At 32.8% G+C, this 57671-nt stretch carries 50 protein-coding genes (2 of these 50 cut by a window edge); 19 read left to right on the top strand and 31 right to left on the bottom strand.

Annotated elements, in window-relative coordinates:
* From LY08_RS02970 to LY08_RS02980, 3 genes are all read right to left on the bottom strand, one after another.
* Positions 1-701, bottom strand: partial view of a T9SS type A sorting domain-containing protein gene (locus tag LY08_RS02970; protein ID WP_111658959.1) — the 5' portion only. The gene continues 748 nt to the left of window position 1, outside the view; only the first 701 of its 1449 coding nucleotides appear in the window; its start codon is at positions 699-701; its stop codon lies beyond the left edge, outside the window.
* Between the two features lie 204 nt (positions 702-905).
* Complete coding sequence (locus LY08_RS02975) at positions 906-1373, bottom strand: DUF2141 domain-containing protein (RefSeq protein WP_111658960.1); 468 nt, start codon at positions 1371-1373, stop codon at positions 906-908.
* A 102-nt stretch (positions 1374-1475) separates the two neighbouring features.
* On the bottom strand, positions 1476-2717 hold the full coding sequence (locus LY08_RS02980; RefSeq protein WP_111658961.1) for an OmpA family protein: 1242 nt from the start codon (positions 2715-2717) through the stop codon (positions 1476-1478).
* 181 nt (positions 2718-2898) lie between these two features.
* Here LY08_RS02980 and LY08_RS02985 point away from each other — a divergent pair, with 181 nt between their 5' ends.
* Positions 2899-3501, top strand: coding sequence for a trimeric intracellular cation channel family protein (locus tag LY08_RS02985; RefSeq protein WP_111658962.1), 603 nt, complete (start codon positions 2899-2901; stop codon positions 3499-3501).
* A gap of 1 nt (position 3502) precedes the next feature.
* Here the strand turns inward: LY08_RS02985 and LY08_RS02990 are convergent, their stop codons facing one another.
* From LY08_RS02990 to LY08_RS03000, 4 genes are all read right to left on the bottom strand, one after another.
* Entirely contained in the window at positions 3503-5344 is a 1842-nt protein-coding gene (locus LY08_RS02990; RefSeq protein ID WP_111658963.1) for a PLP-dependent aminotransferase family protein, read from the bottom strand.
* Between the two features lie 55 nt (positions 5345-5399).
* Complete coding sequence (locus LY08_RS13505) at positions 5400-5555, bottom strand: hypothetical protein (RefSeq protein WP_158526724.1); 156 nt, start codon at positions 5553-5555, stop codon at positions 5400-5402.
* A gap of 91 nt (positions 5556-5646) precedes the next feature.
* Entirely contained in the window at positions 5647-7752 is a 2106-nt protein-coding gene (locus tag LY08_RS02995) for a M3 family metallopeptidase (protein ID WP_394341191.1), read from the bottom strand.
* A gap of 84 nt (positions 7753-7836) precedes the next feature.
* Positions 7837-8523 carry a peptidylprolyl isomerase gene (locus LY08_RS03000; RefSeq protein ID WP_111659319.1) on the bottom strand — a complete coding sequence of 229 codons (687 nt, stop codon included), beginning with the start codon at positions 8521-8523 and terminating at the stop codon, positions 7837-7839.
* Between the two features lie 7 nt (positions 8524-8530).
* Between LY08_RS03000 and LY08_RS03005 the strand changes: the two genes are divergently transcribed.
* Positions 8531-9172: an NUDIX hydrolase gene (locus LY08_RS03005; RefSeq protein WP_111658965.1), complete on the top strand. Its 642-nt coding sequence runs from the start codon at positions 8531-8533 to the stop codon at positions 9170-9172.
* Positions 9173-9218: 46 nt separating this feature from the next.
* On the top strand, positions 9219-10022 hold the full coding sequence (locus LY08_RS03010) for a lysophospholipid acyltransferase family protein (protein ID WP_111658966.1): 804 nt from the start codon (positions 9219-9221) through the stop codon (positions 10020-10022).
* A 164-nt stretch (positions 10023-10186) separates the two neighbouring features.
* Here LY08_RS03010 and LY08_RS03015 read toward each other — a convergent pair whose 3' ends face one another.
* Positions 10187-10819: a hypothetical protein gene (locus LY08_RS03015; protein WP_111658967.1), complete on the bottom strand. Its 633-nt coding sequence runs from the start codon at positions 10817-10819 to the stop codon at positions 10187-10189.
* Positions 10820-10822: 3 nt separating this feature from the next.
* A complete protein-coding gene (locus tag LY08_RS03020; protein ID WP_111658968.1) occupies positions 10823-11317 on the bottom strand; it encodes an RNA polymerase sigma factor in 495 nt (164 codons plus the stop codon).
* 285 nt (positions 11318-11602) lie between these two features.
* Between LY08_RS03020 and LY08_RS03025 the strand changes: the two genes are divergently transcribed.
* Together LY08_RS03025 and LY08_RS03030 are read left to right on the top strand one after the other, a co-directional pair.
* Positions 11603-13756, top strand: a complete 2154-nt coding sequence (locus tag LY08_RS03025; protein ID WP_111658969.1) for a TonB-dependent receptor — start codon at positions 11603-11605, stop codon at positions 13754-13756.
* Between the two features lie 67 nt (positions 13757-13823).
* Positions 13824-14111 (top strand): hypothetical protein, encoded by a 288-nt coding sequence (locus tag LY08_RS03030; protein WP_111658970.1) that lies wholly within the window; start codon positions 13824-13826, stop codon positions 14109-14111.
* A 154-nt stretch (positions 14112-14265) separates the two neighbouring features.
* Here the strand turns inward: LY08_RS03030 and LY08_RS03035 are convergent, their stop codons facing one another.
* The 3 genes from LY08_RS03035 to LY08_RS03045 are packed head-to-tail and all read right to left on the bottom strand — an operon-like array spanning position 14266 to position 15666.
* Positions 14266-14778 (bottom strand): 3'-5' exonuclease, encoded by a 513-nt coding sequence (locus LY08_RS03035; RefSeq protein WP_111658971.1) that lies wholly within the window; start codon positions 14776-14778, stop codon positions 14266-14268.
* Between the two features lie 33 nt (positions 14779-14811).
* Entirely contained in the window at positions 14812-15249 is a 438-nt protein-coding gene (locus LY08_RS03040) for a hypothetical protein (protein WP_111658972.1), read from the bottom strand.
* Between the two features lie 3 nt (positions 15250-15252).
* Positions 15253-15666 (bottom strand): hypothetical protein, encoded by a 414-nt coding sequence (locus LY08_RS03045; RefSeq protein WP_111658973.1) that lies wholly within the window; start codon positions 15664-15666, stop codon positions 15253-15255.
* A gap of 180 nt (positions 15667-15846) precedes the next feature.
* Here LY08_RS03045 and LY08_RS03050 point away from each other — a divergent pair, with 180 nt between their 5' ends.
* The 6 genes from LY08_RS03050 (at position 15847) to LY08_RS03075 (ending at position 19760) form a co-directional block, all read left to right on the top strand.
* Entirely contained in the window at positions 15847-16476 is a 630-nt protein-coding gene (locus LY08_RS03050) for a hypothetical protein (RefSeq protein WP_111658974.1), read from the top strand.
* A gap of 74 nt (positions 16477-16550) precedes the next feature.
* A complete protein-coding gene (locus LY08_RS03055) occupies positions 16551-17822 on the top strand; it encodes a 2TM domain-containing protein (RefSeq protein WP_245907554.1) in 1272 nt (423 codons plus the stop codon).
* 11 nt (positions 17823-17833) lie between these two features.
* The gene (locus LY08_RS03060; protein ID WP_111659320.1) at positions 17834-18181 is read left to right on the top strand and encodes a 2TM domain-containing protein; all 348 of its coding nucleotides are present in this window, start codon (positions 17834-17836) and stop codon (positions 18179-18181) included.
* Positions 18182-18214: 33 nt separating this feature from the next.
* Positions 18215-18532: a 2TM domain-containing protein gene (locus tag LY08_RS03065; protein ID WP_111658976.1), complete on the top strand. Its 318-nt coding sequence runs from the start codon at positions 18215-18217 to the stop codon at positions 18530-18532.
* Positions 18532-19002: a DUF2306 domain-containing protein gene (locus LY08_RS03070; RefSeq protein WP_111658977.1), complete on the top strand. Its 471-nt coding sequence runs from the start codon at positions 18532-18534 to the stop codon at positions 19000-19002. The genes LY08_RS03065 and LY08_RS03070 overlap by 1 nt, the downstream gene beginning before the upstream one ends.
* 2 nt (positions 19003-19004) lie before the next feature.
* Positions 19005-19760, top strand: a complete 756-nt coding sequence (locus LY08_RS03075) for a LytR/AlgR family response regulator transcription factor (protein WP_111658978.1) — start codon at positions 19005-19007, stop codon at positions 19758-19760.
* On the opposite strand, the gene LY08_RS03080 is transcribed toward LY08_RS03075, so the two are convergent.
* Positions 19761-20954, bottom strand: a complete 1194-nt coding sequence (locus tag LY08_RS03080; RefSeq protein ID WP_111658979.1) for an LETM1-related biofilm-associated protein — start codon at positions 20952-20954, stop codon at positions 19761-19763.
* Positions 20955-21109: 155 nt separating this feature from the next.
* On the opposite strand from LY08_RS03080, the gene LY08_RS03085 reads away from it, so the two are divergent.
* The 4 genes from LY08_RS03085 to LY08_RS03100 all read left to right on the top strand — a co-directional run bounded on the left by LY08_RS03085 (position 21110) and on the right by LY08_RS03100 (position 26000).
* Positions 21110-21760 carry a DUF4331 family protein gene (locus tag LY08_RS03085; RefSeq protein WP_111658980.1) on the top strand — a complete coding sequence of 217 codons (651 nt, stop codon included), beginning with the start codon at positions 21110-21112 and terminating at the stop codon, positions 21758-21760.
* A gap of 25 nt (positions 21761-21785) precedes the next feature.
* Positions 21786-22343 carry a DUF4331 family protein gene (locus LY08_RS03090; protein WP_111658981.1) on the top strand — a complete coding sequence of 186 codons (558 nt, stop codon included), beginning with the start codon at positions 21786-21788 and terminating at the stop codon, positions 22341-22343.
* A 134-nt stretch (positions 22344-22477) separates the two neighbouring features.
* Positions 22478-23761, top strand: a complete 1284-nt coding sequence (locus tag LY08_RS03095) for a tetratricopeptide repeat protein (RefSeq protein WP_111659321.1) — start codon at positions 22478-22480, stop codon at positions 23759-23761.
* 10 nt (positions 23762-23771) lie between these two features.
* Positions 23772-26000, top strand: a complete 2229-nt coding sequence (locus tag LY08_RS03100; protein ID WP_111658982.1) for a TonB-dependent receptor — start codon at positions 23772-23774, stop codon at positions 25998-26000.
* Between the two features lie 386 nt (positions 26001-26386).
* On the opposite strand, the gene LY08_RS03105 is transcribed toward LY08_RS03100, so the two are convergent.
* From LY08_RS03105 to LY08_RS03125, 5 genes are all read right to left on the bottom strand, one after another.
* Positions 26387-27187 carry an anti-sigma factor gene (locus LY08_RS03105; RefSeq protein ID WP_111658983.1) on the bottom strand — a complete coding sequence of 267 codons (801 nt, stop codon included), beginning with the start codon at positions 27185-27187 and terminating at the stop codon, positions 26387-26389.
* Position 27188: 1 nt separating this feature from the next.
* The gene (locus LY08_RS03110) at positions 27189-27716 is read right to left on the bottom strand and encodes an RNA polymerase sigma factor (RefSeq protein WP_111658984.1); all 528 of its coding nucleotides are present in this window, start codon (positions 27714-27716) and stop codon (positions 27189-27191) included.
* 84 nt (positions 27717-27800) lie between these two features.
* Positions 27801-28361: a superoxide dismutase family protein gene (locus tag LY08_RS03115; protein ID WP_111658985.1), complete on the bottom strand. Its 561-nt coding sequence runs from the start codon at positions 28359-28361 to the stop codon at positions 27801-27803.
* Positions 28362-28431: 70 nt separating this feature from the next.
* On the bottom strand, positions 28432-28914 hold the full coding sequence (locus tag LY08_RS03120) for a YdeI/OmpD-associated family protein (protein WP_111658986.1): 483 nt from the start codon (positions 28912-28914) through the stop codon (positions 28432-28434).
* 1 nt (position 28915) lies between these two features.
* A complete protein-coding gene (locus LY08_RS03125; RefSeq protein WP_111659322.1) occupies positions 28916-32131 on the bottom strand; it encodes a VPS10 domain-containing protein in 3216 nt (1071 codons plus the stop codon).
* A gap of 96 nt (positions 32132-32227) precedes the next feature.
* On the opposite strand from LY08_RS03125, the gene LY08_RS03130 reads away from it, so the two are divergent.
* Together LY08_RS03130 and LY08_RS03135 are read left to right on the top strand one after the other, a co-directional pair.
* Positions 32228-33355 (top strand): vWA domain-containing protein, encoded by a 1128-nt coding sequence (locus LY08_RS03130; RefSeq protein WP_111658987.1) that lies wholly within the window; start codon positions 32228-32230, stop codon positions 33353-33355.
* Between the two features lie 123 nt (positions 33356-33478).
* A complete protein-coding gene (locus tag LY08_RS03135) occupies positions 33479-34945 on the top strand; it encodes a MoxR family ATPase (protein ID WP_111659323.1) in 1467 nt (488 codons plus the stop codon).
* Positions 34946-34987: 42 nt separating this feature from the next.
* On the opposite strand, the gene LY08_RS03140 is transcribed toward LY08_RS03135, so the two are convergent.
* Entirely contained in the window at positions 34988-37390 is a 2403-nt protein-coding gene (locus LY08_RS03140) for a TonB-dependent receptor domain-containing protein (RefSeq protein ID WP_211305914.1), read from the bottom strand.
* A gap of 179 nt (positions 37391-37569) precedes the next feature.
* Between LY08_RS03140 and LY08_RS03145 the strand changes: the two genes are divergently transcribed.
* Positions 37570-38616 carry a sensor histidine kinase gene (locus tag LY08_RS03145; protein ID WP_111658989.1) on the top strand — a complete coding sequence of 349 codons (1047 nt, stop codon included), beginning with the start codon at positions 37570-37572 and terminating at the stop codon, positions 38614-38616.
* Entirely contained in the window at positions 38613-39341 is a 729-nt protein-coding gene (locus tag LY08_RS03150) for a LytR/AlgR family response regulator transcription factor (protein ID WP_111658990.1), read from the top strand. The genes LY08_RS03145 and LY08_RS03150 overlap by 4 nt, the downstream gene beginning before the upstream one ends.
* 3 nt (positions 39342-39344) lie before the next feature.
* Here the strand turns inward: LY08_RS03150 and LY08_RS03155 are convergent, their stop codons facing one another.
* From LY08_RS03155 to LY08_RS03210, 12 genes are all read right to left on the bottom strand, one after another.
* Complete coding sequence (locus LY08_RS03155; protein ID WP_111658991.1) at positions 39345-39917, bottom strand: YdeI/OmpD-associated family protein; 573 nt, start codon at positions 39915-39917, stop codon at positions 39345-39347.
* A gap of 1 nt (position 39918) precedes the next feature.
* The gene (locus tag LY08_RS03160) at positions 39919-41556 is read right to left on the bottom strand and encodes a M1 family metallopeptidase (RefSeq protein WP_111658992.1); all 1638 of its coding nucleotides are present in this window, start codon (positions 41554-41556) and stop codon (positions 39919-39921) included.
* Positions 41557-42888 carry a M28 family peptidase gene (locus LY08_RS03165; RefSeq protein WP_111658993.1) on the bottom strand — a complete coding sequence of 444 codons (1332 nt, stop codon included), beginning with the start codon at positions 42886-42888 and terminating at the stop codon, positions 41557-41559.
* Positions 42889-42972: 84 nt separating this feature from the next.
* Complete coding sequence (locus LY08_RS03170; RefSeq protein ID WP_111658994.1) at positions 42973-43902, bottom strand: mechanosensitive ion channel family protein; 930 nt, start codon at positions 43900-43902, stop codon at positions 42973-42975.
* Between the two features lie 152 nt (positions 43903-44054).
* Entirely contained in the window at positions 44055-45863 is a 1809-nt protein-coding gene (locus LY08_RS03175; RefSeq protein WP_111658995.1) for an acyl-CoA dehydrogenase family protein, read from the bottom strand.
* A gap of 120 nt (positions 45864-45983) precedes the next feature.
* Positions 45984-47174, bottom strand: coding sequence for an acetyl-CoA C-acyltransferase (locus LY08_RS03180; protein WP_111658996.1), 1191 nt, complete (start codon positions 47172-47174; stop codon positions 45984-45986).
* An 84-nt stretch (positions 47175-47258) separates the two neighbouring features.
* The gene (locus LY08_RS03185) at positions 47259-49667 is read right to left on the bottom strand and encodes a 3-hydroxyacyl-CoA dehydrogenase/enoyl-CoA hydratase family protein (RefSeq protein ID WP_111658997.1); all 2409 of its coding nucleotides are present in this window, start codon (positions 49665-49667) and stop codon (positions 47259-47261) included.
* A 2-nt stretch (positions 49668-49669) separates the two neighbouring features.
* Positions 49670-50119 carry a MarR family winged helix-turn-helix transcriptional regulator gene (locus LY08_RS03190; protein ID WP_111658998.1) on the bottom strand — a complete coding sequence of 150 codons (450 nt, stop codon included), beginning with the start codon at positions 50117-50119 and terminating at the stop codon, positions 49670-49672.
* 120 nt (positions 50120-50239) lie between these two features.
* Positions 50240-52012, bottom strand: a complete 1773-nt coding sequence (locus LY08_RS03195) for an AMP-dependent synthetase/ligase (RefSeq protein WP_111658999.1) — start codon at positions 52010-52012, stop codon at positions 50240-50242.
* Positions 52013-52293: 281 nt separating this feature from the next.
* Positions 52294-53103, bottom strand: a complete 810-nt coding sequence (locus LY08_RS03200; RefSeq protein WP_111659000.1) for a helix-turn-helix domain-containing protein — start codon at positions 53101-53103, stop codon at positions 52294-52296.
* A 62-nt stretch (positions 53104-53165) separates the two neighbouring features.
* A complete protein-coding gene (gene purL / locus LY08_RS03205) occupies positions 53166-56870 on the bottom strand; it encodes a phosphoribosylformylglycinamidine synthase (protein WP_111659001.1) in 3705 nt (1234 codons plus the stop codon).
* 161 nt (positions 56871-57031) lie between these two features.
* Positions 57032-57671, bottom strand: partial view of an endonuclease gene (locus LY08_RS03210; RefSeq protein WP_111659002.1) — the final stretch only. 1232 nt of this gene lie beyond the right edge of the window; 640 of the gene's 1872 nt are visible here — the last part of the coding sequence; its start codon lies beyond the right edge, outside the window; its stop codon occupies positions 57032-57034.

The following is a 57671-nucleotide window of genomic DNA, read 5'->3' on the forward strand; positions in this document are numbered from 1 at the left end:
AGCGATGAAAGATTGGTATTACTTGCATTAAGCGTTGAAAGATTTGGGTTTGAACTTACATCAAGCGTTGAAAGATTTGTACTACTTACATCAAGCGCTGAAAGATTTGAGTTAGTACTTACATCAAGCGTTGAAAGATTGGTATTACTTACATCAAGCGTTAAAAGATTTGAGTTAATACTTACATCAAGCGTTGAAAGATTTGGGTTTGAACTTACATCAAGCGTTGAAAGATTAGTATTACTTACATTAAGCGTTGAAAGATTTGTATTAATTACATCTATATAAGAAATTGAAAGAGCGCCAGAAATATTAAGACTATTAAGATTTTGACTATTTGATAAATCAAGATCTGAAGTAATATTAAAATTTCCAGATAAATCAACAGTTATAAGATTTGTATTACTACTTAAATCAACAGTCGTTAAAGCTGGTTTTCCAGTCACAATTAGGGTTTCCAATGCAGAAAAATCTTCAATACCAGTCAAATTAGATGGATTATAAGAACCACTATTTAAGGTGAAAGAAGTTACAGTATTAATATTAGCGGTTAACACTTGTCCGTCGATTACATCGTCTAATCCTAAATCAATTAAACGTTGTTCAAAATCGTTATCAGGTATAGCTGTAGTCTGAGCAAAACTTAGCTGCATTACGGAAATAAAACTTAATAAATAAAGAAATGTAGTTTTTTGTAGCATATTATTGTAGTTATTGGTTTGTTTTTAATGTTTGCTAACTTATATGATACAAAAACGTTTAAATACTTCGACAAGCTTAGTACAAGTGTTTAATATCAGTCGTTAAACGAAGTTACTTGAAAAATGTGACAAAGTCAAATAGCATTATAACAAAAAAAAAGCCACTATTAAGTGGCTTGATAACTATTCGGTTTTTTGATGTGGTTAGAAGCGTATGTTAAATTCTAAATCTTCGTTTGTAACTTCAAATTTAGCTTCAGAAAATTGTGGTGGTCCATAGCTTAAAGGGTTGTTTGACATCCCATAGCTTTCTTGTGGCATACCGTTTTCAAAATCCATACGGTTGTTAGTATTAACATCGTGTAATGCCATAATAGAGTAGGTACCTGGTTGTACGTTTTTAAAGGTAATGCTAACAGAATTGTTTTCTATTACTGTATTTATATTTTGTACACCTAGGCTTTTCATCCATGTGTCTTTAGTGTGTAGAGCTAACATAACTTGTCCAGTGTTGTTTTTTACATTATTTATAGTCACTGTTATGGTTTGTCCTTCTTCGGTAGCAACCTCAGTTTCAGTTTGAGCAACGGTTAGTGTTAAGCTAAATACAAATAAAACTAAAGTAGTTAATAGGTTTCTTTTTAATGGGTTTGGTGTTGTTGATGTTTTCATGATGTGTGGTTTTATTGTTTAACACTTCAAAAGTGCAACAAACCGTTGTGTTTCACTAAAACATCTAACCCAGTTGTTATTTTTTATAGATGAGTTGTTACATTATTGCAATGGAATAATTTCTACACGTCTATTTTTCTGGCGTCCTTCCTCTGTATTGGTTCTATCAATCGGGAATTCTTCTCCAAATCCTTTGGTGATTAACATGGTAATATCCACACCTTTATCAACCAAGTAAGCTCTAACTGCATTAGCGCGTTCTAAAGATAGTTTCAAGTTGGTTTCGTTAGACGAGGTATTATCTGTATGTCCAGAAATTTCATAAGTTTTAAACTTAGAATTTTTCATAAACTGTGCAACATTGTCTAATATGTTTTGACTGTCTTCTGTAATATCAGCCTTGCTTAATTCAAAATAAATTAAAACAGGTTTATTAGATATCGTGGTGTTTGTTGGCTCTTTTTTAAGTTCTGGACAGCCATTATTACTACTTAGTCCTTTGTTTTGAGGGCACTTATCAAACTTGTCTGGAACACCGTCTCCATCGGTATCTGGTGGTGGACATCCTCTGTTAGATTGCTCTCCTGCTACATTTGGACATCTATCATAAGGGTCAGGAACACCATCGTTATCTGTATCTGGACAACCATTTAAAGTTCCTGGCATATCTGGACAAGCATCGTCTTTATCTGCAATACCATCTTTGTCTTTGTCTGGACAACCGTCTAAACTTGCCAAACCAAACACGTTTGGACATTGGTCTTCTTCGTTAATAATACCATCGTTATCGCTATCTGTACCTCCAAATTTAAAAATTATTCCAACCGAGTGCTGATAGTGTTTTAAGCCATATTCTTCAAATGCATGCTTGTAAACTGATTGGGCAGTTAGTCCAAAATTATAAGTCAACCATACATTAATACCAACTCCAACATTAACAGTTCCTGCACCAATTTCATCCAGCCAAGTATAACCACCACCTAAAGCAACATAAGGGTTAACCACAAAACTATTGGATAAGTTTAATTTAAATAATCCGTCCAAAGAGATTAACGGAAACTTCTCATCAAGATCAACGTAATTTTGCTTAACTCCGCTAAGCGAAATAGTAGATTCAAAAGATAATTTTCCACGTATATGTCTGGCTAAGCCAATTTTAAAACCTGCTGGATCCCAATTCCATGTTTTAAAACGTCCCTCTTCACCAGGAAGTGATCTTACAGGATTGTTTATGGCATTGGTACTTAAGCTTGCAGTCCAAGGAGAATAATCGTCTTGGGCTTGTAAATTACTAGAAAAGCATAACGGGAGAATAACAGTTAGTAGTAAAACTAATCGTTTCATGGTTTAAAGAATATTGATTAATAGCAATGCCAAGATAGGTTAAAAAAGATAATATTAAAAATAAATTACTAATCTGTTGTCCCTAAGAGTTTAAGTATACTAGGGTTTTATATAATACATTGGTTGTTTTTTTTATTATTAAAACCATTAATAAAGTGTTAGTTTTGCTTTTTTATAGCGTATGTTTTACATCATAGATATTTTAGGAACTATTGCATTTGCAATATCAGGAGTGTTAGTGGCGCTTAATAAGCGTATGGACGCTTTTGGCATACTTATTATAGCATTTGTTACTGCTGTTGGTGGTGGAACCTTGCGTGATATTTTAATTGGTGAAACTCCTGTAAGTTGGATGAAAGACATGACGTTTATTTACGTAATTATTTTGTCCACAATATTTGCAGTGGTGTTTAGAAATAAGATTGATTATTTACGTAAGTCTTTATTTTTATTTGATACCATTGGTATTGGTTTATATACAGTTGTTGGAGTTGAAAAAGGAATTAACGCAGGACTTCACCCTATAATCTGTATATTTTTAGGGACCATGTCTGCGTGTTTTGGTGGTGTAATTAGAGATATTTTATGTAATGAAATACCAGTAATTTTTAGAAAAGAAGTGTATGCTACTGCATGTATTTTAGGAGGTGTCACTTACTTTCTAGTTATAAAATTACCTATTGCGTCGGATGTTGTGTTTGTTATCGCAGGAGCAGTTGTTATAACCGTTAGGTTAATTGCTGTTAAGTTTAAAGTAAGTTTGCCTAGTTTGTATAAAGATTAACTTAGGAAATACTATTTACAAACTCTAAAAACACCTCTTTGTGTTTGTCTAAATCCATATTTCCAGACAAAGCAACTCGAGCAATATAATCTTTATCACCTTCTTTGGTTGTACCTTGTGTAGAGGTTGCAGGAATCGTCCAGTAACAACCTTTTAATTGGCCATAACTCACACAATATTTACTCTCATCAGGAATTTTGGTAATCATTAAATTAATTAATTTATGATTTAATGCACGTTTGTAACGTTCTTTTTCTTCAGCAGTATGTCCTTTTGTTGGTAAATCTAACGAAAACACAGAAGGCGTAAATCCTTGTTCTGCTAACTCCTCAGACACAAAATTAATTTTAGCTTCTGGTAAATGATTTTTTATAAAGTTTACAAACTCACGAGTGTTTTGATAAGCATCTTCAATACGTTGATTCATAGACGGTAATTGCTTTGCTAATAATTCATACTGAAGATTAGTCGCTTCATTATCACACAATAACAAGTGTTGTTCTATTTTTTGCATTAACCCTTCTGTTTTGCTATTTCCAACACAATAGCCTGCAGTACACAGTCCACCACTTGGGAATTTTGAACCACTTGCATAAGAAATAGTTTTTACGGTAGATAGTATTTTGCCTTCACCTAAAAACAACACATTTGGGCAAAAGGTTTGATCTAAAATAAATACAGGTGCAACAGCTGCTTCACCATTTGGTGTGTAACGTATTTTACTTAATGCAGCTTTTAAGTCTTCAAGATTAGGAACTTCAACTCTTGGATTTGTTGGTATTTCTGCAATGATGTAAGGGATCGCATCTTGACTAGCAATAGAAGCTAACACACGATCAATACTTTGTACCATATCATTATCACCATCTACAGGTAAGTCGACAATTTCCACATGGTCTAAACAAGCAGCAACACGCCTTGCTTGGTCATTGGTGCCACCATAACAATTTGGTGGAACAATAAATTTAATAGCTTTTCCTTTGTGATTGTCTTGCGCGTCATGTATTAAACCCATCATAATCGCATACTGAATTGATAATCCGCTAGAACCCACTAATGGTTTTGTAGCAGCACCAGTGATGCTAGAAATGGAATTTAAAACAGATGTTTTATTATCTGTAAGGTTCTCTTTTTTAGAGCTGAAAGATGTATTGTTAACTAAAGCATTTAAAACCAAATGACAATTAATTGGTGTCATTGCTATGGTTTCGCGTCGTCTTACGTGTTGAATCTCTGATATATAGTCATCATTTCCGTTTGCAACAATGATACTTCCAAAATCTGGATGAATATTGATGCAAAAGTCACTATTTTGATTAATCTGAAACTGAGTAATATCCTCTTGTTGTCCAATAAAAATAGTACTACCATCAAATTCTGAAATAGCATCACTAGTTTCAACTTGTTTTAAGCTAAAATGATAACCGTAAACCTGTTGTATTGTATCTGCGTCAAAGCATTCTGGTAAATGTCCAGTGTAGCAAATTTGCGTATTTTTATTGTCTAACAAATTTTTTCTTAGGATTGCTAAAATAGGAGTGACTTGAGAAGAAAAACTAATAACTTGCTCTGCTTTTAATCCGTTTAAATTAGCAATAACCCATTCTAGAACACAAGATAAAGGATGACCTAGTCTAATATAGTCGTAAGCAGTAGGTAAATTATGTAATGCAGAAGCATCTGCATTGTTAGCTTTAAATAAGGTTTCAAACGCATTTAAAAACTCAGTTTTAGCCTGGTCTTCGTTGTAAATATCTAGTCTATGGGTGGTTAGGTTTAACCAATCTGTAGGTAAGTTTTGTAATACGTTTTTTATATAATCTAGCATAGAATGTTGTTGCATGATGTAGTCCTAAAATTAGGCTTGCAATTTACGATTTTTAGCTCGATTTTGGGCTCTATAATTTAGATAAATACGCCATTAATAACATGGCTGCACCAATAACTATGGTAATTAATCCAAAGGGTCTAAACACAAAAAGTCCAATAATACCAACTACTATAATGGCACCAGATATAATCATAAAGGCAGTGTCTCTTTTTTTATTTATCATAATTATTGTTTTTTAATAAAGTTGAATAAGAAAATCAAAGTTTCTAATATCTAACAATACCAGAAACTTTGATTTGTATTTTATACTTGATTTATTCCTCAGTCGTCACCGGAAACCCTCTATCACGCATTAAGGCTTCTATTTTGGCATCTCGACCTCTAAATTTTCTGTAGGCTTCTGCTGGATCCATACTATTGCGTGGTGCAAATAAATATTGCACTAATCTATCTGCTACTTCTTTATCATAAAAACCACCTGGTGCTTCTTTAAAGGCTTCAGATGCATCACTAGTAAGGACGTCTGCCCACATATAACCATAATATGCTGTTGCGTATCCTTCACCAGAAAAGACATGTCCAAAATGTGGTGTTCTGTGACGCATTGGTAATTCTTTAGGCATATTTAATTCTGCTAACGTTTCACGTTCAAATTTATCAATGTCTATATTGGTTGGATCTGCTAGGTGTAATTTCATATCCATTAATGCAGATGCTAAATACTCAGTCGTTCCAAACCCTTGGTTAAAGGTTGATGCTTTTTTGATTTTTGCTACTAAACTTGCTGGAATTGGCTCGCCTGTTTTATAGTGTACTAAAAATTGGTTAATCACCTCGTCTGTAGATAACCAACGCTCTAATAACTGACTCTGGAACTCGGTATAATCTCTAACACCACCATTTAGGGTTGGGTATTTAACGTTAGAAGAGAAGAAGTGTAACGCATGTCCAAACTCATGAAAAAACGTTTCGGCATCATCCCAAGACACCAAAACAGCTTCTCCTGGAGCTGCTTTTACAAAGTTAGAATTATTGGATGCTAATACAGTTTTTGGTCCATCAAACGTCGTGTGACTTCTGTAAGTTGTTGCCCAAGCACCAGAACGTTTTCCTTTACGTGCAAATGGGTCTAAATACCATAAACCAATAAACTTATCGGTGTCTTTATCTGCAACTTCCCAAACCTTTACATCCTCATGGAATACTGGTACTTTACCTTCTTCAACAGGAGTGAATTTATAATTAAATAAACGTCCAGCAGTATAAAATAAAGCTTGGGTAAGTTTGTCTAATTGTAAGTATTGCTTGACTTCGTCACTGTCTAAATCATATTTTTTCTGGCGCACTTTTTCAGCATAAAAACGGTAATCCCAAGGTGCAATTTCTATGTTGTCTCCTGCTGCATCTGCAACTGCTTGCATATCTGCCACTTCTTCTTTGACTCTAGCTATTGCTGCTGGCCAAACTGCTTCCATTAAATTCATAGCGTTTTCTGGTGTTTTGGCCATACGATCTTGTAAACGCCATTCCGCATAGTTTTTATAGCCTAAAAGCTCAACACGCTCTCTACGTAATTTTAGGATATCTGCAATTAGTTGGTTGTTATCGTACTCGTCACCATTATCTCCTCTAGAGTAGTAATTAGTCCATACTTGTTTACGTAACTCACGATTTGTAGAATACGTTAAAAATGGATCCATAGACGATCGTGTGTTGGTTATAGCATACATTCCTTCCTTACCATTATCGGTTGCTATTTTAGCTGCCGATTTGATAAAACCTTCACTTAAACCATCCAATTGGTCTTTGGTCAAATAAGTGATGTAGTTTTCTTCGTCGTGTAATACGTTGTCACTAAATTTGTTGTACAACGTGGAAAGCTCTTTGTTGATTTCGGCATAGCGTTTCTTTTTAGTGTCGTCCAATTCGGCACCATTCATTTCAAAACGCTTATAAATTAGCTCTACTACACGTTGCTGGTCTGCAGGAAGTGGATTGTTTTGAGAGGCTTCATAAACAGATTTAATACGTTTAAATAGTTTCTCGTTTTGATTAATTTTTGAGGAGTATTCCGATAGTTTTGGTGCTAATTTACCTTGTACTTCTCTAAATTCTGGACTACTCACGTTACTACTAAAAATTCCGTAGTAAGTAAAAACATTGTCTAAACCTTTTCCTGCACGCTCCATAGCTTCTATGGTGTTTTCAAAAGTTGGTGCTTCGGTATTATTTGCAATTGCTTCAATGTCTTTTAACCCTTGTTCCATACCTTCTAAAACAGCAGGTTCTATTAAATCTACAGACATTTTATCAAAAGCAGGTACACCACCATAAGGTCCAGTGTAGTCTTGAAGTAGCACGTTGTCACTCATAGTTTTATTAGTTTCGGTTTCGTTTTTACAACTTGTTGTTAAAAGCATAGCGCAAATAACAGTGGATAGTATTGTGTTTGTTTTCATGATTATGGTTAAAATTTAAGCTTAAAAATAAGGAAAAGGGTTAAGTTAATCTATGATTTCAACTTTTTTAATATAGATATTTCTTAATGGCCATTCTGCTTCGTCTACATCTACTGCATTTATTTTATCTACCACGTTCATACCTCTTATAACTTCTCCAAAAATGGTATAATCTCCATCTAAATGAAACGCGTTTTGTTGGGTAATAAAAAACTCGTAAGGCGATGCCAATTTGTGCGGATTTTCAATCTCGCTACTAGGCATAGAGATCACACCTCTTTTATGGGTATAACCACGTTTAGTATCTGTTGGTAACAAATATTTACCAATGCGTCCACGTTTTGCAGCCACTTTGATATTATCTGTGTTTCCGCCTTGAATGATAAAATTTTTAACCACACGATGAAACTGTGTATTATCAAAAGCGCCTTGTTTGGTTAAAAAAATAAAATTAGCACGGTGAAATTTAGTTTTGTCATACAATAAGAGGTCTATCTCTCCTTTTGTAGTTGTTATACGGACTTTGTTTTCTTTGTTTTCTTTTTCGTATTCCAAAAAAAAGTCCATAGCGTTTTCCTCTGTTAGATAAGGGAATTCGCGTTTAGGAGTTGTGTCCTTTTCTATGGTTTTTACCTCTGTTTTGGGTGTGGTTGGTGGTGTTTTAGGTTTGGATTGTTTATCTTCACAATTAAAAAGTAAAAACGTACAACCAATCAATAACAATAAGCGCATTTTTAAAATGAATTTTGATGAATTTATCATAGCGTTACCAAAAATAAAAAATATCCCTTTGCCAGCCGAAGCTTCTCAGTTTAAAATGTCGCCACCATACCGAGAAAAACTGATTAAGTTACAAGCAGAGAAAATAAAAAACGCTAAGCAAAGTGCTGTGTTAGCCTTATTTTATCCAGATTTAGAGGCACAAACAAAGCTTATTTTAATTTTACGTAAAACGTATAAAGGGGTACACTCTGCACAAGTAGGTTTTCCTGGAGGGAAAGTAGAAGAGGAAGATAAAAACTTAATGCATACTGCATTACGCGAAACGCATGAAGAAGTTGGTGTGCATCCCAAGTTAGTTACTGTGTATAAAGAAATGACGCAAGTGTATATTCCGCCAAGTAATTACTACGTACAACCTTATATTGGTGTCACCAATCAAACACCAATTTTTACTAAGCAAGATGAAGAAGTAGAAGATTTATTAGAAGTATATTTATCCGATTTATTAAACGAAAATAATATAACCAACAAAATAGTAAAAACCAGTTATGATGTTGAGGTTGAGGTGCCTGCATTTCAATTAAACAATCATTTAGTTTGGGGAGCAACAGCTATGATGCTAAACGAAGTCAAAGACTTGTTAAAAGCCACCCTTTAACCTTAAGGTTTTTCTATATTTGCATTTACTAAATTTTAAACTAACTATGGGTTTATTTAAAAAAAATCCCTTTGGACATATCCTTTTTATTAAAAAGTGGTTAATTAGAATCTTAGGATTATTAACACACAGACGTTACAGAGGATTTAACGAGCTGCAAATTGAAGGGTCAGAAATTATAAGACAATTACCAGATACTAACGTGTTATTTATTTCTAATCATCAAACGTATTTTGCAGACGTAATAGCAATGTTTCATGTGTTTAATGCTGCGTTAAGTAACCGACAAGATTCTATAAAAAACGTTGGGTACTTATGGAATCCTAAATTAAATTTCTATTACGTAGCTGCTAAAGAAACGATGAAGTCTGGACTAATCCCTAAAATCTTTGCGTATACAGGTTCTATTAGTATCGAGCGTACATGGAGAAGTCAAGGTAAAGATGTAAAACGTCAAGTAAAAATGAGCGATATTTCTGCCATCAAAAAAGCGTTAGATGATGGTTGGGTAGTGACGTTTCCGCAAGGTACAACCACACCTTTTAAGCCTATCCGCAAAGGTACAGCGCATATTATCAAACAATACAAACCAGTTGTTGTCCCAATTGTAATTGATGGATTTAGACGTAGTTTTGATAAAAAAGGATTGCGTATTAAAAAGAAAAACGTGTATCAGTCTTTTGAAATTAAAGAACCTCTACAAATCGATTACGAAAACGAAAGTATTGCAAGTATTGTTGAAAAAATAGAATATGCTATCGAGCAGCATCCTTCGTTTTTAAAAGTGATTCCGCAAGAAGAATTGTTAGCCCAAGAAGAGCTGAATAAACAACGTGAGTTTTTAAGTTGATTTTAGTGAAAAAAAGGAAAAGGGAATAGTGAAAAGTTAATAGTGAAAAGTTAATAGAGAAAAGTGAAAAGTGAAAAGGGAAAAGTGTAAAGTGAAAAGAATTATTAAATAGATAAATCAAAAAACCACTTTAATACTAAAAATTTAAATTTACTAACTACTAACTAGACTTCAATCTTTTTTAACTCGTTATAATTTCTGTTTAAACGTCTAAGAAGTATACCATAAATTAGTCTGTAAAATAACCAGATTACAACAACAAATATAATTGTGGCTAATACATAAACACCAACCATAACCATGTATTGCGAGCTACTAAAATGATCTATTTTTGCAGCTAATTCTGGGTCGTTTTTACTAGTGTAGAAAAACGCAAAAACCATACTACCTGCAGCCATTACTAAATTATAAAGCACATAATATTTTATGACTTTTCTAGTGTTAATAATGTTTTTCATGAGGCGTCTAGCATTATCAGTAACAGAAATAGACTTATACGATTTGTATAATAAATAAACAAATAATAGTATAATAGCATAAGATATAACACTTAATACTATAAAGGTGTTACTAGTATACATAGCTTCATGCTTAGCTCTGTATGTATCAGACATAACAAACGGTAAGGTGTTTACCAATATCCAAAATACCAACTCGGCAATACTAATATAAAATAGCGTCTTAACAATAGACGACGATTTTTTTAATAGCATAGGGTATAATTGACTAGCCGATTTTTTCTCAAACTTATCGTCACTCTTGCCCCAATCTTTCTTTAATAATTCTAATTCATCCATAGGTTACGGATTTAAAATGGTTTTTAACTTGGTTTTCACTCTGTTCATCTTCACTCTGGCATTCACTTCTGTAATACCCATTGTTTCACTAATTTCTTTATAATTTTTATCTTCTAGATATAAAAAGATTAACGCTTTTTCAATATCATTTAATTGGTGTACAGCGTTATATAATAGCTTTAATTGTTCTTCTTCTGTGCTGTCATACTCTTCAGCACTAATTTTAAATTGTACAGTATCAAACTGCTGTGTGTTAATAGTGCGTTTAGACTTTCTGTACAGCGTAATTGCGGTATTTAATCCCACACGATACATCCACGTACTAAACTTACTATCACCTCTAAATTTCGGGAATGCTTTCCATAACTGGATGGTTATTTCCTGAAACAAATCATTGTGCGCATCATAGTTATTGGTATAAAGCCTACAAACTTTATGCACAATATTCTGGTGCTGCTCCAGCAATTCAACAAAATTCTGTTCTAGTGGTTTACTCAATGGTTATATGGTTAATTCAACTATAAGTAGTCAAAATTAATAAGACGTTACACAAAAGTAAAATTATTTTCTTGGGCGTTACCACAAGGGTCGCGCTATCCGTTACTAGTTTTGGCTCGAAGCGTCCGCTCGCCAAAAGCTAACCACTACTATCGCTAACGCAAATGCAAATTTTTTTGAAGTGCAATTCATCATTTAAAATCAACAATTGGGTAGATATTAATTCTAAATTATTGATTGGTCATTCATCTTTGTACCATCAAACAATCAAAAAACCAACAACAAATGAAATTTTTAACATCAATCTTAATCTTTTTAATAAGTCTATCAGTTCAAGCACAAACCACAATACACGGAACAGTAACAGACTCCAAAAATCAACCAATTATTGGAGCCAATGTCTATTTAGAAGGGACTTATGATGGTGCAAGTACCATAGTTGATGGTAGCTTTAGTTTTTCAACTACAGAAACAGGAGAACAAACCTTAATTATTTCCTTTGTGTCTTTTGAAACTAAATCCATCACTAAAGATGTTTCAGCATTTAAAGATTTAACAATTGTGTTAAGGGACGATGTTAATACATTGGATGCAGTTGTGATTTCTGCTGGAACATTTGAAGCAGGAGATAACAGTAAAGTATCTGTTTTAAAACCATTGGATGTGGTCACCACAGCTAGTGCTTTAGGCGATTTTGTGGGTGCTTTGCAAACCCTTCCTGGGACCACAACGGTTTCTGAAGATGGACGACTGTTTGTACGTGGAGGAGATGCAGAAGAGACACAGATTTTTATTGATGGTATTCGTGTGTTTACGCCTTATACACCAACTACCAATAACATTCCAACACGTGGACGCTATTCGCCTTTTTTGTTTGATGGAATTACTTTTTCAACAGGAGGTTACTCAGCAGAATACGGTCAAGCTCTATCCAGTGTTTTAGAATTAAATACCATAAACCAACCAGATCAAGAAAAAACAGATATTGGTATTATGACTGTTGGTGCATCCATAGGTAACACTCAAATTTGGGGTAAAAACAGCTTAAGTGTCAATGCGACATACATAAATTTAGCACCTTATTTAGAAATTTTTGATGATCGAAACGATTGGAAAAAACCTTTTGAAGGTGCTGCTGGCGAAGCTGTGTTTAGACATAAAACAGACAACGGAATCCTAAAATTATATTCGGCTTTTGACACCACAAATTTCGAATTAGTACAAGAAGATATCAATCTAGACAATGGTTTACCTTTTGCGCTTAACAATCAAAACCTTTATTTTAATGGTTCTTACAAAGAGGTATTGGGAACCAATTGGACACTTTCTGGAGGCTTAAGTTATACCTACGCCAATGGAAAAATTAATGTAATTGATAGTAAGATTAATACTATTCAAAACTCAGTACATGCAAAGGTTAAACTAAAGCATCGTTTTAATAACCGTTTTAAATTAAACTTTGGAATAGAACAATTTACTACCAAGTTTGACGAAACCTATAACGACCAGTTTGTAGATGATATCACTTATGGGTTTAATAATAATATTACAGGTGCTTTTACCGAAGCTGATATTTTCTTCTCTAAAAATCTAGCTTTAAAAGCAGGTTTACGTGCAGAGTATAGCGCTTTATTTGACCAAATTAATATATCTCCAAGAGCCTCATTAGCCTATAAAACAGGAAGTAAAAGTCAGTTATCATTGGCTTATGGTAGCTTTTACCAACAACCTAATAGTGATATATTAAAGTTTAATCAAGACTTACAAGCACAACAAGCCGAGCATTTTATTTTAAACTACCAATTTAATGCAGATGGTAAAATATTTAGAGCAGAATCCTATTATAAAAAGTATAGCGATTTGGTAAAATACGATACTGATTTTACCAGTTTTGATACCAATTATAACAATTTAGGTAGTGGGTTTGCTAAAGGAATAGATTTGTTTTGGCGTGATAATAAAAGCATTAAAAACGTAGATTATTGGGTAAGCTATTCGTGGTTAGATACAAAACGCGATTATCGAAACTATCCTATTTCTGCACAACCTAATTTTGCTAATACTCATAACTTATCAGTAGTCGGTAAATATTGGATAGAAGATTGGAAAAGTCAAGTAGGATTAAGCTATGGTTTTGCGTCTGGTAGAACCTACACAGACCCAAATCAGTCAGGTTTTTTAAACCAAAAAACTAAAAACTTTAATAGCTTAAGTTTAAATTGGGCTTACTTATTAAGCCCTCAGAAAATCTTGTACTTTTCTGTAAATAATGCGTTAGGCTTTAAAAATATAAATGGTTATCAATATGCAGATTCTCCAGATATCAATGGACAGTTTAACAGACGTGCGTTACGTCCTGCTGCAGATCAGTTTTTCTTTGTAGGTTTCTTTTGGACCATTAGTGAGAAAGGTACGGATAACCAGTTGGATAATTTATAGTTGAAAGTAAAAGTCTTATGTCTGAGGTGATACTTATTTAGTAGAAAAAAATGGCTTTATTTGTAGCATGAAATTATTTATCAAACTATTCATTATTTTATTTTTAATAGACATTGCTTTAGGGTTTTCCATAACAGCTTTGGTTCCAGATATTTTAGCTTCAAATAGTTTAATTGTGAAATTTGTAGACGAAGCAATTTCATTTCCATTAACGTTGTATAACAAGACATTTCCAGAGTATGGTATTTATAGATCTAGTACTAATAGTTTTTGGACAGTTATTATTGTTAATGCATTACTACAAGCATTAATAGCTTATTTAGTGATTAAGTTACTACGTAAAGCTAGAACATAGCCGGTAAAGAGCTTCTCGATACAATTTGTTCGTACCTCACAAATCACTCGAAGTGACGTTGCGTAAGTAAGACGTGTTATATTATATTAGGGTTTAAGAAATCACATCTCGTCAGTTCGAGTGCTTCGACAGAGGAGAAGCGTATCGGGAACAACTAAAATAGTGGTAACCGCTCAAACTGAGCAATTAAAAACAGTTTACCACAAGCACGTGCATCAGACAAGGCATCATGATGCTTTAATGCAATATTATGCACTTTACAACACGCATCTAATTTGGCAGGTTTATACCCTTTTTTTCGATATAGTTTAAGGGTGCATTCCCAACGATTAGGCATCATAATGTCAGAAGCAGGTATCCCATAATCATTCATAGATTTTAGTAATACCGTTCTGTCAAATGCTTCGTTGTGTGCAACGGTTGTGATACCAGAAATTCGTTTTTTAATCTCTGGATACACCGTTCTAAAATTAGGTGCAAACCTAGTATCCTCTTCTGTAATACCATGCACTTGTATGTTGTGCCAATTATAGTCGTTATTAGGTGGTTGAATAAGTTGGTGGTACTCTTCAATAATCTCACCATTACTAAAAGTCACAATCCCAACAGAGCAAATGTGGTGTCCTTTTGCGGTCTCAAAGTCTATTGCTGCGAAGGTGTTTGGCATAGCGAAGTTTTGTGAGTAAAGTTAAAAATTTAATTATAAACTACTCTTAGCAGGTTGTCTCCAAAACAAAAACGCCATTAAAAACCCAAAAACCATGTAAATAGCGTGTGCTATGCGTATATCGTTTTCGGTTGGACCAATCATGTTTTTAACCATTGTCCCTAAACTAAACCAGTAAATAAAAATAGCAAAGACTATTAAAATAATACTACCAACTGTACGACTAACCAATAATGTATGCTTAGTAGGAAAAAAGAAATTGGCTGCTAAAGCTCCCCAAAAAAAAGTGAGAATATACAAACCATTATCTGTATAAGATTTTATAATATTACTAATGGTGTCTCCTTCAACGGAGTTATCTATTGCCAAATAAATATCAAACGCAATTAATAAAATAAACAAAGTAATGATAAGATACTGTACGCGTTTAACAAAAGTATCGTTGTCCAGTAATTGTGTTATAGGTTGCATAGCTTAAACGTTTAAAGTAAAATTAATAAACTCTTCATGACGTTGCGACCATAAAAAATGTCCAAATAACAAACCAGAAAGCACCAGTGCAATCTGGTATTTGGTAGATACAACAAAATCTTTAGGTAATTTTTTACCATAAATAATCATAGCAACCACAATAACTGCTAAAAGTATTGGTGGGATTTCCCAATGCTCAGTAAAAATAGGATGAATAGGAGCTTTGGTACCTAAAAAAAAGTGTCCACCAAAAACGCCCCAAAGAAACGTGATAAAAAAGTATTTGTTTAAACTCCAGTTTTTAATAAGTACATTAATGGTATCGTTTTTATAGCGATTTATATTTAATATCACATTTAATAAAAACAACAATCCAATAGAACTAAATACAATAATTTCTACGGTTTTTAAAGGCATAAATCTGTGTGTTTTAATGACTTCAAGTTAAGGTTTCTGTGGGTTAAATGCAATACGTATAAGTACGTATGTGGTTTTGGTTACAATTCAGCATAAAAAAATAACAGTTGGGTAAACTGCTTTTTAAATTATTATGTTTGTGTAGGATATTTGAAGTGTTAATCAAAACACTGTTTAATTATGTACAAAATAGCCATTACCATTGCCTTATTTGTAACTAGTATGTTACAGGCGCAAACCACCTATGAAACCGGAATGAACAAAGCATTTGCACTTTGGGGAGAAGGTAAAATTGTAGACGCTTCTAATTTATTTGAGCGTATTGCTACTGCCGAAAAAGAAAACTGGTTGCCTTCTTACTACGCTGCCCAAGTGTTAGTGTTAGACGCCTTTTCTAAATTACAAGATAAAGATGCTTTAGATGCACAACTAAAAAAAGCACAAACCTTTGTAGATGAAGCAACAAGTAGATCTAAAAATAATCCCGAAATTATGGTACTTCAAGCCATGTTGCACACTGCATATGTTGCAAGTGATGGTGCAACATATGGTATGACCTTATCTGGAAAAATTGTTAGCCTATATAGCAGAGCAATAGAATTAGCTCCAGATAACCCACGTGTGGTTTTAAGTAAAGCCGAATGGGATATGGGAAGTGCTAGATATTTTGGTCAGGATACCAAACCGTTTTGCGAACAGATAGAGCAATCTCTAAAACTTTTTGATACCTTTAAACCAGAGAGTGCGTTTCATCCTAATTGGGGAAAAGAGCGTGCAGAACAATTAACTAAAGACTGTAAGGAAGAGTAATGTTTAATTTTGGTAAAGAAATAGTAAAAGCATTTTTTATAGGTATACTCGTGTTTCTTGTAAGAGGACTTATAATGTATATGACAGGTGTAAAAATTGAAGCTAATTATGAGTTGTTTTTAGACTTTGTCTATAACCAATTGTATGCTGTAGTGTTGTATTTGGCAAACGCCTATTTTGTTAGCTACATGATGAGCAAATACAAGCACGATTTGTTTAAGCCTAAAAATTTATTGGTTGCAGGATTACTATCTGTTAGTATTAGTATGATTGCCATTTTTGCTTTGCGTTTTTTTATCTTAGTTATCTTAAAAGGGTATGATGCTTCTACCTTTTTTGCTGGCGAAAAATTTATTTTTTATTGGTTTTCTTTAACCATATCCATTACCATTACAGCTGCGTTTTATATTGTTTATTACTTAAAGTCTAGACAGGATACAAAAGTCAAAGAGCAAAAAGTAATTGCTGGAACAGCAAGTGCTAAGTTTGATGCTTTAAAAAACCAATTAGATCCTCATTTTTTATTTAATAGTTTAAATGTATTAACCAGTTTAATTGAAGAAAATCCAGATAGCGCTCAAAAATTTACTACTAGTTTATCTAAAGTTTACCGTTACGTTTTAGAACAAAAAAATAAAGATTTAGTAACTGTTGATGAAGAGTTACAGTTTGCAAAAACCTACATGTCTTTAATTAAAATGCGTTTTGAAGACAGTATAGTCTTTGATATTCCGGAGCAAGCACAACACCCAGAAAGTAAAGTAGTGCCATTATCGTTACAGCTGTTATTAGAAAACGCAGTAAAACATAATATAGTAACTAGTAGTAAACCATTACATATTAAAATTTACGAATCAAACGGAAATTTAATTGTAGTAAACAACCTACAAACCAAAGACATAGTCAAAAAGAGTAGTGGAGTTGGTCTTGAAAACATCAAACAACGCTACCAATTATTAACCAATAAACGTGTAAGTATTAGCCAAGATAATACCAGTTTTAAAGTGGCAATACCTATACTTACTAAAGAAATATCAGTTATGAGACAATTACCAGAAAAACAATTTGACGACTCTTATGTAAGAGCAAGAAAACACGTAGAAGAATTAAAAGAGTTTTATTACAACCTCATTTCTTACTGCTTTGTTATTCCTTTTTTAATATTCATAAATTATAAAACCAGTTGGGATTATAAATGGTTTTGGTTCCCAATGTTTGGTTGGGCTTTAGGAATAGTATTTCATGCTTACAAAGTATTTGTAAACGATGGGATGTTAGGTAAATCATGGGAGGAGAAGCAGATTAAAAAGTACATGGAAGAAGACAATCAACAACGTTGGAATTAAATATTAAAGTCATGAGAGAAGATATACAACCTTACTTAGAAGACGACATGCAAGTAAAATACGAAAAAGAAGAAGCCTATCTAAGAGCAAAGAAAAAAGTAGAAAAAATTGTTGGCTTTTATTGGCATTTAGCCTTTTATGTTGTCATTAATTTAGTGTTAGTCCTATTTATATATTCAAAATCAGGACAACCCTTTTGGAGTTTTGCAGTGTGGTCTACACCATTATTTTGGGGAATTGGCATAGGATTTCATTTTTTAGGTGTATTTGGTACCGATTTCTTATTCGGAAAAGATTGGGAAGCACGTAAAATTGAAAAGTATATGAATGAAGAAAGAAAAAATAAGCGTTGGGAATAGCAAACAAAAAGGTGAAACCTAAATAATTTTATTATGGACACAACACAAACAAATCAACGTCGCTTAGAGCGAGCTAAAATTAGAGTTAAAAAAATAAAGGGTTTTTATACACATTTACTTATTTACGTAGTCATTAACTTAGTAATTGTTTATATAAACATACAAAACTTAGAACCTGGTGAAAGTTATTTTCAATATAGAAACTTTATAACTTTAACCCTTTGGGGATTTGCACTAATAATACATGCACTAACAACTTTTTTACCAAACTTTATTTTAGGTGTTAATTGGGAACAACGCCAGATAGAGAAATTTATAAGTAAAGAACGTGATCAAAAACGCTGGGAATAATGTTAAACGAAATCATACATAGTAATATAGGTTGGTTTCACTTTATTACAGCAGTTTTGGCTATGCTAACAGGTGTAATTGTAATTTTAAACCCTAAAGGCACCACGTTTCACAAAAGAGTGGGTTATGTTTATGTCATCGCTATGTTATTATTAAATATTAGTTCCTTTCTCATAGTAAATTTTAACGGTTTTAGCGTATTTCATTTTTTTGCTATCGTAAGTTTATTAAGTATTATTGGTGGTATGGTGCCAACCTTAAAAAAGCAAAACAATTGGTTTGCTTACCATTTTTATTTTATGAGCTGGTCAGTAGTAGGTTTATTTTGTGCGTTTTGGGCAGAAGTAGGGACTAGATTTGTAAATAATATGAAAGATTTCTGGTGGATGGTTGCATTAGCAACCTTGATAACTGCTTTTATAGGTCGTACTATCATTAATAAAAATGCCAAAAAATTAAATTTAAAATAATCATGAAGGTTATAATTATAGAAGACGAAAAACCATCCGCAAGACGCTTACAGCGTATGTTAGAGGCAATAGATATTAAAACAGAAACACTATTACATTCTGTTGAAGAAGCTATACATTGGTTTAATAATAACCAGCATCCAGATTTAATCTTTCTAGACATACAATTAAGTGATGGCTTGTCTTTTGAGATTTTTGATGAAGTTGAGGTAAAATCGGCAATTATATTTACTACTGCTTATGACGAGTATGCGCTGCAAGCCTTCAAATTGAATAGTATAGATTATTTATTAAAACCAATAGATGACGAAGATCTAGAAAAAGCTGTTGCTAAATACAAAACTAGACTTCCAGAAAAAACAAGTATTGCATTAGATTTTGAGGATATTAAAAAGTTACTAGTTAATCCTATAGAGCGCGAATACAAAAAGCGTTTTTCGGTAAAAGTAGGCCAGCATTTAAAATTAGTTAACATTGATGATATCGAATGCTTTTACAGCGAAAACAAAGGAACTTACCTTTACACGTCTGAAGGTAGAAACTACCTGTTAGACACTACTCTTGAAGCATTAGAAAAAGAACTAGAACCACAAACTTTTTTTAGAATAAACCGTAAGTTTTTTGTCAATATTAATGCTATAAAAGATATGATTAGCTATACCAATTCGCGTTTACAAATCAAACTAAACAACTATAATGAAGATGAGGTTATTGTTGCAAGAGAGCGTGTCAAAGATTTTAAAAATTGGTTAGAATAATTACGCGTTGTCTTCTTCTATTTCGTCTTCAATTCTATTGTCATCAAAAGCACTAGGTAGTAGTTTTGGTATAAACTTAACCACTAATGGTAATAATAATGCACCTCCAGGTAATAAAAAGATTGCCAAACTAGGTACAGATTTAAAGATGTCTAATAATTGGTCTTGTACCTTTTTTTGTTCTTCTTTACTTAAATCTCTAATGGTAGAATGCGATAGTAGTACCAGCAGTTCTTTACTTTCAGAGAGTTCTTTGGTTAATCGTTTACTATTTCTTTTAATTAGCTTTAATACCATATTACTAGAGTTATCGTAAAACGTTTTTACAATATTTTTAGATCCTAATAAGGGTACTTTGTCTCTGTAAGTTTTATAAAAGTCTTCAATAGTTTTTGAGGCTTCATCTATTTGATGTTGCGTTAAATTAAGTTTATCGCCTAGAGTGTTTAAAAACAATTCTTCTTCGTTATCAATTTTAGCATCAGTCCAAGTTGCCATAGCTGCAAGATCTAAGCAATAACGTGCAAATAAGTTGGTGTCTACAGTATTTATAGCTTCATTAAACATTAAAACGGTGTCCCGTTGATAGCGTAGAGACTGTTCAAATAAGTTAATTAAACTTTTATCGTAATCGGATTTGTTTTTCTTACTATTTAATGTGTTTAACACGATACTTTCAATTACAGCTTCATATTTTTGAATAGCGTCCTCTGTAATGTTGCCAGTTTTTAAATAGTTTCTAAAAGCCAACACATCTACAAATAACAACGCATTTGTAATAAAGTAATTAAAGCTTTTATCTATTAAATTATCATCAATTTGAATGCGTTTATTTATAATTCGCTCTACTTGATCTTTAATGTTTTTAGACCCAATTAAAGCTTCCAGAAACGAGACCCTTTTTTTATTTATAGCATTATAAAAATTGGCGACTTCAGTGTAAAAATCGTTTGTGGTAATATGGTTAGTGTAGGCAATATGTAATGCAATGACTAAGTTTATTTTACAGATTTCGTCAGATTCAAAATCTTCATAATTAAACCAGTCATTGACCACCTTTACATTACTACCATATATAAATCCACAGTCTCTAAAGTGTCTGTAATATACTTCTAAGTCATTGTCTTTAAAGAGTTCTTCAGGATTTAACTCTTTAATTAATTTTTTAATCCAGCCTGCTGCAGATGGGTTCATTTAGGTATTTGTATTAAAGTATAAAGATACTTTTTTAATCTTATTTAGCACATTTTTTTCGCTTTAACAAAACTTTAATAAAACCGCTTTTACAATAGTTGCGTATGTGTATGTGAGAACCAAAAATATTAATTAACAAAAAATCTCAAAACATTATGAAAAATTTCAAATTTATTTTAGGAGTAGGCGTATTTGCAGCAGCAAGTTTCTTCTTCTTATCAGCGGATCACATTGATGCTCCTGCTGTACAAGGTGGTACAAGTGATATCACAGATTTTTATGCCTTTCAAGGTGAAGACTCAAACAATTTAGTATTTGTTGCTAACGTACAAGGCTTATTAAGTCCTTCTGCTACTGCAAGTGCAAGTTTTGATGAGAATGTCATGATTGAATTTAATATTGACAACACAGGTGATAATGTTGAAGACTTAGTAATACAAGCTATACCAAGAGATGGTAAAATGTACTTTTTTGGACCAGTTGCTCCAGGTACAACAGGATTAAGTAGTACAGTAATTGGATCTGGACCACAAACAGTTGTAGATATTACAGCATATGGATCTACTCCAGTAGTACAAACTACAGCTGGTATTTCTGCTTTTGCAGGACCAAGAGATGACCCATTCTTTTTTGACTTTGCTCAGTATAGTGCAATTATAGGTGGTACAGCTTCAGGATTTAATAATCCAGGTTCAGACACTTTTGCAGGTACAAACGTTATGTCAATTGTAATTGAAGTACCAAAATCTATGATTGGTGGTTCAGGAACTATCAATACTTGGGTAGAATCTAAATCAAAGTCATAAACACTAACCATTAAAACATAAAAACATGAAAAATTTAAAAAATATATTTACAGTCCTTTTAATAACTCTAGTAGCATTTAATTGCTCTAACGATGATGATGCAGGACCAAACAGCCCAACAGGACCTGATTTTACAGGAACTTACACACAAAAAGATCAAATGGGTAGACCAGCTGTTAATACAGTATTTGTGTCTTCAGGATCTAAAGACTCATTCAATACAACAATTCCAAGTAACCAAAATGCGGCTTTCCAAGCTATGTTTGAAGCTAACTTAACAGGATTAAGTCCAGCTTATGCAAATCCAGGAGACCAAAACGCATTAGGTTTAGATGCTCCAACTTTTACAGGTTTATTAGCAACAGACGTATTAAATGTGTCTCTTGACGGAACAACTACATTTTATGATGGAACTAATGTTTTAACAGGTCGTGCTTTAGCGGATGACGTAATTACAGTAGAATTATTATTGATTTTTGGAGGAGAAGATTTCTCTGAGAACCCAACGTTATCTAACGATAATGTGGATGCCAATGATAAATCGTTTTCAACGTCTTTTCCATATTTAGCATCACCTTGGTAGAATCCCTCATATCCCTCTAAATCCCTCAAATCCCTCAAAACACTATGCAATTTTAAAATTGCATAGTGTTAATTTACCAATACTTAACGTATTACCTACAAAACAAACAAACAAACAAACAAAAATCAAAAATTATGAACACTAAACTATACATGCTACTATTTGTTATACTGATGGCAAGTAGTTGTTCAGAAAAAAATAAAACCATTACTAATCCTGAAGATTACAACCAGTATTTAACTCTACAAACAAATACTGAAACTAAAAATGCTACAGAAGATTACAATTTTTGGAATACAAAATTAGAATTAGCCCCAAACCAATTTCCATATTTGTCTAAAATTGCTGATGCAGAGTCTAGATTATTTAAATCTACAGGAGATATCGAAAAATTAATTGACGCAGAAAAAACGTTACTTCAATTAAATGAACACACTCAATATAATTCTGCTGGAAATTTACGTGCTTTAGCTAGAAATTACATCTCTCAACATAGATTTAATGAAGCTTTAGAAATTCTTAAAAAAGCTGAAAACAATGGTGAAAACCTTAAAGGCACTCAAAAAATGTTATTTGATGTACACATGGAACTGGGTAACTATCAATTAGCAAAAAATTATTTAGAAACTGTAAAAGACTTTAGCGATTTTGGATACTTAATTAGATTATCTAAATGGAGCGATCATAAAGGTGACTTAGCGTCTGCTATAAAATATTTAGAAAAAGCAACAACAATTGCTGAATCTTCTAAATTAGAAGGTTTAATAGAATGGTCTTATACAAATCTAGCAGATTTTTATGGTCATGATGGACAAATAGAAAACTCATACAATCATTATTTAAAAGCATTAGCTTTAAATCCTGATGATGCTTACGCTAAAAAAGGAATTGCTTGGATTGTGTATTCTTACGAGAAGAATACGACAGAGGCTAACCGTATTTTAGATTCGTTAACCAAATTACACAATGCTCCAGATTACTTGCTTTTTAAAGCAGAAATTGCAGAATATGATAATGATGAGGTTTCTAAAAACCAGTATCTAAATGCTTATTTTGATGCTATTGATAACCCAAATTATGGAGATATGTACAATGTGTATTCTTCAAAAATTTTAGCCGAAACTAATAGCAAAAAAGCAATAGAATTAGCACAAATAGAAGTGGACAACAGACCAACTCCATTGTCTTATGATTTATTAGCATGGAGTTACTTTAAAGACGGAAACACAACAGAAGCTTTAAACATTGTAGAAAACCATGTTGTTGGTAAAACCTTTGAACCAGAAGCGCAATACCATATTGCAGAAATCTATAAAGCTAATGGTAAACAAAATGAGGTCACAAAACTTAAAAAAGAATTACAAGAGGCTAGTTACGAGCTAGGACCATTAACAGCACAAGTCATAAACCAACTTTAAACCAACCATTATGAAAAAGATTTTCACTTTAATAGGATTGGTGTGTCTTGTTGTGTCAACCCATGCACAATCTGTAAAGGGTTATGTTATGGATAATAACCAACCGTTAGAAACAGCTTATGTGTATAACGAAAACTCTAAAGAACACGCGCATACAAATCAATTAGGACAATTTATTATAAATAATACCAATTTAGGAGATAGCCTAACTGTGGGTCTATTGGGTTATCAAAAAACTACCCTAGTTTTAACTGAAGCTGCTTTACAAAACACTTTAATTATAAATCTAGAATCTAAAGCATTTGTTTTAGACGAGTTAGTATTAACAGAACCAATAGATGTTTTAAACAGTATTGTAAAAATAGATTTAGAGACCAGTCCAATAAATTCTTCACAAGAAATATTAAGAAAAGTTCCAGGTTTAATCATTGGTCAGCATGCTGGAGGTGGTAAAGCCGAACAATTATTTTTAAGAGGATTTGACGTAGATCATGGTACAGATGTTAGTTTGATTGTAGACGGTATGCCAGTAAATATGGTGTCTCACGCACATGGTCAAGGTTACAGCGATTTACATTTTTTAATTCCAGAAACTATTAATAATATTAGTTTTGGAAAAGGACCTTATTATGCTAATCATGGTGATTTTACTACTGCAGGTTTTGTAGATTTTAAAACTAAAGACAAGCTGCAAGACAATTTAATTAGTTTTTCTGCAGGACAATTTAATTCGCTTAGAACATTAGGTTTATTTAATCTTATAGACAATAAAAATTCTCAAAATGCCTATGTAGCAGTAGAGTATATTGAAACCGATGGACCTTTCGAGTCGCCTCAAAACTTTAGCAGACTTAATGTATTTGGTAAATACAACGCATTTATAAATAACAATTCTAAAATTGGTTTAACCCTAAGTCATTTTACTAGTCAATGGGATGCTTCGGGACAAATCCCACAACGATTGGTGAATGATGGTACATTAACCAATTTTGGTGCAGTGGATGATACAGAAGGAGGTTATACTAGTCGTACAAATTTTAATGTGCAATACAATACCCTTTTAGATAACGATATAGCAGTACAGTCTAATGCGTTTTACTCTAATTATAATTTTGAATTGTATTCCAACTTTACTTTTTTTCTGGAAGACCCTGTAAATGGAGACCAAATTAGACAAAAAGAAGACCGTAACATCTTTGGTTTTAATACACAGTTTAAAAAAGATTTTTATTACAACAGTTTTGATGTGACTTACACTTCTGGTTTAGGATTACGTTATGACGATGTAAATGATATAGAATTATCACACACATTAAATAGAAAAACAACATTAGAAAATATTCAGTTAGGTAATGTTAATCAACGTAATTTATATGGTTTTTTTAATGCCGAAATAGATTTAGGTAAGGTAAAAATTACTCCAGCTTTACGTTTAGAGTATATAAAGTTTCAGTATCAAGATCTGTTAAGCGAAACCTATAGTAATTTAACAGATAGCGAAGTGGCATTACTACCAAAACTATCTATTCAATACAATCAAAATGAAAATTTACAATGGTTTATTAAATCTGGTATTGGATTTCATTCTAACGATTCTAGAGTTGTGCTAAACCAAAATATAGATAATGCATTGCCTAAAGCGTATGGTGTAGATATAGGAAATATTTGGAAACCTACCAATAAATTGGTGCTAAATACTGCGTTATGGTATTTGTTTTCTGAAGAAGAATTTGTGTACGTAGGAGATGCTGGGATTATTGAACCTAGCGGAAAATCTGAACGTTACGGAATTGATTTTGGTATTAGATATCAACTTACAGACAACATCTATTTTAATACAGATGCGACATTAACTAAAGCAAGAAGCTTGGAAGCAGAAAAAGGTAATAATTACATACCCTTAGCACCAGATTTTACTCTGGTTGGCGGATTAGCATTTAAAGACATTAATAATTTTTCTGGAGGAATTAATTACAGATATGTAGATAATAGACCAGCAAATGAAGATAATAGCGTAGTAGCAGAAGGCTATTTTGTTACCGATTTAAATATTAATTACAATTTTAATAAACACTGGAAATTAGGTGTTGTTATTGAAAATGTATTGGATACAGATTGGAAAGAAACTCAGTTTTTAACCGAATCTAGATTACAAAATGAGGCACAACCAGTAGAAGAAATTCATTTTACACCTGGTACACCTTTTAATTTTAAAACAACATTAAGTTATTCGTTTTAAATAAAATAAAACCTTACTAGTAAAAATTACGTAAGTATTTGTGACTATCAGTTTAGGGGATAAATAATTGATTAGTAGTGCAACTAACAATACGTTAAATGCTATGAAAAAGTAAGGTTTGTTTTTTGTTAGTTTGTTTTGAAAGTGCTTGGATATTAATTCAAGCACTTTCTTATTTTATAGTCAATGGTAGTTGTCTTAATAAATTGTAGGTGAAATGAAAGAAGATAAGCTGATTTTATATACGATATATTAAAAGTATATGGATGGAATACAGATGAAGAATAGCAGCAAATTAGCTAATAACTACCTTATAATTAGATAACATAAAGACATAAAAAAAGACACCTATTGGTGTCTTTTTTATTATTTATAACCTATTTGTTCTAGTTAGACGCTAAAGCACCTAGAGTATATAATTGCTCTAATGTTGGAGAAACACTTCCTCCAGCTGGTTCTAAAGTAATACCAAATGCTTGAGACTCGTTGGTGTTTTCTAACTTAAAGATCTTGTTATCGTCTTGTATAAATTCGTCTATAGTCCCTAAACTAGTAGGAGTAAGCGGATTTAAAGTTAAAGACCACACTTGGTATACTTTACCTTCTGGTGGTTCTGGTAAACCTTGTAAATCTAAATAGACTGTATCATCATTTTTATCCCAATAAACAGTCGCATAAGCTCCAGGAGCAGCTGCTTGACCTTCTAATGGAATGTTAATAATGGATTTGTCTCTAATAATGTTTAACAGGTTTTTAGTTTCAGCTAAATCTGTTTTAGACGTTTCCATTTGGATTTCTATAAAATCTTTTTCTGTAGTTACCGTTTGTATTTGGTTTTCTAATTCAGAATTTTGATTTAAAGTCCAAAGTAAACCTCCAGCTAAAACTACTGCTGCAGCCCAACCTGTATAACTAAACCATTTAGTTTTTGGTTTGTTTAGGCTAATTACTTTACCATCTGTATCGTTAGTATTTAATCTTCCTTTTATGGTATTAAAGTCAATATCCTTTTTAGGAGCAACACTAGCAGTTAATTTAACTAATGCAGCTTCAATTTCTAATACTTCTTTTAATACTTCAGGGTGTTTTAACATCAAGTCATACACCTCTTGGTTTTCTTTTTCAGATAGCTTACCAGCAACGTAAAGTTCTAGTATCCCTGAGTTTATGTAGTCGTTAATGTTCATCTTATAATACCGCTTCTCTTAATTCTTTTATACAATTTCTATTTCTTGTTTTTATAGTACCTATTGGCATATCTAATGCTTCTGAAGCTTCCTTTTGTGTGAAACCTTTAAAGTATAATAGCTCAATAACTTCTATACATTTTTTAGCTAGTTTATTGACAAACTTTTTAATGCCAATTGCATCTGTCGAGTCGTCTAAACTATCTTCTGATTGTATGATATCTACGAAATAATCGGAGTTTAGGTTTTTACCTGAATTTTTAAAGGACTTAGATCTGGTTTTATCTATCGCTGCATTTCTGGATATGTTAATTAACCACGTAAAAAAACGTCCTTTTTTTACATCATAACTATCGGATTTATGCCAAGCTTTAATAAACACATCTTGCATAACTTCTTCTGCTATATCGTTATCTCTAACAATGTTGTATATAACACCATGCATACTGTCTTTATACATGTTGTAAAGCTTTTCAAAAGCTTTTTCGTCTTTGTTTTTAAATTGTACTACTAAAGTGTCTAAATCCATATATAGTTTATGTTGTACTAATGTATTAATAATTTATATAAAAAAATCGCTATTAAGCGATTGATTTATATTATTTAGGCATGCTTATTCAATTATACCTCCACAACTCACTCGCCCTCCAGCATCACCTGTAGGTTGGGTAGTAAAGTCGTCTATTCCCTCATGTACTATAATTGCTTTTCCTAAAATGTCTTTGTTTTTGTCACCACAACCAATACACCATTGGTCTGTAGTAAGTATCTTTACAGCTTGACCTTTTTCGTTTGCTTCTAAGTTACCTATATCACCTTTATGAAAGCCTTTAGAACTTCCCCATTCTCCGTGAGGCGCTCCTGTTGGATTCCAGTGTCCACCAGTAGATTTTCCATCATCCGAAGAGCAATCTGCTTTCTCATGAATGTGTATGGCATGTGTGCCTGGTTCTAATCCACTAACCATCGCATGAAATTCTACTTTACCATCTTCAGTTTCATAAAACACAACATTTCCTGTAACATTACTACCGCTTTTAGATTCTAATTTTACTTTCACTTTTTTAGCAGTTTCAGCAAAGGTTTTTTCTGTTTCAGGTGCTGTTTTATCTTTTTTACAACTTACCGCTAATACTAATGTAAGTGCTAATACTATTAAGTTTATTTTTTTCATTGTCATTGTTTTTTGGTTAAAGTAGAAAGTTAAGCAGATAATTATGCTTTTGCAAATTACTTGCTGTTAATTAATTTTTAAATAAAAGTTTTAAGTCAGTAATTCCTCTTTTAAGATTGTCTGTCATTATAATAGATTTATCCACTTGCGTTTGTACGTTTTTGATGCGCTTAATGGCATAAATAATACTGCGTTGTTTACCAGGTGTAAAGCTTTCAAAAATCTGAAAAGCCTCATAATCACTTAATAATACAGCATCTAAAGATTCAGGCATCTCAACACCATATTTAGACTGGTCCTCAAATAATTGTATTGTAAAATAGTCATTAACAAAAATCCCTAATTCTTTTTGTTTTGCTTTGCTAAAATAGGTGCGTACTAACCCTGTTTTTTCTTTTTTGAGTGCTGCATGATACTCTATGGATTGTTCATTAAAACTAGCTTTGATTTTAACACGACTCAATTTTTTGTCAACAAACGGTTGCACATGTTTTTCAGGAATAATTACACTGTATTGATCCGCTAAAGTAACTTCAAAAGGGATGCTTTTCATGTTATTCTAACTTAAACATTTTAATCTCGTCAATTGGTTTAGTCATGTTAATGTTATTGATTGTTTGAATATAAGGTTTAAAGGTTTCATTAAAAAAGCTATTAGTTTTCTCCAAAGCTGCATTTAAATCTGTTTTAGCATGCTGTATTAATGTTTTTTCGGTAGTTGTTAAACCATTTTGTCTAGAACCAACATACCATGATGCAGCACCTAATCTATCATTAATGCTTATGTCTAAAGTTTTTGTAATACCTTGACGTTTATCTTCTTTACCCACAAAAACATCAATAATGTTATTTATTTCTTTAATAATGTCTTTTGATGCTTTTATTTCTGACTTATATTTTTCTTTATCTAAATCGGTTAGTTCCTTTTTGTATTTTTCTGCTAAATTTTTGTTCTCTACAAGTTGTTTAGTGGCATCTGCAGCTATTTGACGCATATTTTCAATCTCTTTTAATGCAGCATAAACTTCTTCTGTGTTTTGAGAAGAAACATCAAGTCTAGGGTCTGATGATACTGTAATAATGGTTTCATCCGTTTGGTCACCATATTCTAGAACAGCTCTATAATTGCCTGGTTTTACAGAAACTCCAGACGGTTCGGATTTACGTTTTCTAATAGTTCTAGACGGTCTGTCTCCACCTTTTTCATCCATTCTCCAAGTCCATTTATGCAACCCTTTTTCTTTAGGTACTTTTTGTTTTAATGTACGTATTAAGCGATCACCATCATAAATTTTAAGTGTAATAGAATCCCATTTCACTTTGTTTGTGTTGTCTTCGTTTTCTGCTTCATCTTCATTGTCTTCTTTATTGTCTTTTTCCTGTTCTGCTTGAGTTGATGTAACAGGATTAACAAAATAAGTGAATTGTGCATCACCACTTCTGTTTTCGCCATTAAACATAGCGTCAGCTCCAAAACGACTTCCTGTTGGTTGTTGGTAAGCTGCTTGGTAAGCAGTAGGAGGAGAGAAGAGTTTTATTTTATTATTGAGAAGTTGTTTGTTTTTTGCAATTGCGCGTAACGGTCTTATATCATCCAAAACCCATGCAGCACGTCCAAAAGTACCTATCACTAAATCGTGCTCACGTGGATGAATCACTAAATCTTTTACCGAAGTGGTTGGGAAGCCTTCTGTCCACTTAGTCCATTTATTACCAGCATCTACAGAAATATACAAACCATCATCTGTACCTAAAAATAGTAGGTTGGGTTCTTCTAAATCTTCTACAATTGCAAGTGTGTAACTTTTAACATCGTTTTCATCTACAATACGTTCCCATGTTTTTCCATAGTTTTTAGTGCGATATGCATAAGGTGTGTAATTAAAACGTCTATAATCGTTAGCAATTAGTAAAGCTTCACCTTTATTTTTATTACTAGCTTTTATCTGCGGAATCCAACTTCCTTTTGGTAATCCTCTTAAATTATTAGAAACATCCTCATAAGTCTGTCCTCCATTTTTTGTGATATGCACTTTACCATCGTCTGTACCAATCCATAGGACATCTTTTTCTACTGGAGAAGGTTCGATGACTAAAATTGTACAATGGTTTTCTGCACCTGTTGCATCCATTGTAATTCCACCACTTTCATGCTGTTTTAGTTTTTCAGGGTCATTAGTCGTTAAATCTGGAGAAATCACTTCCCAAGTCAACCCTTTGTCAGTTGATTTGTGTACAAACTGACTTCCAAAATATATAGTACTATTATCAAAAGGATCTATATTAATAGCACTGTTCCAATTAAAACGTAACACAACATCTTTATCTGGATGCGTTGGCTTTACACCATAATTATTACCTGTTTGCCAATCGTATCGGCTTACAAACCCTTGTTGGCTCATGGTCCAACCATAGCGTGAGTCGTCTTTATCTGGCACCACATCAAACCCGTCACCAAAGCTAATTTCTTGCCAATAGCTATTGCGTATGCCTTGAGCACGCCAAACATAAGCAGGACCTCTCCAAGATCCATTATCTTGCATACCACCATAAACATTGTATGGATACTCGTTATCCACATTTATATGATAAAACTGGGCTACTGGTAAATTGCCAATAAAACGCCAATTTTTGCCACCATCTTTAGTAATATTCATTCCACCATCATTACCATCTATCATAAAGTTTCCATTGGTAGGATGTATCCACCATGCATGATGATCTGGATGTACACCATTACTTACTCCATAAGCAGGCATTAATTGTTTGAAGTTTTTACCACCATCTTCACTAACGTTTACGTAGGTGTAAATAGAATACACTCGGTTTTCGTTTTGTGGATCAACGTAAATTTCAGAATAGTAAAACGGTCTGTTTCCAATGTCAGATTTGTCGTTTACTTTTTTCCAATTAAAACCACCATCTTCACTTCTGTAAAGCGCATTTTTTTTCGCTTCAACTAAAGCATAAATAATATTCGGTTTGTTTCTTGCTATAGCAACACCAATGCGACCTAATTCACCTTTAGGAAAGCCTTCTTTGTCTGTTATTTTTGTCCAGTTTTCGCCACCATCATGGGTAATGTGTAATCCAGAACCTGCTCCTCCAGATTTAAAAAACCATGGGTCACGCTTATGTTCCCAAAGGGTAGCAATTAATTTGTTTGGATTTGTTGGATCCATAACCAAATCTGCAGCTCCTGTTTTATTATTTGCAAATAGGATTTTTTTCCATGTTTTTCCACCATCGGTTGTTTTAAATACACCTCGTTCTGGGTGTTCTCCCCAAGGACTACCAATTGCAGCAGCGTAAACTATATTTGGATTAGTAGGATCAACTATCACACGATGGATATGTCTTGTTTTTTCTAATCCCATTAACGTCCAAGTTTTTCCAGCATCTAACGATTTGTAAATACCATAACCTCCATTTAGACTGTTTCTTGGGTTACCTTCACCTGTTCCTACCCAAATAACACTTGGGTTAGATTGTTGGATCGCGACAGCACCAATAGATGCTGTTGCTTCTTTATCAAAAATAGGGTCCCATTTAATTCCACCCGAGGTCGATTTCCATAAACCACCAGAAGCAGTACCTACATACATAATATCTGGGTTGCTATGGACCACGTCAATGCTTGTTACACGACCAGACATTCCGCCAGGACCAATGTTTCTAGGTGTCATGTTTTTGACTAAATCCATTGAGAATTCTTGCGAAAAACCTGAAATTGAGATAAATACAAATAATAAAAGGGATAATTTTTTCATTTTTGGTAAATTAGTTTGCATAAAGTTAAGCAACAAAATCTTAAAAAGCTGTTAAGGCGATAATTTTGAGTTGAATTTATCGTATTTTTATAGTGCATGAAAAAAGAAAACATAAATAGAAAAGGGTTTGTTTTTAAACCTTATTCTGCACCTTCACAAACACCCTTTGAAAAACTCTTTGATGTCTTTAAAGAGTTAATTACACATACTTCAGGAGATTTTGATGAAGCTATAGATTGGTTACGAGAGTTAGATAAAGAATACAATTTAACCACGCCTGATTATACCATTGAAGATTTTATTGAAGACTTAAAAGCTAAAGGTTACATAAGAGAAGAAATTAGACCAGATGGTAAAAAAGGAAATGCCATAACAGCAAAAACAGAACGTGCCATAAGACAATCTGCTTTGGATCAAATTTTTGGAAATATCAAACGAAGTGGTTCTGGAAATCATAAAAGTAAAGGCATTGGCATAGGAGACGAGCATACAGGAGAGTTTAGAAACTATCAATTTGGTGATGCTTTAGATAAAGTGTCTATGACCGAAAGCTTACGTAATGCACAAATTAATCATGGTATTGGCGATTTTAATTTAACTGAAGATGATTTAGTGGTTGAAGAAACCACACACAAATCGCAAATGAGTACCGTGTTAATGATAGACATTAGTCACAGTATGATTTTGTATGGCGAAGATAGAATTACTCCAGCTAAAAAAGTAGCTATGGCTTTAGCCGAATTGATTACCACACGCTATCCAAAAGACACGTTGGATATTCTTGTTTTTGGTAACGATGCTTGGCCAATTAAAATTAAAGATTTACCCTATTTAAACGTTGGACCATATCACACCAATACTGTTGCAGGCTTACAATTAGCAATGGATTTATTACGACGCAAACGTAATACCAATAAGCAAATATTTATGATAACCGATGGTAAACCAAGTTGTTTACGCTTACCAGATGGAACCTATTATAAAGACAGTAATGGATTAAACCCATACATCACAAACAAGTGTTATGCACAGGCACAACAAGCCAGAAAATTACATATTCCTATTACGACATTTATGATTGCTCAAGATCCATATTTAATGCAATTTGTAGAAGAATTTACGCATGCCAATCAAGGAAAAGCTTTTTACACAGGATTAAAAGGATTAGGCGAAATGATTTTTGAAGATTATGAAACTAATAGAAAAAAACGAATTAAAAGATAGAGGTTAGTGAAAAGTGAAAAGTGAAAAGTGAAAAGTTATTTTCACTCTAATGAATAATTTTTTGAACAATTAAAACAAAATGTCACATCGAGCGCAGTCGAGATGTCTCAAAAGAAAAAATATATGAATACAAAAGAAATAAAAACTTTAGGAGATTTAAAAAAAGCTGGATACCAAAGCAAATCTATTAAAGATGAATTAAGAGATAATTTAATAGAAAAAATAAAAAGTAAAACCACCGTTTTTGAAGGCGTTCATGGTTATGAAAACACGGTAATTCCGGAGTTGGAACGTGCTATTTTATCACGTCATAATATTAACTTTTTAGGATTACGTGGCCAAGCCAAAACACGATTAGCACGTTTAATGCTTAATTTATTAGACGAGTATATTCCTGTTGTTGATGGTTCCGAAATTAATGACGACCCATTACAACCTATCTCTCGTTATTCAATAGAATTGATTAAAGAAAAAGGAGATAAAACTCCTATATCTTGGTTACACAGAAGCGAACGTTTTGCCGAAAAATTAGCAACTCCTGATGTTACTGTTGCCGATATTATTGGTGATGTAGACCCAATAAAAGCTGCTAATTTAAAACTGAGTTATGCAGACGACAGAGTTATCCATTACGGAATGATTCCGCGTGCAAATCGTTGCATTTTTGTAATTAATGAGTTGCCAGATTTACAAGCCAGAATACAAGTGGCGTTATTTAATATTTTACAAGAAGGCGATATCCAAATTAGAGGCTTTAAATTACGATTGCCATTAGATATACAGTTTATTTTTACTGCAAATCCTGAAGATTATACCAACAGAGGAAGCATTGTAACGCCTTTAAAAGATAGAATTGGCTCACAAATACTAACGCATTACCCAACAGATATCGAAACTGCAAAAATTATTACGCAACAAGAGGCAAAGTCTGATGCACGTCAAAAAGATAGTATTCATGTACCAGAATTGGCCAAAGATTTATTGGAGCAAATTGTATTTGAAGCAAGAGAAAGCGACTTTATAGACGAAAAAAGTGGTGTTAGTGCGCGTTTAAGTATTACTGCTTACGAGAATTTATTAAGCACAGCAGAATTACGTAGTTTAAAAGCAGGAGACACAACTACAACGGTTAGATTATCTGACTTTTTAGGAATTATTCCAGCCATAACTGGTAAAGTAGAGTTAGTGTATGAAGGTGAGCAAGAAGGTGCAGCACAAGTGGCTTATAATTTAATTGGTGAAGCAGTAAAAAGTTTATTTCCAGAATTTTTTCCGAAGATAGAAAAGCTGAAAAAGCAAGAAGATGAAAGTCCGTATGACGATATTGTGTCTTGGTTTTTTAATAACTCTGAGGGTTTTGAGTTACTAGATGATTTACGTGATAAAGAATACAAAGCTTTATTAGATGCAGTATCACCATTAGACGATTTGTTAGGAGAGTTTCAACCTAAATTATCAAAACAAGAAAGTTATTTTGTAAAAGAGTTTGTGCTTTGGGCTTTAGTGGAGTATAAGCAGCTAAATAAATACAGATTTACAGAAGGATTACAATTTAAAGATCCTTACGGAAGTTTTATTAGTGGGATTTAAAAACAAAGGGAAGCACTAGCTTCCCTTTTTTAATTTTGATTACTAAATTCTGTTTTTTTCGTCTTCAAGACCTGTATTTCTATCTCTGGCTTTTTTTACATCATCTCTACCAAAATTGTAAGATAAGTTAAATCTAATTTGCCTACTATCTCCACCGCCATTTCCTAAGATAACTAAATCTCCAAATTGGGTGTCACCACGCCAAGGCGAAGTAAAAAGTACATCATTAAAGGCTAATCTTGCAGTGAGTTTATCGTCTAAAAACTTTTTTTGAATAGCTAAATTTAACGAACCTAAGCTTTTAGTTTGATACGTTCCTCCCCAAACAGATGGAGAGCTGTACCAACCTGAAACTTCTGCTTTAAAGCCTTTTGGCAGTGTAAAAGTGTTTTGAGCATAGACACTTAACGTATTTTGCTCTGTAGAGATAAAATCAGGATTTGTAGCTTCGTAAATACTTTTATATGCATTGGCACTAAAGTAAATACTCCACCAATCATTAAATTTAGTAGGATATGAAATTCCTAGATTAATTACCTTTTGATTGGCTACGTTTCTTGAGGTCAAGAAATTTTTATCTTCACCAACTGCTTCTGTAACTTGTGCCGAAAAATCTTTTACAAAACTGTAGCTAATAGAAGTATTTAATCTGTAATTAAAAGTGTGCGATAATTTAAGATTATCTGTGTATTGTGGTTGTAAAAAAGGGTTTCCTTTACTAAAAGACAACTCATCTATATTGTATTCAAACGGATTAAGACTTCTGTAATTTGGTCTTGCTATACGCTTGCTGTAGGTTAAGGCTAAACTATTTTTTTGATTGATCTGATAGGTAATTCCACCACTTGGAAACCAATTGGTGTAGTTTCTTTTTACTCTATCGTTTTCTGTGTTTTGCTCACTGGTTAAAATACCATCAGATAGTGTTTGCTCAATACGCATTCCTAGTTGAACATTTAATTTTTCAAAACTTTTGTTATAATTAAAATAAGCAGCATTGATACGTTCGTCATAGTTAAAATCATTTGTGCGATCTTCGTTTAAAATATCTTGTCCATTTATTCTATTATAAAAATCAAATTGATTGTTTGTGTTTATTTTAGAGTACTTAACACCAACACCTATTTTACCTTTTAAAAGCGAGGTTTCAAAATCAACTTTAGTGGTAAATATATTAATGTCTATTGGTGTAATCATGTAGTTAATGGTTTCACTTATTAATTGAGTTTCATCACCATTAAAATATTGGTTAGGTTGCAGGTTGGTTCTGTCGTTTCCATATTTACCAAAATCTACATCAATATTAATTGATAAATCTTTTTCGGTTTTAAATCTGTAGTTAAAATTAGAATATAAATTAGAGGACTTAATATCTGTAAAACTACCTGCCACTAATACTTCTGTTGGTGTTTGGCTATCCTGAGGTGTAATAGGAGTTCTGGAATTAGATACGTTGTCATTATTACTAAAATTACCTGTAACTATGACGCCAAAGGTAGATTTTTTATTGACATAGTAATCAAAACCAATCCTTGCATTATTGCTATTGTTGCCATAAACGCTTTCTGTTTTAGCATCAAAAATGGTGTTGTTTTGTGTGCGATATAGGTTTATAAATCCAAAACTATCACCAAAACTATTACTAAAAGAACCATAAATGCTTGTTTTTTTATTTCTATTATTAAAAGATACAGATGTGTTGTATCTACCAAAATCACCATAGGTTATTCCGCTAGAAATACTACCATTTGTTCCTAGACTTTTATCTCTTTTAAATTTAATATTGATAATACCAGCATTTCCCTCTGCATCGTATTTAGATGATGGTTGTGTTATAATTTCAATAGCATCAATATCTGTAGCTTGGATTGTTTTTAGATAATTTACTAAATCTTCTCCTCTTAAAACCGAAGGTTTATCGTCTATATAAACCAGTACACCTGCTTTACCTTCAACAATTATAGAATCGTTGTTATCAATTAACACGCCTGGTGCTTTGCGTAGTAACTCAAACCCAGAATCTCCAGTAGCACTTATTGTGTTTTGTACGTTAAATACTGTTTTATCTGCTAAAACTTGTACCATTGGTTTTTCTGCTTCTATGACTACTTCATCTAAAGTCTCTGTGTCTGTTGACATAACTATAGAGTTAAAGTCTTTAATATTATTTTCAATTTTAAAACTTTCTGATAGATAGGTTTTAAACCCTAAGCTGGTAATTTCAATAATGTATGTTCCATTTTTTATGTTAAGAATATTGAAGGTTCCATTATCTTCTGTAATATCTGCTTTTACAAATTTTTCCTTATTTAAAGTATAAACAGTTACAACAGTTGCAGGTATTGGCAATGATTGGTCGTCAACTACTTTTCCCTTTATACCTTGTTGTGCTAAAACTGTTAAGTTTATAAGTGATACGGACAATATTAATAATACATTTTTCATGATACTTGTGTTTGTTGTTGCAAATATTAAGAGAAAAATAATGTTTGGTAATTCATAAACGATTAATTGACCTATATGCAGTTAAATGGGTTAGGTCAAATAAACTTGAAATAGGACCACTCAGCGATAACTAGTATTAATTATTAAAGTGTATTTTTAAATTTGAATAAACTTTTAAAATGAAAAAAATAACCAAAACAGAAATTATAATAATTTTTCTATTCTATCTCTTCTTTTCAATTTTGTACAGAATTGTATTATGGTATAGTGCAAATAATTACGAGTTAGAAGGTTTTTGGGGATGGGCTAAACTTAGAGACTATTGGTACATGTCTGGTATGCAGTACGTTTTTTATTTTATAGCATCGATATTTATTTGGTTTATTGGTGTTAACCTTTTAAAACGCAAGAAAACTATAATTCAAATAAGTGTTGTATTACTATTAATTCCCATTATTGTATTTATTATTAGAGAATTTAGATATGTTTTCCTTGACAGTATTGGTATTTGGCACTTAGGAGGCGTAGGCGCAGTTTGGGATTGGTATATTCCATCACTATTTATGATGATTCAGTTTGGTTGTTTTTTTGCCTATCGCTACTTTAAAGAAAACCAACAAAAATTAAAAATTGAAGGCGAGTTAAAAACTGCTGCTTTAAAAAGCGAATTGTCTGCTATAAAAGCACAATTAAATCCACATTTTTTATATAATATTTTTAACACCATTAGTGCATCTGTACCAGCTGAAAACGAAAAAACGCGACATATGATTGCAGAGTTATCGGACTTGTTTAGATACCAACTTAAAGCATCTCAAGTTGAAAAAGTAACCATACAAGAAGAGCTAGAGTTTATCCAAAAGTATTTAGCTTTAGAAAAAGAACGTTTTCAGGATAGACTTCATGTTACTATTGAAGTAGATGAAGCTATTAAAAGTGAATTAATACCTCCAATGTTATTACAACCCTTAGTAGAAAACTCAATAAAGCATGGATTATCGTCTTTAATTGAAGGAGGTACAATAACTATTTCTATAAAGAAAAAAAATAATCAACTAGCATTTGAAATTTCTGACACTGGAATTGGCCTTGACAATAAAGAAGCTGTTTTTAATAAAGGTATAGGTTTAACCAATACTAGATTACGTTTAGAAAAAATGTATAATACCACATTAAAACTAACAAATAATAATCCTAAAGGATTAACAATCAGTTTTGAAATATGAGAAAAGTAATTATCGTAGACGACGAAGCTGCTGGTAGACAGTTAATTAAAGAGTATCTTGAAGATTTTCCTGATTTAGTGTTGTTAGGTGAAGCTAATAATGGTGTAGATGCGGTAAAGATTATTAATGAATTTAAACCAGATTTAGTTTTTTTAGACATCCAAATGCCAGGTATTACAGGTTTTGATGTGCTAACTCATTTAGAAGAATTACCTCAAATTATTTTCTCTACAGCTTATGATCAATATGCTTTAAAAGCATTTGAAGTACATGCTATAGACTATCTTTTAAAACCCTATACCAAAGATCGTTTTAAAGTAGCTGTAGAAAAATCTAACAAAAGTATAGACACAAACAAAGCTAGACCCTTAGCAGAAAGTTTGTTGCTAGAGACAGCTAAATCACCAGAACGAATTTTAGTGCAAAGCCAAAATAAACTGGTAACTATTGCTTTGGAAGATGTCGTAAAGATTGAAGCATATGGCGATTATTCTAAAATAATAGTTGATAACAAAACGTATTTAAGTAATTATGGAATTTCTACATTAGAAGAAAAATTGAATAACACTATATTTATTAGAGTCCATCGTTCTTCAATAATTAACTTAAACAAGGTTAAAGAGCTTAATAAATATACTAAAAGCTACGATGTAACTATGCTTAATGGCGATGTGGTAAGGGTTAGTCGAGGTTATATGGAAAACATTAAAAAGTTAATGTTTTAACTATTACCAATTACCTCTAGATTTAATATTAGCATCGCATAGTTGTATAATCTCTGCGATTCTTTTTTGTCTTGTTGTTTCACGTTTAGCTTGATTTAACCAATACAAATAGCTTTTTCTGTAAGAAGGTGCAAAGTTGTTGTAGTTTTCAAATGCTTTTGGATTTTTGTTAAATGCAATTTGTAATTCCTGTGGAATGACACCTTTTTCAACATCATCTAAAGCTGTCCAACTTCCGTTTTGCTTACCAATTTTTATAATTTCTAAGCCTTTAGGATGCATTAAATCTTCTGCAATTAAATCTTTAATATAAGCTTTGTTTAGTGCGCTCCACACACTTTTAGGGTTACGTTTACAAAAGTATTGTCTGCGTTTTCCATTACCTAAACTCTTTACTGTACTATCTATCCAACCATAACACAAAGCTACTTTTACAGCTTCTTCCCAACGCATACTTTCGTTTTTGTGGTCTACTTTGTAAAAGATTAGGTAGATGCCAGAATCACTATCATGATTAATATGTAACCATTCTCGCCATTCTGTATCAGATTTAAAATAATATTCTTGAACTTCCATCTTAAAGTGCTTTCACTTCAATATAAAAATCTCGATCTATTTTAATTTCAGAAGTATTAGACTTTAATTTTAAAGTTTGATTTTTTATTGAAGGAGTAATCCATAGGGTCTGTCCATCAATTTCTACTTGTATAGGCATTTTAAAGTCTTCAACAGTATTGCTCCATTTGTAGGCGAGCTTTTTGTCTTCAATTTTATATTCTAAAACAGGGATTTTTGTGCTTCTTAAATATTGATTAAAAAAGCCTTCTAATTCAAGTCCAGATTGCTCAGCGATATAATTTTCTATTTGTTTAGTTGTTACCGTTTGATGATAGAAATTTGAATTTAATCCTCTTAATATTTTACGCCATTTTTCATCATCATTAACTAATTGACGCAAGGTATGCAACATATTGGCTCCTTTGTAATACATATCGCTAGAGCCTTCGTTATTGACATTATAATGACCAATTAAGGGTCTATCGTTTTGGATGTTTCTTCTAGTTCCAATTACATAGTCTGAAGCAGCTTCTTTACCATAGTAATAATCTAAAAATAAGTTTTCAGAATAGGCTGTAAAGCCTTCATGAATCCACATATCTGCTATGTCTACGTTGGTAATATTATTAGCAAACCACTCGTGACCTGCTTCATGAATGATTATAAAATCAAATTTAAGTCCCCAACCTGTACCAGATAAATCATGACCTAAATATCCTTTTTTGTATTGGTTTCCATAGGTTACAGAGCTTTGGTGTTCCATACCTAAATAAGGAACTTCAACCAATTTAAAACTATCTTCGTAAAAAGGATAAGGACCAAACCAATGCTCAAACGCTTTCATCATTTTTGGTGTATCTTTAAAGTGTTCTTTTGCCTTTTCAAGGTTGTCTTTTAGAACATAATAGTTGAGGTCTAAGTCGCCTTTTTCGCCTTGATAAACTTCCGAGAAATTAGCATAATCACCAATATTGATGTTGACTCCATAGTTATTAATTGGGTTGTTTACAAACCAATGAAAAACGGTTGTGTTTTCTTTATTTTCAATACTTCGCAATCTTCCGTTTGAGACATTTGTTAACCCTTTTGGTACTTCTACACTTATTAGCATACTATCTACCTCGTCATACATATGATCTTTGTTAGGCCACCACACGCTGGCTCCTAACCCTTGACAAGAGGACGCTACAAAATGATTACCATTATTATCCTTTTTCCAAGATATTCCGCCATCCCAAGGTGCTCTTACAGCTTCCCGTGGTTTGCCATCATAATAGGCAATAACACTATTTATGTCTCCAATGTTTTGCTGATTTTTTAGTGTTATAAAATGTGCATTTCCATCATGCTTTATAGTTAATTCTTTTCCGTTTTGTGTAACCTTAGTTAATTGTAAAGGTGGTTGTAAATCGATTTGCATAACCTGATTTGGTTGCAATACTTTATATTGAATAGTGTTTTTTCCTGAAATAGTTTTGTTGTCTGGGTTGACTGTAATATCTAAGTGATAATACGTTAAATCCCACCAGTCACGCTCTGGAGTAATACTACCACGTAGTGTGTCTTGTCTTGTAAAATTCTCTTTCTTTTGAAGTAATTGTGCATTAACCAAATTGGCAAAAGCACAAATAAATATTAACGCTATTATTTTTTTCATTTATCTCATTATTTTATTTGGAAACACTACTGGACTTTCAAAACCATCTTTTCCTACAGAAGCAATTCCAAAGAAATAGTTATCAATAACAATACCATCTAACATAAATTCTGAGACATCACCTACATAACGACTGTAATCCCAAGTAGCAGAGGTGGTGTCTCTCCAATAGATTTTATACCCAACAGCACCTTCTACTTTATCCCATTTAAATTTAACTGATGGTTCAACTATACCTCCAATAGCAACAATTTTAGGAGCAGGCGGAGCCCAAGCTAAACTAGCTAAATTTATAGCGTTTACTGCTGTTAATTTTTTGGCGTAGCCAAAATTAACATGCTCTATGACATCACCATATTGTATCCCATCTTCTTCTCTTATATCTTGATGTTGTTGTGTGTAATTTTCGTGCGCTTCCATGATTCTAATTCCTGCAAAACCTAGGTCGTTAAATGGTCTGTGGTGTCCACCACGTCCAAAACGGTCTAACCTATACACCATCATCGGATTCATTTCTGGCATATAAGTTTTTACATTTTTATGTACATAACGTGCTAATTGACGAGAAATACCATCAACTTCTCCACCATAAAAACGTCTTAATGTGCGTTCGCGTTCTGTTTCGGTAGGAGGGACAGGTTCAGAAAATATTCTGAAAGTTCTGTTATCTATAACACCATCTACACCTTTAATGTTTCCAATCATATCGTTATTTAAAATCCCGATAATGTCCCATCCTTGTTCTTTAGCATATTTTGCTAATCCAGCACCACCAAACAACCCTTGTTCTTCACCAGACAAACCAACGTAAATAATGCTGTTTTCAAATTTGTATTTAGATAGTACACGTGCAGCTTCAATAGTTCCTGCCATTCCTGATGCATTATCATTTGCTCCAGGTGCATCTGTTGTAAAATCCATAGTATCACTAGCTCTAGAGTCAATATCACCACTCATAATAATATAGCGATTTGGATATTTTGTTCCTTTTTGAATAGCTACAACATTAACTATCCATGCATCATGAGGTACACGTCTATTACCTTCTTTAGTTACAAAATCTTTTTGGTAAAAGGTGTTTAGACAATTGTTGCAGTCTTTAGATATAGATTCAAATTCTGATTTTATCCAACGTCTTGCTGCACCAATTCCTCTAGTTTCAGAGAGGGTATCACTAAACGTGTTTCTGGTGCCAAAATCAACAAGTGTTTGTATGTCATTTTGAATGCGTTCTGCTGAAACAGCTTCGATAATATCGTATATTTTTTGATTTGTTTGAGCAGTAGAAATAGTAATTGAAAGTAGGAGTAAAGGGAGTATTAATTTTTTCATTTTAAAATTTTGATTTAAAATTAAATAAAAAAAGCCAATTCTATAAAGGAATTGACTTTAGTTATTTGAGTTAAAGATTATTTATTAATCTTTTTTATTATTTTTTTTCATTAGCTCTTTTGCTTCTTTATGGTCATGTGCGTTTTGAATTTCAACAGATGTAGGAAATGGTAAATCGATACCAGCTTTATCCATAGCATTTTGAGTATTTAAAATAACATCTGAAAAAACCTTTACCACATTAGCTCTTTCACTATTAGTCCACCATCTAACACGCACTGTTAACCAACTATCAGCTTGATCCCATGGAAGAATATCTACAGGTTTTTCTTTACTAACACCTTCGGTATTTTCAATAGTTTCTTTAAGAATTTTAAAAGCTTCGTCTTTAGGTTGATCGTAACCTAATCCAATATCGTATTGCGATCGGATAAGCTCATTTGCTGTAATAACCTTAACAGAGTTTGTGTAAATTTCACTATTAGGTACAACAATACGTTGTCCATCATATTGTCTTATAATTGTAGCTCTGGTTTCAATACGCTCTACAGTACCTTCAAAACCATTTACAACTATTTGGTCTCCTATTTCAAAGGGTTGACGCATTAAAATAAGTATACCAGCTAACCAATTTTGAAGAATATCTTTAAAGGCAAAACCTATAGCTACAGAACTTACACCAAGTCCTGCTATTAAATCTGCTGGGCTTAAGTTAGGAGAGATAATTGTTAAACTAAGCATTAATCCAACTAGGAGCAATACCCATCTTGTGAAACCTCCTAAAATTTCACCAAAATTATTTCTACCTCGATTTACTAATAATTTTTTAATGCCTTTACCAACATACTTAGAAACGTATATCATTATAATAAATACAACAATACCAACTAGTATGTTTGGAAGGTTTCTTATAAAACCATCAAGCCAAGTATCAAGTTTCTCAATAATACTGGTTGTATTAATATCAATTTCTCCTTTTTGATCTTTTGGTGTTTCTTGTAAAAGTGAATACATATAATAAGTGTTGAGTTAGTGTCCACTAAAATAAGCATATTAACAAAACATATTTCTTAAAACTTTTGTAAAGTATTGAATTTGAAATAAAAAAAAAGCGCTTCCAATACATTGAAAGCACTTTTTAACTAATTAAAACTAAAACTTAACTATTAAAAGCAGTATTTGTTTTCTGCTTTTACTTTTTCTGCAATCTCGATACGTAAATCTACAATATCTGGATAGTTAGCATATTTTGTAAAACGCTTAAGACCCATTAACATCATACGTTGTTCATCGCCTTCAGCAAAAGAAATAATACTTTCTTTACCTTTTTCTTCTACGATATCTACTGCATGATATAAATATAATTTAGCCATAGCTATTTGTGCAGATTGAGACTCTTCACCAAAACGCTTAGCGTTTTTCTCAGTTCTTAAAATAGCTGATTCTGCCATGTAAATTTCAATTAAAATATCTGCAGCTGCTATCAATAATTGTTGATGATCCTCTAATTGCGGTCCATATTTTTGAACTGCTCCACCAGCAACCATTAAAAATGTCTTTTTCAGCTTTTTAATCATTTCTTTTTCTTCTGAAAATAATTCAGAGTAATCTGGTGTGTCAAACGATGGTATACCCATTAACTCTTCTTGCACAGCTTGAGCTGGACCTAAAAGATCTACGTGACCTTTCATAGCTTTTTTAACAAGCATTCCAACAGCTAACATTCGGTTAATTTCGTTTGTTCCTTCGTAAATACGAGCAATACGTGCGTCTCTCCAAGCTGCTTCCATTGGTGTTTCTTCAGAGAATCCCATTCCTCCAAAAATTTGGATTCCTTCATCTGCACAATTCTGTACATCTTCAGATACTGCAACTTTTAAGATAGAACATTCTATTGCATATTCTTCAACACCTTTTAATTCTGCTTCTTGATGAGTATTTCCTGCAGCTTCACGGATTGCAATACGATCTTCAATATTTTTTGCAGCTCTATACGTAGCAGATTCTCCTGCGTAAGCACTAGCAGCCATTTCTGCTAGTTTAGTTTTTATGGCACCAAAATCTGCAATAGGAGTTTTAAATTGTTTACGCTCGTTAGCATAATTAACAGCAGTAGTTAAAATTCGTCTTTGAGAATCTAAACAAGCAGCTGCTAGTTTAATACGACCAACGTTAAGTGCATTCATGGCGATTTTAAAACCTTCGCCACGACCAGCTAACATATTTTCTACAGGTACAACACAGTCATTAAAAAACACCTGTCTTGTTGAAGATGCACGAATACCTAATTTATGTTCTTCTTCTCCTAAAGTAATTCCATTTGGGTTTTCTGGGTCATACTCTACAATAAAACCAGTTATGTTTTTATCATCTTCTATACGTGCAAACACAATCATCAAACTACAGAATCCTGCATTTGAGATCCACATTTTTTGACCGTTAATTTTGTATGATTTTCCATCTGCAGTCAATTCTGCAGTTGTTTTACCAGAATTAGCATCAGATCCAGCACCAGGCTCTGTTAAACAATATGCTCCAAACCACTCACCAGTAGCTAATTTTGGTACGTATTTTTGTTTTTGTTCCTCGGTTCCATATAATGTAATTGGCATAGTACCAATACCTGTATGAGCACCAAAAGCAGTACTAAAAGACCCTGTTCCTGAGGAAATATAATCACAAGTTAAACATGTAGACACAAATCCCATTCCTAATCCACCATAGGCTTCAGGAACTGCAACACCTAAAAACCCTAATTCTCCAGCTTTGCGCATCACATCTTCTGTTAATGCATAATCTTTAGCTTCAAATCTGTTTTTATGAGGAATGATTTCACGATCATTAAATTCCATAACCGCTTCTTTCATCATTTTTTGTTCTTCTGAAAAATCTTCAGGAGTAAACACATCGTCACATTTTGTTTCTTTTACTAAGAATTGACCACCTCTTAAGATGTCTTTTTCTAAATCTGCCATTTTATATGTTATATTAAGTTTTTATTTAATCAATGTCTGTTCGAGCGTAGTCGAGAACTATTTTTGAAACTATCCGATGAATAAGGTCTCGACTGCGCTCGACCGGACAGAAATTATATTTTAATTTAAAAATTCAAATATTCCACAAGCACCTTGACCGGTACCTACGCACATCGTTACAGCACCATATTTACCTTTCATATTTTGCTTGCGCATTTCGTCAAACAATTGCACAGATAATTTTGTTCCTGTACATCCTAATGGATGACCTAATGCAATTGCACCACCATTAACATTGATTATATCTGGGTTTAGGTCTAATTCTCTAATCACAGCAATAGATTGTGATGCAAACGCTTCATTCAATTCAATTAAGGCTAAGTCGTCTTGTTTTAAACCAGCCTGTTTTAAAGCTTTTGGAATGGCTTTAACTGGACCAATTCCCATAATTCTAGGCTCAACACCTGCAGCTGCATAATTTACTAAACGTGCGATAGGTTCAAGATTTAATTCTTTAACCATGTCTTCGCTCATAATCATAACAAATGCTGCTCCATCACTCATTTGTGAAGAGTTACCTGCAGTTACACTACCATTTGCAGCAAAAACTGGACGTAATTTTGCTAAAACTTCAGTACTTGTACCTGCTCTTGGTCCTTCATCTTTAGTAACTGTGTAAGATCGTGTTGCTTTTTTCCCGTTTTCGTCAATGTAAGTTTGTTCTACTTCTATTGGAACAATTTGATCTTGAAAACGATTTTCTGCTTGTGCTTTTAATGCTTTCATATGCGAATTATACGCAAACTCATCTTGGTCTTCACGAGATACATTAAATTGTTTAGCTACTGCTTCTGCAGTATTTCCCATTCCCCAATAATAATCTTCGTGACCAGCTTTTACAGTATCGTAATTTAATTCTGGTTTAAAACCTGTCATTGGTACGCTACTCATGCTTTCTGCACCACCTGCAATGATACAATCTGCCATTCCGGCTTGTATTTTTGCAGCTGCAATACCGATAGTTTCAATTCCAGAAGCGCAAAAACGATTGATAGTTACACCAGGAACATCTACACTGTTTAATCCGATTAATGAAATAAATCGTGCCATGTTTAATCCTTGAGATCCTTCTGGCATAGCGTTTCCTACAATAACATCATCAATTCTTGAGGTATCTAAATTAGGCAGTTCCTTCATCATATGCTGAATGGTTTCTGCTGCTAACTCGTCTGTTCTTTTAAAACGGAACACTCCTTTTGGTGCTTTACCAACTGCGGTTCTGTATGCTTTTACTATATATGCTTGTTTCATTTTTATTTTAGTATTTAGTTTTTAGTAATTAGTAGTTAGTGATTCTCTAATCCCTAATTACTTTTCCCTTTTTACTGTTCGCAACTAGTTGCGAAGTGGTTTTCCTTTGGTTAACATGTGTTGAATACGTTCTAAAGTTTTACGCTCTGTACATAAACTTAAGAATGCTTCACGCTCTAAATCCAATAAATATTGTTCTGTAACTTTGGTTGGTTCTGATAAATCACCACCAGCCATCACGTATGCCAATTTGTTAGCTATTTTCATATCGTGTTCTGATATGTATTTAGAATCTTCCATTGCATCTGTACCTACTAAAAACATCCCTAAAGCTTGTTTACCAAGTACTAATACATCATTACGTTTTACAGGTTGTGTGTAACCAGAATCTGCCATTAATTTAGCATGTTGCTTAGCAACTGCTATTTGACGGTCTTTGTTTACAACCACTACATCTTTACCTTTTTGTAATAGGTTTAAGTCAAATGCTTCATAAGCAGAAGTCGATACTTTTGCCATACCTATAGTTAAGAAATGCTCTTGTAACACATTAAGTTGTACGTCTCCTTTTTGGAATAGGTCTTGTGCTCTTAAAGCCATTTCTTTAGAACCTCCACCACCAGGAATCACTCCAACACCAAACTCTACAAGTCCCATGTAAGTTTCTGCTGCTGCAACTACTTTATCTGCGTGTAATGATAATTCGCATCCACCACCTAAAGTCATTCCATGAGGTGCAGAAACCGTTGGTATTGCAGAATAACGCATACGCATCATAGTGTCTTGGAAGTATTTGATAGCCATGTTAAGCTCGTCATATTCTTGCTCTGCAGCCATCATAAATATCATACCAATGTTAGCACCAACAGAGAAGTTTGCTCCTTGATTACCTACCACTAATCCTGCAAAGTCTTTTTCGGCTAAATCAATAGCTTTATTTATTCCAGCTAAAACGTCTCCTCCAATGGTATTCATTTTAGATTGGAACTCGCAGTTTAAAATTCCGTCACCTATATCTTCAATAACAACACCCGAGTTTTTAAATACTTCGTTAGTTTTTCTGATATTATCTAATATGATGAAACTGTCTTGACCTGGAATTTTGGTTTGTTTTTTAGAAGGAATATCATAAAAATATGTTGCACCATCTTTTACAGTATAGAAAGAAGTATTACCAGAAGCTATCATCTGGTTAACCCAAGCAGCAGGTTCTAAACCTTCCGCTTTCATAAGTTCTATTCCTTTTTCTACACCTATAGCATCCCAAATTTGGAAAGGACCATGTTCCCATCCAAAACCAGCTTTCATAGCATCATCAATCTTGTAAAGCTCGTCTGAAATTTCTGGAATACGATTAGATACATATGCAAATAAAGCAGTAAAGCTTTTTCTGTAAAACTCACCTGCTTTATCTTTTCCTTTTACTAATATTTTAAATCGGTCAACAACCTTATCGACTGTTTTGGTTAACTCTAATGTTGCAAATTTTGCTTTTTTAGCAGAACGATATTCTAGAGTGTTTAAGTCAAGAGATAATATTTCTTTTCTGCCATCTGCAGAAACACTTTTTTTGTAGAAACCTTGTCCAGTTTTGCTACCTAACCATTTGTTTTCCATCATGGTATTGATGAAACTAGGTAATTTGAATAACTCTGAGCGCTCGTCATTAGGACAATTTTCTCTAATTCCGTTTGCCACATGAACTAACGTGTCTAATCCTACAACATCAACAGTTCTAAACGTTGCTGATTTAGGTCTACCTATAACTGGTCCTGATAATTTATCTACCTCTTCAATAGTTAAATCTAATTCTTTAACCGCGTGAAAAAGACTTTGGATGCTGAAAATACCAATTCGGTTTCCGATAAACGCAGGTGTATCTTTAGCAACTACAGATGTTTTTCCTAAAAATTTCTCTCCATATTCATTTAAAAAATCTAAAACTTCTTGATCTGTTTTTGGACCAGGAATAATTTCGAATAATTTTAAGTAACGTGCAGGATTGAAAAAGTGAGTTCCGCAGAAATGTTTTTGGAAATCTTCACTACGTCCTTCGCTCATGAATTTAATAGGAATCCCTGAGGTGTTTGAGGTAATTAATGTACCAGGCGTACGGTATTTTTCTAGTTTTTCAAACACTTGTTGTTTGATATCTAGTCTTTCAACCACAACTTCCATAATCCAGTCGACATCTGCGACTTTAGCAATATCGTCTTCTAAGTTTCCAGTAGTAATACGACTTGCAAAAGATGAATGATAAATAGGAGAGGGTTTAGATTTTAAAGATGCTGCTAAAGCATCATTTACCAATCTGTTTCTTACTACTTTATCTTCTAAAGTTAACCCTTTAGCTTTTTCTTTGTCGTTTAATTCTCTAGGAACGATGTCTAATAATAAAACATCTACGCCAATGTTAGCAAAATGACAAGCGATACCGCTTCCCATAATTCCTGAACCAATAATGGCTATTTTTTTAATTCTACGTTTGCTCATATTTAAATAATAGATTCTTTAGTATATATTTTTTTGTTAGAAATTAACTCGTTAATAGTATCCGAGACTTCATAAAAATGTTTTAGTTTTTCTTCAGAAACGTGTTCTCTAATGGCTTCATTAAATACTAAAACGCGTTCTTTTGCATCTTTGCGTTTTTCTTTACCAAAAGGGGTTAAATGAATTAAAACACCACGTCCATCATTAGGATTTGGTTTACGTTCTATTAAATCTAACTCATCCATTCGTTTTAAAATTCTTGAAAGGCTAGTTGCTTCCATACCCATTATTGGTCCAAGTGAAGTAGAAGGTGTTCCATTTTCTGGGTCAATACTTAATAATGTAAATCCGGTAGCCATAGTAGTACCAAATTTTGCAGCTTCTTCATTATACATTTTATTAACTGCTAACCATGTGGTTCTAAGTATGTAATCAATGGTTCTATCTTTCATTTTTTATAACGTAATTAATTGTTATGTTTCCAAAGATAGTAAAAATTTATTATGCATGCATAATAAATTTAAAATTGTGCATAAAAAAAGCTATCTGTTAATTAGATAGCTTTAGGTTATTTAGCAACGGTATATTTTATCGTATAAGTCTTGATAAATACCCTTAATAATGTCGCGTTTCATTTTCATGGTTGGTGTTAAATGTCCACCATCAATTGTCCACACATCAGGAGTTAGCTCGAAGCGTTTAATTTGTTCCCATTTACCAAAGTGTGTATTACATTGGTCAACTTCTTCTTGAATTCTATTAATGATTTCTTGAGAACTAGCTATAGCTGCATTAGATTTTTCAATTTGTTTACCTTTTCTGTCAATCCATTCTTGAATAAATTCAAAATTAGGTTGAATAATTGCTGCAGGCATTTTTTCGCCTTCACCAACAACCATGACTTGTTCTATAAATCTAGACTGTTTTAATTCGTTTTCAAGAAGTGTAGGAATAACATATTTTCCACCAGAAGTTTTAAACATTTCTTTTTTACGACCAGTAATTTTTAAGAAACCATCCGGATCAATTTCGCCTTTATCACCTGTATGAAAATAATCGCCAGTCATCACACTTGCTGTTTTTTCTGGGTCTTTATAATAACCCATCATAACATTTCTTCCTTTAATTAATAACTCACCATCTTCTGCAATTTTGACTTCAACACCATCTATTGGTTTACCCACAGTGCCAACTTTAAACATGTTGTCTTCATATTGTCCAACTGACACAACTGGAGAAGTTTCTGTTAAACCGTAGCCTTCCATAACTTGCATACCTGCAGCACAAAATACTCTAGTTAGTCTTGGTTGCAAAGGTGCACTACCTGATACCATTGTAGTTAGTTCTCCTCCTAAAGCCTCTCTCCATTTGCTAAAAATTAATTTACTAGCAATTTTTAGTTTAAATTCATACCATGCACCATTTTTTCCATAAGGTTCCCATTGTTCTCCTAATGCGATTGCCCAATGAAATAATTTACTTTTAATACCAGTTAAATCGGCACCTTTGGCGTATATTTTGTCATAAACTTTTTCTAAAAGTCTAGGTACAACACTCATTAAATTTGGTTTTACCTCTTTAGCATTATCACCAATTTTATCAATACCTTCTGCATAATAAATAGAAACACCTGCATGTTGGTAAATATAAATTAGCACACGTTCAAAAATGTGGCATATAGGTAAAAAGCTTAATACTTTTGGGTTTCCTTCCGATAATGGTAATCTTGGTACGCTATTTAAAACATTACTAGTTATGTTGTCATGAGATAACATGACACCTTTAGGTTTTCCTGTAGTACCAGATGTATAAATTATGGTTGCTAAATCATGTGGTTTTACTGCCTCTTTTCTAGCTTCTACTTCTGGTTGATTACTTGTGTCTTTTCCAAGTTCAAATAACTCTGAGTAATGTTTACAACCCTCTATATGGTCAAAACTATATACTTCTTTTAGGCTGGTGTTTGCTTTAACTTTGTTTACTTTATCAAAGACTTCTTGATCAGACACAAAGCAATAGATGGATTCGCTATGGTTAAGTACATATTCATAATCTTCTGCAGAAATAGTTGGGTAAATAGGTATGTTTTGTGCACCAAGTTGTAAAATTCCTATATCCATAATATTCCACTCTGTTCTATTAGTAGAAGATATGATGGCAATTTTATCGTTTGTGTTAACGCCTAGTTTTAATAATGCTCTACTTATAGCATTGGCTTTATTAAGATATTCTTTAGTCGATGTTTTCTCCCAAACACCCTCTTTTTTGGTTACCAAAGCAGCATCAAGATTGTATTTTTCTAATTGGTAATACGGAAAATCAAAAAGGCGTGTAATTTCTATCATTAGTCAGTGTACGAAGTTATTAAGTTTGCAAAGTATGAAATTTTATATCTATTTCAAATAGATATAAAAAAAAGGAGCTGTATTTAAACAGCTCCTGTGCTAACTGATTGATAGCTTGAATAAATGCTTATTTGATTTTTATTTAATAACTAACTATTTTTAAATGAATCCCTTAACTTTCATTTAAATTAAATAAAATGCATTAATCCATAGCTAAATTATGTAAAATCTTTGAAATAATAGGTGTAAAAAATCGTAAAAATTACTTAAAAGTGTAAATATTACTCTTTTAAGTAATTATTTAAAAATTCGTTATCAGATTTGAAATAATCTGTAGGTTTCTGATTCATAAAAAGATTAAAATCTTTTGAGAAGTGAGACAAATCGTAATAGCTGTAATATTCAATTAGTTGAGATATAGAGGCTTGTTTGGATTCATACTTTTTCATTAAATTCAAAAATTTATAAAGTTTAATAAACTTTAAAGGTGTCAAGCCTACTATTTTTTTAAATTGTAATTCTAGGTGTTTTTGAGAAATAGGAATCTGTTTTAATAACTCTTCAACATTTATTTTGCCTTCTTTTTGATAAATAAGTTTTATTGCTTCATCTACTAATCTTGTATTATTATTTTCAAATAAATCTAAACTTAAAAGTTGTTTTTCAATCTTTTTAGCTAAATGATTACAGTCATCTATCTGTTCTTCAAACAAAGGACTTAAAAGGTTAAATAACTCTAAATTTATTTCTGATAATTTAACATGTTTATCTGTAAATTTAGAGATGTCGCTTTTTAACAGTTTATATAATCCTGTTGGGTGTAAGTTGATTCCTAAATTATAATAAGGTGCTTTGGCATGCAGCTTATAAGATTTGTAAGACTGTCCTAATACAATTAACCCACTATTATTAAACTTGTTGTTTTTAAAAATAGTTTCAATTGGGACCTCTGATTTTAAATAAATAATATGGCACTGAGCTGTAGGTATGACCTTTGAATGTAAAGGTATACTAGTACTGTCTACATTAAGTTCATAAAAATTATTTATTAATGTATTCTCGGTAACACATTCTATATATTTAAAATTCATTTATAGAGGGGCTTTCTAAGTTAATCCTCTATAAACGTAAGAAAAATATTATAAATTAGAACCTATTTCTTATTTTTATTTAGTATCCAAACTTTTGCATTTACAAAAGCTTCTAGCCAGGGTGACACTTGGTCTTCTCTATTATCTGGATAGTTTGCCCAATTCCATTGAAATATAGAACGCTCTATATGTGGCATCATTACTAAATGTCGACCTGTTTTATCGCACATCATTGCTGTGTTATAATCAGATCCATTTGGATTGGCAGGATAACTGTCGTAACCATATTTTGCTACAATATTGTAATTGTTTTCAGATTTTGGAAGATTAAATTTTCCTTCGCCATGACTAATCCATACACCTAATGTTGCATCTTCAAGTGTAGATAGCATCACAGAATTATTTTCTTGCACAGTAACTGAAGTAAAAGCACTTTCGTGTTTTTTAGAATTATTATGTAGCATTTTTCCATGAACTTCATGTTCTGGATTAATTAATTCTAATTCCATAAATAGCTGACAACCATTACAAATACCTACAGACAGTGTGTCTTCTCTTTTAAAGAAGTTGTTTATGGCTTTATTAGCATTCTCGTTATATTTTATAGCTCCAGCCCATCCTTTTGCAGAGCCTAAAACATCGCTATTAGAAAAGCCTCCAACAGCTCCCAGAAATTGAATGTCTTCCAAAGTTTCTCTTCCAGAAATTAAATCGGTCATATGGACATCCTTAACATCAAAACCTGCTAAATACATAGCATTAGCCATTTCGCGCTCAGAGTTACTACCTTTTTCACGCAATATAGCAGCTTTTGGTCTAGGTTTTGAAGCATCAATAACTGGTAATTTACCAGTGAAATGCTTTGGAAAATAATATTTTAAAGGTTGTTTAGCATAGTTTAAGTAACGTGTTTCTGCTAAATTATTTGCTGTTTGTTTTTGGTCTAATAAATAAGACGTTTTGTACCACATGTCTCTAAGTCGTGATACTGTCATTGTAAATACTTCTGTATTATTAATAATGCTTAACACATCTGTATTAGTGACTTTTCCAATATTATGAAATTGAATGTTTGCGTCTGTCAACACTTTCTCTATTGAAGCATCTTTAGATTGAAACACTATTCCAGAATTTTCAGAAAACAGTACTTTACAAGAATCTTTTTGGTTTAATGAGGTAATGTCTAATTCTGCACCTAAATTGATATCTGCAAAACACAGTTCTAGTAAAGTGGTAATTAATCCGCCAGAAGCTACATCATGACCTGCTACAATTTGGTTGTTATTTATTAATTGCTGAATGGTATTAAATACAGTTTTAACATAAGCTGCCTCTTTAACATTGGGTGTGTTACTACCAACTTTATTTAGTATTTGTGCAAAAGAGCTTCCACCTAATTTAAAGTCGTCTTGTGACAGATTAACGTAATAAATATCACCACCATTTAATTTAAAAACAGGCTCGACTACCTTTTTTATATCGTTACAATTTGCTGCTGCAGAAATAATAACTGTCCCTGGAGAAATAACTTCTTCATTAGGATATTTTTGCTTCATGGATAAAGAATCTTTTCCAGTAGGAACATTAATACCCAAGTCTATAGCGTATTCTGAAATAGCTTGCACAGCTTCATATAGTCTTGCATCTTCACCTTCATTTTTACAAGGCCACATCCAGTTAGCGGATAATGAAACACTTTTTAAACCTTCTTTTAAAGGCGCCCACATGATATTGGTTAGTGCTTCCGTAATACTATTTCTACTTCCAGCAACAGGATCTATTAATCCTGAAATAGGTGAATGTCCAATAGACGTTGCAACGCCTTCTTTACCATTATAATCTAGTGCCATAACACCAACATTGTTAAGTGGTAATTGTAAAGGACCTACACATTGTTGTTTGGCAACTTTTCCGCCAACACAACGGTCCACTTTGTTAGTTAGCCAATCTTTACAAGCAACAGCTTCTAATTGTAATACTTGATCAAGGTAATTGTAAAACTCATTTGGATTGTAAGATATGCCACCATAATTACGGTCTACAGTTACATCTTGCATTATGGTTTTAGGAGAGCTTCCAAACATGTCTTCTAATGCCAAATCCATGGGTTTATTACTTGTAGATTTTGATTCAAAAGTAAACCTGTGATCTCCAGTAACATCGCCAACAGTGTACATTGGAGAACGTTCACGATCTGCAATACGCTTTAAAATGTCTAGATGTTTATCTGCAATGACTAATCCCATACGTTCTTGGGACTCGTTACCAATAATTTCTTTTGCAGATAAGGTTGGATCTCCAACAGGTAAAGCATCTAAATCTATATGTCCACCAGTGTCTTCAACTAATTCAGACAAACAGTTTAAATGTCCACCAGCACCATGATCATGAATAGATACAATATGGTTTTCATCACTTTCTACCATGCCTCGTACAGCATTAGCAGCACGTTTTTGCATTTCTGGGTTAGAACGTTGTACTGCGTTAAGCTCTATTCCTGTAGAGAATTCTCCAGTATCTGCAGAAGACACTGCAGCTCCACCCATACCAATTCTGTAGTTTTCGCCACCTAGGATAACAATTTTATCTCCTTCTTTTGGTGTGTCTTTTATAGCTTGATCTGCTTTGCCATAACCAATTCCACCAGCTTGCATAATTACTTTATCATAGCCAATTTTACGATTGGTTCTTTTTTCGCCATTAATAATAGTGCTTTTACTTTCGTCATGTTCAAAAGTTAAAACCGAACCACAGATTAGTGGTTGCCCAAATTTATTACCAAAGTCTGATGCACCATTACTTGCTTTAATTAAAATATCCATTGGTGTTTGGTACAACCAAGGACGTGCTTCCATGTTTTGTTCCCAAGGTCTGTTGTCTTCTAATCTTGAATAAGAGGTCATGTAAACTGCAGTTCCTGCTAAGGGTAATGATCCTTTTCCTCCAGCAAGTCTATCTCTAATTTCTCCACCAGAGCCAGTTGCTGCTCCATTGAAGGGTTCAACAGTTGTTGGAAAGTTATGTGTTTCCGCTTTAAGCGAAATAACTGAATCAAAGTCCTTTTTAGTATAAAAATCAGGAATATCTGCTCGTTTTGGTGCAAATTGTTCTACAGTTGGCCCTTTTATAAAAGCCACATTGTCTTTGTATGCTGAAACAATATCGTTGGGATGTTGCTTAGAGGTTTCTTTAATTAGTTTAAATAATGAAGTTGGTTTTTCTACACCATCTATAATGAGAGTTCCGTTAAAAATTTTATGACGACAGTGCTCCGAGTTAACCTGTGAGAAACCAAATACTTCCGAGTCTGTTAATGGTCGACCTATTTTTTTAGAAACACCTTCTAAATACTCAATTTCTTCTTCATTTAAAGCTAGACCTTCTTGTTGGTTATAAGCAGCAATATCTTCAATATTTAAGATGGTTTCTGGTTGAATATTAATGGTAAATGACTCTTGATTTAAACCATTATATTTTTCAGAAATCATTGGGTCAAACCCTTTAAAATCTGATGTGCAAGCTTCAAATTCTTCAATTCTAATAATGCCATCAATGCCCATATTTTGGGTTATCTCTACTGCATTGGTACTCCAAGGAGTAATCATTGCTGCTCTGGGACCAACAAAAAAAGCATCTAACGATGCTTGTTCTAATTTTGGCTGGTTGCCAAATAACCATGTCAATTTAGAGATGGTTTGCGTTGATAATTCTTTTGTTGCTTGAACAGCAAAGACTTTGCTGTTTTGGTTTCCGAAGAAATGAATCATTATATTTTAGTTTGAGTGTTGTTTTTACAAGTCACAAATTTAAGTTTTTTAGTTAGAATAGCTTATAAAAAATGTGGCTTAATTTAAGAGTTATTCACTAGGTTTTAAACAAAAAAAAGCGACTTAAAAAGTCGCTTTTTTTATTCGGTTAGAATAATGATTTATTCTTTAATTAGTTTTTTAGTTATTGAACCGTTATTGTTATTCAATTTTAAAATGTAAACACCATTACTAAGTGAAGATACACTTACTTTATTGTTATTAGGTGTTATAGTTCCAGTTAGGATTTTCTTTCCTAATATATTATAAATTTCAAAACGTGTGTTTTGAGTGTTTTCAATAGTTAATAAATTTCCTTTAATAGGGTTTGGATAAATTTTAAATTCGTTTAAACTTACCTCATTAGTACTTAAAGTTGATTGAGTGTGTTGTCCTAAATCATTACATGTATCTGTAGAATAAGAGTCCCACTCATTTAAATCAAATACTGTATTTCCTCCAGCTACAGTAGATTTTCTGACCAAAGTTGTATTCTGAGCATAAGTAGAATTATCTCCTAAAGTTCCTAAAATGTCAATAAGAGTTCCGTTTTTAAATAGTCCAATAGCGTCATTACCATTAAATCCTGTAATGGTGCTATTAGAATTATCAACAGCTCCTGTACAAACTGCTAAACTACCATGTCCAATAACATAAACCTCATTGTTGGTAATTGATGCACCATTTGGGAAATTATAAGTTTCAATCCAATTTGCGTTACCATTAGAACTAATTCTTAACTCATAAATAGTTAAATCTGTA

The organism is Olleya aquimaris (genome assembly GCF_003259525.1).
GTDB classification, from domain to species: Bacteria; Bacteroidota; Bacteroidia; order Flavobacteriales; family Flavobacteriaceae; genus Olleya; species Olleya aquimaris.

Excerpts from the sequence above, each read along its gene's own strand:
- LY08_RS02975 (WP_111658960.1), bottom strand. The coding sequence starts at position 1,373 with ATGAAAACATCAACAACACCAAACCCATTAAAAAGAAACCTATTAACT.
- LY08_RS02980 (WP_111658961.1), bottom strand. The coding sequence starts at position 2,717 with ATGAAACGATTAGTTTTACTACTAACTGTTATTCTCCCGTTATGCTTT.
- LY08_RS02985 (WP_111658962.1), top strand. The coding sequence starts at position 2,899 with ATGTTTTACATCATAGATATTTTAGGAACTATTGCATTTGCAATATCA.
- LY08_RS02990 (WP_111658963.1), bottom strand. The coding sequence starts at position 5,344 with ATGCAACAACATTCTATGCTAGATTATATAAAAAACGTATTACAAAAC.
- LY08_RS13505 (WP_158526724.1), bottom strand. The coding sequence starts at position 5,555 with ATGATAAATAAAAAAAGAGACACTGCCTTTATGATTATATCTGGTGCC.
- LY08_RS02995 (WP_394341191.1), bottom strand. The coding sequence starts at position 7,752 with ATGCTTTTAACAACAAGTTGTAAAAACGAAACCGAAACTAATAAAACT.
- LY08_RS03000 (WP_111659319.1), bottom strand. The coding sequence starts at position 8,523 with ATGCGCTTATTGTTATTGATTGGTTGTACGTTTTTACTTTTTAATTGT.
- LY08_RS03005 (WP_111658965.1), top strand. The coding sequence starts at position 8,531 with ATGAATTTTGATGAATTTATCATAGCGTTACCAAAAATAAAAAATATC.
- LY08_RS03010 (WP_111658966.1), top strand. The coding sequence starts at position 9,219 with ATGGGTTTATTTAAAAAAAATCCCTTTGGACATATCCTTTTTATTAAA.
- LY08_RS03015 (WP_111658967.1), bottom strand. The coding sequence starts at position 10,819 with ATGGATGAATTAGAATTATTAAAGAAAGATTGGGGCAAGAGTGACGAT.
- LY08_RS03025 (WP_111658969.1), top strand. The coding sequence starts at position 11,603 with ATGAAATTTTTAACATCAATCTTAATCTTTTTAATAAGTCTATCAGTT.
- LY08_RS03030 (WP_111658970.1), top strand. The coding sequence starts at position 13,824 with ATGAAATTATTTATCAAACTATTCATTATTTTATTTTTAATAGACATT.
- LY08_RS03035 (WP_111658971.1), bottom strand. The coding sequence starts at position 14,778 with ATGCCAAACACCTTCGCAGCAATAGACTTTGAGACCGCAAAAGGACAC.
- LY08_RS03040 (WP_111658972.1), bottom strand. The coding sequence starts at position 15,249 with ATGCAACCTATAACACAATTACTGGACAACGATACTTTTGTTAAACGC.
- LY08_RS03045 (WP_111658973.1), bottom strand. The coding sequence starts at position 15,666 with ATGCCTTTAAAAACCGTAGAAATTATTGTATTTAGTTCTATTGGATTG.
- LY08_RS03050 (WP_111658974.1), top strand. The coding sequence starts at position 15,847 with ATGTACAAAATAGCCATTACCATTGCCTTATTTGTAACTAGTATGTTA.
- LY08_RS03055 (WP_245907554.1), top strand. The coding sequence starts at position 16,551 with ATGTATATGACAGGTGTAAAAATTGAAGCTAATTATGAGTTGTTTTTA.
- LY08_RS03060 (WP_111659320.1), top strand. The coding sequence starts at position 17,834 with ATGAGAGAAGATATACAACCTTACTTAGAAGACGACATGCAAGTAAAA.
- LY08_RS03065 (WP_111658976.1), top strand. The coding sequence starts at position 18,215 with ATGGACACAACACAAACAAATCAACGTCGCTTAGAGCGAGCTAAAATT.
- LY08_RS03070 (WP_111658977.1), top strand. The coding sequence starts at position 18,532 with ATGTTAAACGAAATCATACATAGTAATATAGGTTGGTTTCACTTTATT.
- LY08_RS03075 (WP_111658978.1), top strand. The coding sequence starts at position 19,005 with ATGAAGGTTATAATTATAGAAGACGAAAAACCATCCGCAAGACGCTTA.
- LY08_RS03080 (WP_111658979.1), bottom strand. The coding sequence starts at position 20,954 with ATGAACCCATCTGCAGCAGGCTGGATTAAAAAATTAATTAAAGAGTTA.
- LY08_RS03085 (WP_111658980.1), top strand. The coding sequence starts at position 21,110 with ATGAAAAATTTCAAATTTATTTTAGGAGTAGGCGTATTTGCAGCAGCA.
- LY08_RS03090 (WP_111658981.1), top strand. The coding sequence starts at position 21,786 with ATGAAAAATTTAAAAAATATATTTACAGTCCTTTTAATAACTCTAGTA.
- LY08_RS03095 (WP_111659321.1), top strand. The coding sequence starts at position 22,478 with ATGAACACTAAACTATACATGCTACTATTTGTTATACTGATGGCAAGT.
- LY08_RS03100 (WP_111658982.1), top strand. The coding sequence starts at position 23,772 with ATGAAAAAGATTTTCACTTTAATAGGATTGGTGTGTCTTGTTGTGTCA.
- LY08_RS03105 (WP_111658983.1), bottom strand. The coding sequence starts at position 27,187 with ATGAACATTAACGACTACATAAACTCAGGGATACTAGAACTTTACGTT.
- LY08_RS03110 (WP_111658984.1), bottom strand. The coding sequence starts at position 27,716 with ATGGATTTAGACACTTTAGTAGTACAATTTAAAAACAAAGACGAAAAA.
- LY08_RS03115 (WP_111658985.1), bottom strand. The coding sequence starts at position 28,361 with ATGAAAAAAATAAACTTAATAGTATTAGCACTTACATTAGTATTAGCG.
- LY08_RS03120 (WP_111658986.1), bottom strand. The coding sequence starts at position 28,914 with ATGAAAAGCATCCCTTTTGAAGTTACTTTAGCGGATCAATACAGTGTA.
- LY08_RS03125 (WP_111659322.1), bottom strand. The coding sequence starts at position 32,131 with ATGAAAAAATTATCCCTTTTATTATTTGTATTTATCTCAATTTCAGGT.
- LY08_RS03130 (WP_111658987.1), top strand. The coding sequence starts at position 32,228 with ATGAAAAAAGAAAACATAAATAGAAAAGGGTTTGTTTTTAAACCTTAT.
- LY08_RS03135 (WP_111659323.1), top strand. The coding sequence starts at position 33,479 with ATGAATACAAAAGAAATAAAAACTTTAGGAGATTTAAAAAAAGCTGGA.
- LY08_RS03140 (WP_211305914.1), bottom strand. The coding sequence starts at position 37,390 with ATGAAAAATGTATTATTAATATTGTCCGTATCACTTATAAACTTAACA.
- LY08_RS03145 (WP_111658989.1), top strand. The coding sequence starts at position 37,570 with ATGAAAAAAATAACCAAAACAGAAATTATAATAATTTTTCTATTCTAT.
- LY08_RS03150 (WP_111658990.1), top strand. The coding sequence starts at position 38,613 with ATGAGAAAAGTAATTATCGTAGACGACGAAGCTGCTGGTAGACAGTTA.
- LY08_RS03155 (WP_111658991.1), bottom strand. The coding sequence starts at position 39,917 with ATGGAAGTTCAAGAATATTATTTTAAATCTGATACAGAATGGCGAGAA.
- LY08_RS03160 (WP_111658992.1), bottom strand. The coding sequence starts at position 41,556 with ATGAAAAAAATAATAGCGTTAATATTTATTTGTGCTTTTGCCAATTTG.
- LY08_RS03165 (WP_111658993.1), bottom strand. The coding sequence starts at position 42,888 with ATGAAAAAATTAATACTCCCTTTACTCCTACTTTCAATTACTATTTCT.
- LY08_RS03170 (WP_111658994.1), bottom strand. The coding sequence starts at position 43,902 with ATGTATTCACTTTTACAAGAAACACCAAAAGATCAAAAAGGAGAAATT.
- LY08_RS03175 (WP_111658995.1), bottom strand. The coding sequence starts at position 45,863 with ATGGCAGATTTAGAAAAAGACATCTTAAGAGGTGGTCAATTCTTAGTA.
- LY08_RS03180 (WP_111658996.1), bottom strand. The coding sequence starts at position 47,174 with ATGAAACAAGCATATATAGTAAAAGCATACAGAACCGCAGTTGGTAAA.
- LY08_RS03185 (WP_111658997.1), bottom strand. The coding sequence starts at position 49,667 with ATGAGCAAACGTAGAATTAAAAAAATAGCCATTATTGGTTCAGGAATT.
- LY08_RS03190 (WP_111658998.1), bottom strand. The coding sequence starts at position 50,119 with ATGAAAGATAGAACCATTGATTACATACTTAGAACCACATGGTTAGCA.
- LY08_RS03195 (WP_111658999.1), bottom strand. The coding sequence starts at position 52,012 with ATGATAGAAATTACACGCCTTTTTGATTTTCCGTATTACCAATTAGAA.
- LY08_RS03200 (WP_111659000.1), bottom strand. The coding sequence starts at position 53,103 with ATGAATTTTAAATATATAGAATGTGTTACCGAGAATACATTAATAAAT.
- purL (WP_111659001.1), bottom strand. The coding sequence starts at position 56,870 with ATGATTCATTTCTTCGGAAACCAAAACAGCAAAGTCTTTGCTGTTCAA.